General features: G+C 62.5%; 49 protein-coding genes and 1 pseudogene (1 of these 50 running past the window's edge). 33 read left to right on the forward strand and 17 right to left on the reverse strand.

All coding sequences use genetic code 11. The features are described 5' to 3' along the window. Positions 1-421: 421 nt before the first annotated feature. The 3 genes from gyrB to dnaA all read right to left on the reverse strand — a co-directional run bounded on the left by gyrB (position 422) and on the right by dnaA (position 5871). Entirely contained in the window at positions 422-3052 is a 2631-nt protein-coding gene (gene gyrB / locus E5678_RS17580) for a DNA topoisomerase (ATP-hydrolyzing) subunit B (protein WP_136179730.1), read from the reverse strand. A gap of 83 nt (positions 3053-3135) precedes the next feature. Beyond that, complete coding sequence (dnaN, locus tag E5678_RS17585; protein ID WP_136179731.1) at positions 3136-4242, reverse strand: DNA polymerase III subunit beta; 1107 nt, start codon at positions 4240-4242, stop codon at positions 3136-3138. 210 nt (positions 4243-4452) lie between these two features. Continuing rightward, complete coding sequence (dnaA, locus tag E5678_RS17590; RefSeq protein WP_136179732.1) at positions 4453-5871, reverse strand: chromosomal replication initiator protein DnaA; 1419 nt, start codon at positions 5869-5871, stop codon at positions 4453-4455. A 360-nt stretch (positions 5872-6231) separates the two neighbouring features. Here dnaA and E5678_RS17595 point away from each other — a divergent pair, with 360 nt between their 5' ends. The 9 genes from E5678_RS17595 to E5678_RS17635 all read left to right on the forward strand — a co-directional run bounded on the left by E5678_RS17595 (position 6232) and on the right by E5678_RS17635 (position 13871). Continuing rightward, a complete protein-coding gene (locus E5678_RS17595; RefSeq protein WP_136179733.1) occupies positions 6232-6762 on the forward strand; it encodes a hypothetical protein in 531 nt (176 codons plus the stop codon). 291 nt (positions 6763-7053) lie between these two features. After that, positions 7054-8130: a hypothetical protein gene (locus tag E5678_RS17600; RefSeq protein WP_168708599.1), complete on the forward strand. Its 1077-nt coding sequence runs from the start codon at positions 7054-7056 to the stop codon at positions 8128-8130. Positions 8131-8265: 135 nt separating this feature from the next. Then, entirely contained in the window at positions 8266-8400 is a 135-nt protein-coding gene (gene rpmH / locus E5678_RS17605) for a 50S ribosomal protein L34 (protein WP_066096666.1), read from the forward strand. Between the two features lie 76 nt (positions 8401-8476). Next, on the forward strand, positions 8477-8899 hold the full coding sequence (locus E5678_RS17610) for a ribonuclease P protein component (protein ID WP_136179735.1): 423 nt from the start codon (positions 8477-8479) through the stop codon (positions 8897-8899). Continuing rightward, positions 8889-9176: a membrane protein insertion efficiency factor YidD gene (gene yidD / locus E5678_RS17615; RefSeq protein WP_136179736.1), complete on the forward strand. Its 288-nt coding sequence runs from the start codon at positions 8889-8891 to the stop codon at positions 9174-9176. Before E5678_RS17610 ends, yidD begins: the two co-directional genes overlap by 11 nt. Then, a complete protein-coding gene (gene yidC / locus E5678_RS17620; protein WP_136179737.1) occupies positions 9173-10930 on the forward strand; it encodes a membrane protein insertase YidC in 1758 nt (585 codons plus the stop codon). The genes yidD and yidC overlap by 4 nt, the downstream gene beginning before the upstream one ends. A 114-nt stretch (positions 10931-11044) precedes the next feature. Next, a complete protein-coding gene (gene mnmE, locus E5678_RS17625) occupies positions 11045-12463 on the forward strand; it encodes a tRNA uridine-5-carboxymethylaminomethyl(34) synthesis GTPase MnmE (RefSeq protein ID WP_136179738.1) in 1419 nt (472 codons plus the stop codon). A gap of 135 nt (positions 12464-12598) precedes the next feature. Beyond that, entirely contained in the window at positions 12599-13090 is a 492-nt protein-coding gene (locus tag E5678_RS17630; RefSeq protein WP_136179739.1) for a cyclic nucleotide-binding domain-containing protein, read from the forward strand. A gap of 85 nt (positions 13091-13175) precedes the next feature. Next, complete coding sequence (locus E5678_RS17635; protein ID WP_136179740.1) at positions 13176-13871, forward strand: hypothetical protein; 696 nt, start codon at positions 13176-13178, stop codon at positions 13869-13871. Between the two features lie 40 nt (positions 13872-13911). Here the strand turns inward: E5678_RS17635 and E5678_RS17640 are convergent, their stop codons facing one another. Together E5678_RS17640 and E5678_RS17645 are read right to left on the reverse strand one after the other, a co-directional pair. Beyond that, the gene (locus E5678_RS17640) at positions 13912-14457 is read right to left on the reverse strand and encodes an adenine phosphoribosyltransferase (protein WP_136179741.1); all 546 of its coding nucleotides are present in this window, start codon (positions 14455-14457) and stop codon (positions 13912-13914) included. A 71-nt stretch (positions 14458-14528) separates the two neighbouring features. Then, on the reverse strand, positions 14529-16514 hold the full coding sequence (locus E5678_RS17645; RefSeq protein WP_136179742.1) for a cation:proton antiporter: 1986 nt from the start codon (positions 16512-16514) through the stop codon (positions 14529-14531). Positions 16515-16573: 59 nt separating this feature from the next. Here E5678_RS17645 and E5678_RS17650 point away from each other — a divergent pair, with 59 nt between their 5' ends. From E5678_RS17650 to E5678_RS17675, 6 genes are all read left to right on the forward strand, one after another. Next, on the forward strand, positions 16574-17572 hold the full coding sequence (locus tag E5678_RS17650; RefSeq protein WP_136179743.1) for a KpsF/GutQ family sugar-phosphate isomerase: 999 nt from the start codon (positions 16574-16576) through the stop codon (positions 17570-17572). Positions 17573-17712: 140 nt separating this feature from the next. Next, a complete protein-coding gene (locus E5678_RS17655) occupies positions 17713-18279 on the forward strand; it encodes an HAD hydrolase family protein (protein WP_136179744.1) in 567 nt (188 codons plus the stop codon). Beyond that, entirely contained in the window at positions 18276-18935 is a 660-nt protein-coding gene (gene lptC, locus E5678_RS17660; RefSeq protein ID WP_136179745.1) for an LPS export ABC transporter periplasmic protein LptC, read from the forward strand. The genes E5678_RS17655 and lptC overlap by 4 nt, the downstream gene beginning before the upstream one ends. A gap of 13 nt (positions 18936-18948) precedes the next feature. Then, a complete protein-coding gene (locus tag E5678_RS17665; protein WP_136179746.1) occupies positions 18949-19749 on the forward strand; it encodes an SDR family oxidoreductase in 801 nt (266 codons plus the stop codon). Positions 19750-19792: 43 nt separating this feature from the next. Continuing rightward, the gene (locus E5678_RS17670) at positions 19793-20752 is read left to right on the forward strand and encodes a sodium-dependent bicarbonate transport family permease (protein ID WP_136179747.1); all 960 of its coding nucleotides are present in this window, start codon (positions 19793-19795) and stop codon (positions 20750-20752) included. Between the two features lie 5 nt (positions 20753-20757). Next, on the forward strand, positions 20758-21060 hold the full coding sequence (locus E5678_RS17675; RefSeq protein ID WP_136179748.1) for a transcriptional regulator: 303 nt from the start codon (positions 20758-20760) through the stop codon (positions 21058-21060). Positions 21061-21351: 291 nt separating this feature from the next. Here the strand turns inward: E5678_RS17675 and E5678_RS17680 are convergent, their stop codons facing one another. Beyond that, positions 21352-21798: an RNA-binding protein gene (locus E5678_RS17680; RefSeq protein WP_136179749.1), complete on the reverse strand. Its 447-nt coding sequence runs from the start codon at positions 21796-21798 to the stop codon at positions 21352-21354. A 482-nt stretch (positions 21799-22280) separates the two neighbouring features. Between E5678_RS17680 and E5678_RS17685 the strand changes: the two genes are divergently transcribed. The 14 genes from E5678_RS17685 (at position 22281) to E5678_RS17750 (ending at position 40464) form a co-directional block, all read left to right on the forward strand. After that, positions 22281-23453 (forward strand): homoserine O-acetyltransferase, encoded by a 1173-nt coding sequence (locus E5678_RS17685; RefSeq protein ID WP_136179750.1) that lies wholly within the window; start codon positions 22281-22283, stop codon positions 23451-23453. Beyond that, complete coding sequence (gene metW, locus E5678_RS17690) at positions 23450-24031, forward strand: methionine biosynthesis protein MetW (RefSeq protein WP_136179751.1); 582 nt, start codon at positions 23450-23452, stop codon at positions 24029-24031. The genes E5678_RS17685 and metW overlap by 4 nt, the downstream gene beginning before the upstream one ends. A gap of 493 nt (positions 24032-24524) precedes the next feature. Beyond that, positions 24525-24749: a hypothetical protein gene (locus E5678_RS17695; protein ID WP_136179752.1), complete on the forward strand. Its 225-nt coding sequence runs from the start codon at positions 24525-24527 to the stop codon at positions 24747-24749. A gap of 63 nt (positions 24750-24812) precedes the next feature. Beyond that, positions 24813-26372: a methyl-accepting chemotaxis protein gene (locus E5678_RS22820; protein ID WP_136179753.1), complete on the forward strand. Its 1560-nt coding sequence runs from the start codon at positions 24813-24815 to the stop codon at positions 26370-26372. Between the two features lie 175 nt (positions 26373-26547). Beyond that, positions 26548-27063: a chemotaxis protein CheW gene (locus E5678_RS17705; RefSeq protein ID WP_136180843.1), complete on the forward strand. Its 516-nt coding sequence runs from the start codon at positions 26548-26550 to the stop codon at positions 27061-27063. Between the two features lie 129 nt (positions 27064-27192). Continuing rightward, the gene (locus E5678_RS17710; RefSeq protein ID WP_281728077.1) at positions 27193-28731 is read left to right on the forward strand and encodes a methyl-accepting chemotaxis protein; all 1539 of its coding nucleotides are present in this window, start codon (positions 27193-27195) and stop codon (positions 28729-28731) included. 113 nt (positions 28732-28844) lie between these two features. Continuing rightward, complete coding sequence (locus E5678_RS22825; RefSeq protein ID WP_136179755.1) at positions 28845-30368, forward strand: methyl-accepting chemotaxis protein; 1524 nt, start codon at positions 28845-28847, stop codon at positions 30366-30368. Between the two features lie 220 nt (positions 30369-30588). Beyond that, complete coding sequence (locus tag E5678_RS17720) at positions 30589-31104, forward strand: chemotaxis protein CheW (protein WP_136179756.1); 516 nt, start codon at positions 30589-30591, stop codon at positions 31102-31104. Positions 31105-31182: 78 nt separating this feature from the next. After that, the gene (locus E5678_RS17725) at positions 31183-32982 is read left to right on the forward strand and encodes a methyl-accepting chemotaxis protein (protein WP_136179757.1); all 1800 of its coding nucleotides are present in this window, start codon (positions 31183-31185) and stop codon (positions 32980-32982) included. A 38-nt stretch (positions 32983-33020) separates the two neighbouring features. Then, on the forward strand, positions 33021-34820 hold the full coding sequence (locus E5678_RS22830; RefSeq protein ID WP_136179758.1) for a methyl-accepting chemotaxis protein: 1800 nt from the start codon (positions 33021-33023) through the stop codon (positions 34818-34820). A gap of 32 nt (positions 34821-34852) precedes the next feature. Next, a complete protein-coding gene (locus tag E5678_RS22835; protein WP_281728078.1) occupies positions 34853-36292 on the forward strand; it encodes a methyl-accepting chemotaxis protein in 1440 nt (479 codons plus the stop codon). Positions 36293-36345: 53 nt separating this feature from the next. Continuing rightward, the gene (locus tag E5678_RS17740; RefSeq protein ID WP_136179760.1) at positions 36346-37923 is read left to right on the forward strand and encodes a methyl-accepting chemotaxis protein; all 1578 of its coding nucleotides are present in this window, start codon (positions 36346-36348) and stop codon (positions 37921-37923) included. Positions 37924-38055: 132 nt separating this feature from the next. Beyond that, positions 38056-39570, forward strand: coding sequence for a M20/M25/M40 family metallo-hydrolase (locus E5678_RS17745; RefSeq protein WP_136179761.1), 1515 nt, complete (start codon positions 38056-38058; stop codon positions 39568-39570). A gap of 36 nt (positions 39571-39606) precedes the next feature. Next, the gene (locus E5678_RS17750; RefSeq protein ID WP_136179762.1) at positions 39607-40464 is read left to right on the forward strand and encodes an alpha/beta hydrolase; all 858 of its coding nucleotides are present in this window, start codon (positions 39607-39609) and stop codon (positions 40462-40464) included. Positions 40465-40500: 36 nt separating this feature from the next. Here the strand turns inward: E5678_RS17750 and E5678_RS17755 are convergent, their stop codons facing one another. From E5678_RS17755 to E5678_RS17780, 6 genes are all read right to left on the reverse strand, one after another. After that, positions 40501-41001, reverse strand: a complete 501-nt coding sequence (locus E5678_RS17755) for a YidB family protein (protein ID WP_136179763.1) — start codon at positions 40999-41001, stop codon at positions 40501-40503. 87 nt (positions 41002-41088) lie between these two features. After that, positions 41089-42264 carry an MFS transporter gene (locus tag E5678_RS17760; protein ID WP_136179764.1) on the reverse strand — a complete coding sequence of 392 codons (1176 nt, stop codon included), beginning with the start codon at positions 42262-42264 and terminating at the stop codon, positions 41089-41091. Between the two features lie 58 nt (positions 42265-42322). Further along, positions 42323-43378: a 3-deoxy-7-phosphoheptulonate synthase gene (locus tag E5678_RS17765; RefSeq protein WP_136179765.1), complete on the reverse strand. Its 1056-nt coding sequence runs from the start codon at positions 43376-43378 to the stop codon at positions 42323-42325. A 211-nt stretch (positions 43379-43589) separates the two neighbouring features. Beyond that, positions 43590-45170, reverse strand: a complete 1581-nt coding sequence (locus E5678_RS17770; RefSeq protein WP_136179766.1) for a phospholipase D family protein — start codon at positions 45168-45170, stop codon at positions 43590-43592. Between the two features lie 202 nt (positions 45171-45372). Then, positions 45373-46107 (reverse strand): 16S rRNA (uracil(1498)-N(3))-methyltransferase, encoded by a 735-nt coding sequence (locus E5678_RS17775; RefSeq protein WP_136179767.1) that lies wholly within the window; start codon positions 46105-46107, stop codon positions 45373-45375. A gap of 16 nt (positions 46108-46123) precedes the next feature. Then, complete coding sequence (locus tag E5678_RS17780; protein ID WP_136179768.1) at positions 46124-47215, reverse strand: phosphotransferase; 1092 nt, start codon at positions 47213-47215, stop codon at positions 46124-46126. 185 nt (positions 47216-47400) lie between these two features. On the opposite strand from E5678_RS17780, the gene E5678_RS17785 reads away from it, so the two are divergent. The 3 genes from E5678_RS17785 to rsmA are packed head-to-tail and all read left to right on the forward strand — an operon-like array spanning position 47401 to position 52113. Next, complete coding sequence (locus tag E5678_RS17785) at positions 47401-49914, forward strand: LPS-assembly protein LptD (protein WP_136179769.1); 2514 nt, start codon at positions 47401-47403, stop codon at positions 49912-49914. Between the two features lie 14 nt (positions 49915-49928). Beyond that, positions 49929-51302, forward strand: coding sequence for a peptidylprolyl isomerase (locus E5678_RS17790; RefSeq protein WP_247596817.1), 1374 nt, complete (start codon positions 49929-49931; stop codon positions 51300-51302). A 31-nt stretch (positions 51303-51333) separates the two neighbouring features. Continuing rightward, positions 51334-52113, forward strand: a complete 780-nt coding sequence (rsmA, locus tag E5678_RS17795; RefSeq protein WP_136179771.1) for a 16S rRNA (adenine(1518)-N(6)/adenine(1519)-N(6))-dimethyltransferase RsmA — start codon at positions 51334-51336, stop codon at positions 52111-52113. A gap of 286 nt (positions 52114-52399) precedes the next feature. Here the strand turns inward: rsmA and E5678_RS17800 are convergent. The 5 genes and pseudogenes from E5678_RS17800 to bfr all read right to left on the reverse strand — a co-directional run. Beyond that, positions 52400-52795: pseudogene (locus E5678_RS17800) on the reverse strand (barstar family protein); the annotation flags it as partial. A gap of 57 nt (positions 52796-52852) precedes the next feature. Then, positions 52853-53188, reverse strand: a complete 336-nt coding sequence (locus tag E5678_RS17805) for a ribonuclease domain-containing protein (protein WP_247597046.1) — start codon at positions 53186-53188, stop codon at positions 52853-52855. 300 nt (positions 53189-53488) lie between these two features. Beyond that, a complete protein-coding gene (locus tag E5678_RS17810) occupies positions 53489-55825 on the reverse strand; it encodes an NADP-dependent malic enzyme (protein ID WP_136179773.1) in 2337 nt (778 codons plus the stop codon). Positions 55826-56085: 260 nt separating this feature from the next. Then, positions 56086-56322, reverse strand: coding sequence for a (2Fe-2S)-binding protein (locus E5678_RS17815; RefSeq protein WP_136179774.1), 237 nt, complete (start codon positions 56320-56322; stop codon positions 56086-56088). A gap of 118 nt (positions 56323-56440) precedes the next feature. Then, positions 56441-56917, reverse strand: coding sequence for a bacterioferritin (gene bfr / locus E5678_RS17820; protein WP_136179775.1), 477 nt, complete (start codon positions 56915-56917; stop codon positions 56441-56443). A gap of 496 nt (positions 56918-57413) precedes the next feature. Here bfr and E5678_RS17825 point away from each other — a divergent pair, with 496 nt between their 5' ends. After that, on the forward strand, positions 57414-57671 hold the 5' portion of the coding sequence (locus tag E5678_RS17825) for a hypothetical protein (protein ID WP_136179776.1). 213 nt of this gene lie beyond the right edge of the window; the window shows 258 of its 471 coding nt (coding positions 1-258); it begins with the start codon at positions 57414-57416; the stop codon falls past the right edge of the window.

Raw genomic sequence — 57671 nt, forward strand, 5'->3', positions numbered from 1 at the left:
AAGTGCCCGGTCGCCTTGAGCCCATCCGGTCGTTCGCGGCCAGTCCGAGTTCAATGATGGCCAGGTACCCGCTCTTTAGCGTGAAGTGGTCATACGTGAGGCCGACCGTCGAATGACCGCTGACGGTCGCTGCTGGCGTCGAGGATGTCAACCCCGAGTGACTGCAGTCAGGCTGCCATTCAATCGCCGGGGACCATGGGCTGTAGTAGCCCGTAGGCGACGACAGATTTGGCTAGGAAGAAGGTTCTTTGGTCTGCTTCAGGTGGCGGACAACCAGGCTTGATCGCCCGTCACAGTGCTTTAGCGTGAACCCTCTGATCTATAAGAGACCAGAGCGGCGCAGCCGGATTCTTGCAATAACAGTGTCAGTAGTTTTTCACTAACTTGGCAAGGTTTTCACTTTCCCTGTCATCCGACAAAATCAGACGTCGATATTCCCCGCACGCAAGGCATTCTGCTCAATGAATTCCCGGCGCGGCTCAACTTCATCGCCCATCAGCATCGTGAACACACGATCGGCTTCGATGGCGTCGTCGATCTGTACGCGCAGCAAGCGGCGCACGGTGGGGTCCATGGTGGTTTCCCAGAGTTGGGCAGGGTTCATTTCGCCCAGACCCTTGTAGCGCTGGCGGCTGGTGGTGCGCTCGGCTTCCGAGATGAGCCACTGCATGGCCTGGCGGAAGTCGCCCACGCGCTCCTCTTTCTGTTTGTCGCCTTCGCCGCGCATGGCCTTGGCGCCTTCGCCCAGAAGGCCGCGGAAGGTTTCGGCGGCGGTGGACAGTGCGCCGTAGTCGGCACCGTGCACGAAGTCTTGCGTGATGATGCTGCTCTTCACGTTGCCATGGTGGCGGCGGCTGATGCGCAGTATCGGCTTGTCGGTGCGGGTATCAAATTCGCCGGCCACTTCAGCGGGCACGCCGGTGGTGCTGAGTTCGCGCAGCTTGGCTTGCATGGCAATGGCGCTGGCTTCGGCTTCTTCAACCGTGTCGAGCTTGATGCTCACGCCGTCGGCCATGGCGCGCAGGGCTTCAGCGTCCATGAACTTGGACAAACGCGAGATCACGCGCTCGGCCACCTGGTGCTTGCGCGCCAGTTCGCCCAGCGTGTCGCCTTCGAGCAAGGTGTCATTGGCGCCGCCAGTGGAAACTTTGGCGTCTTTCAGCGCGATGCGCAGCAAGAAGGTATCGAGCGCCGGGCCGTCTTTCAGGTACAGCTCTTCTTTGCCGGCCTTCACTTTGTAGAGCGGTGGCTGGGCAATGTAGATGTGGCCGCGCTCAACCAGCTCGGGCATCTGCCGGTAGAAGAAGGTGAGCAGCAGGGTGCGGATGTGGGCGCCGTCAACGTCGGCGTCGGTCATGATGATGATGCGGTGGTAGCGCAGCTTGGCGACGTTGAAATCGTCTTTGCCGTCGCTGTTGGCGCCCTCGCCGCCCGCCTTGCCAATGCCGGTACCCAGCGCAGTGATCAGCGTGAGAATTTCATTGGAGGTGAGCAGCTTTTCATAGCGTGCTTTTTCCACGTTCAGAATCTTGCCGCGCAAAGGCAGGATGGCCTGGAATTTGCGGTCTCGGCCTTGCTTGGCGGAGCCGCCGGCGGAGTCACCCTCGACAATGTAGATTTCGCACAGGGCGGGGTCTTTTTCCTGGCAGTCGGCCAGCTTGCCGGGCAGGCCCATGCCGTCGAGCACGCCTTTGCGGCGCGTCATTTCGCGGGCCTTGCGCGCGGCTTCGCGGGCGCGGGCAGCATCAACGATCTTGCCGCAGATGATTTTGGCGTCGTTCGGGCGCTCTTGCAGGTAATCGTTGAGCAGTTTGCCGACGATGTCTTCCACCGGTGCGCGGACTTCACTCGATACCAGTTTGTCTTTGGTCTGGCTGGAGAATTTGGGCTCAGGCACTTTGACGCTCATCACGCAGCAGAGGCCTTCGCGCATGTCGTCGCCGGTGACTTCGACTTTCGCTTTTTTGGCGAACTCGTGCTCTTCGATGTACTTGTTGATGACGCGCGTCATCGCGGCACGCAGGCCGGTCAAGTGCGTTCCACCGTCGCGCTGCGGAATGTTGTTGGTGAAACAGAGCACCTGCTCGTTGTAGCCGCTGTTCCACTGCATCGCCACTTCGACGCCGATGTGGGTGCCGGGGATGCCGCCGTAGGTTTCGGCCGGGCGCTCGCCCGAGGCGTAGAACGGGGTGGGGTGCAACACCGTCTTGCCCTTGTTGATGAACTCCACAAAGCCGCGCACGCCGCCAGCGCCCGAGAAGTCGTCTTCTTTGCCGGTGCGCTCGTCCTTCAAGCGGATGCGCACGCCGTTGTTCAAAAAGCTCAGCTCGCGCAGGCGTTTGGCCAGGATGTCGTAGTGGAAATCGCTGTTTTCTTTGAAGATCTCGGTGTCGGGCAGGAAGTGCACTTCGGTGCCGCGCTTGTCGGTAGGGCCAACGAGCTTCATCGGCGAGATTTCAACGCCGTTTTTCATCTCCAGGATGCGGTTTTGCACGAAGCCGCGCGCGAACTCGATCTGGTGCATCTGGCCTTCGCGGCGCACGATGAGGCGCAGCATGATCGACAGCGCGTTCACGCAAGACACGCCCACGCCGTGCAATCCGCCCGAGACCTTGTAGCTGTTCTGGTTGAACTTGCCGCCGGCGTGCAGTTCGGTCAGCGCGATTTCAGCGGCCGAGCGCTTGGGCTCGTGCTTGTCGTCCATCTTCACGCCAGTGGGGATGCCGCGGCCGTTGTCGGTCACGCTGATCGAGTTGTCGGAATGGATGGTGACGACGATATCGTCGCAATGGCCGGCCAGCGCTTCGTCGATGGAGTTGTCGACCACCTCGAATACCAGGTGGTGCAGGCCGGTGCCGTCTGACGTGTCGCCGATGTACATGCCCGGGCGCTTGCGCACCGCCTCCAGGCCTTCCAGGATCGTGATCGCGCCTTCGCCGTAACCTTCGCTCGCCCCGGCCTGGTTGCTGTCGATCGTGGGCTGGAAGTTGGCGCTTTGGGTGCTGGCTTCGCCGGTGTTGTCGGATTCGGCGGGCTTGTTTTCGTCGGACATAGGGGACTTCTCAGATTCGCTAGAAAGGCCAAACCCGCTGGGCAGCGGGTTGGGCTAGGGGATCGCAACAGGGTGGGCAGGCCTTAAATTCGCATCGGCATGACAACGTACTTGAAGGCGTTGTCATCTGGGTTGGTCACCAGCGCGGAGCTGTTGCCATCAGAGAGTTCGATGCGAACCATTTCCTGGCTCATGTTTTGCAGCGCGTCGATCAGGTAGGTCACATTGAACCCGATCTCGATCGCGTCGCCGCCGTAGTCCACATCAAGCTCGTCCACGGCCTCTTCCTGCTCGGCGTTGCTCGAGGCCACGCGCAGTGCACCGGGCTCGATGTTCAGGCGCACGCCCTTGAACTTCTCGCTGGTCATGATGGCGGTGCGCTGCAGCGAAGCCAGCAAGGGCTGGCGGCCGAGCGTGACGATGTTTTTGTGGTTCTTCGGGATGACGCGGTTGTAGTCGGGGAACTTGCCCTCGACCAGTTTGGTCACGAATTCCATGCCGTCAAAGCTGAACTTCGCCTGGTTGGCGGCGAATTGCATTTCGATCGCGCCTTCTTTGTCGGACAACAGGCGCTGCAATTCCAGCACCGTCTTGCGCGGCAAGATCACTTCCTGCTTCGGCACTTCCACGTCCAGCGTGGCGCTGGCAAAAGCCAGGCGGTGACCGTCGGTGGCCACCAGGCTGAGTTGCTGGCCTTCGGCCACAAACAAAATGCCGTTCAGGTAGTAGCGGATGTCGTGCACCGCCATGGAAAACGACACTTGGCTCAGCAGGCTCTTGAGCGTTTTCTGGGGCACGCTGAAGGCCGGGCCGAAGCTGGCCGATTCCTGGACCAGGGGGAAGTCTTCGGGCGGCATGCTCTGCAGCGTGAAGCGGCTTTTGCCGCCTTTCAGAATGAGTTTGCCGCCGGTGGACTCCAGGCTCACCGTCTGATCGGTGGGCATGGTGCGCAAGATGTCGATCAGTTTGCGCGCGCCCAAGGTGGTGGCGAAGTTGCCGTCGTCACCGTCGAGCTCGGCCGTGGTGCGGATCTGAATTTCCAGGTCGCTGGTGGTCAGCTGCACGGATGAGCCGGTCTTGCGCAGCATCACGTTGGCCAAAATCGGCAGCGTGTGGCGGCGTTCGACAATGCCGGCCACCGATTGCAGGGCGGCCAGTACTTTGTCCTGGGTGGATTTCAAAACGATCATGTCGACTTCTTTCGTCTCAGGTTGGCGTCAATGGCGCGTCAACTTTCAGCAGCGCTTCTGTTTATAAGGTGAAGGCCTTCGCAGGCCCAAACCTCCCTATTTTCACCTTTTTGTGAACGCCCTAGGCAAAACGCTTGCCAAGCTCTGTCACAGCGTTCACCTGAGTGGCCACCCACCCGGAAAACACAGCGTCAGGGCAAGGCAGCAGGCTCATCCCTTGAGGGTCTGCTCGAGCACATGCAGTTGCTGGTTGAGCTCGGTGTTTTGCTGGCGTTCGGCACCAATCTTGCGCACCGCGTGGAGCACGGTGGTGTGGTCGCGCCCGCCAAACAGCTCGCCGATCTCGGGCAAACTCTTTTGCGTGAGCTCCTTGGCGATGAACATGGCGATCTGGCGCGGCCGGGCGATGCTGGCCGGCCGCTTCTTGGAATACATGTCCGCGACCTTGATCTTGTAGTAGTCGGCCACGGTCTTCTGGATGTTTTCCACCGAAATCTGGCGGTTCTGGATCGACAGCAGGTCTTTGAGCGCGTCGCGCGCCAGCTGGATCGAGATTTCTTTCTGGTTGAATCGCGAATACGCCAGGATCTTGCGCAGCGCGCCTTCGAGCTCGCGCACGTTGGAGCGCACGTTTTTCGCCACGAAAAACGCCACCTCTTCCGGCATCACGGCGCTTTCTACTGCAGCCTTGTTGATCAGAATGGCCACCCGCATTTCCAGCTCGGGCGGTTCGATAGCCACCGTCAGGCCCGAATCAAAGCGCGAAACCAGGCGCTCGTGGATGTCGGCCAGGCCCTTGGGGTAGGTGTCGCTGGTCATCACGATGTGGCTCTTGCGCGCCAGCAAGGCCTCAAACGCATTAAAGAATTCTTCTTGCGTACGTTCCTTGTTGGCGAAGAACTGCACATCGTCGATCAGCAGCAGATCGAGCGAGTGATAACGCTCCTTGAACTCATCGAAGGTTTTGCGCTGATACGACTTGACCACATCCGAGACAAACTGCTCGGCGTGGATGTACAAAACTTTGGCCTGTGGACGGTCAGCCAGCAAATGGTTACCGATGGCGTGCACCAGGTGGGTCTTGCCCAAGCCCACACCGCCGTAAATAAACAGCGGGTTGTAGAGCTGCCCCAAGCTGCCGGCCACGTGCATGGCCGCGGCCCGCGCCATGCGGTTGGCCGAGCCTTCGACCAGCGTCGAAAACGCGAGTGCCGGATTGAGGCGGTTGCGCTGGCTGTTGATGGGCGATGGCTCGATCTGGCCCACGTCCGGCAATTCAGCCAACACCTGTTCTTGCACATTGCGTGGTGCAGGCGATGTGCGGCTAGGGCCTTCACGCGGAGCGAGCGCTAACTCCACCATCACCGGGCGCCCCTGAACGCTCTCCAGCAGCGCCGCGATGCGCACCGCATACTGGGCCCGGATCCAGTCCATCTTGAACCGGTTGGCCACCGCAATAACCACCTTGGAGCCGTCTGGCGCGGCGGTCGCCGAGAGGGGCCGGATCCAGGTGTTGAACTGTTGTTCGGGGATTTCCTGGGCCAGGCGGTCGAGGCAGGCCGCCCACAAATCGGTGGGCGCCGCGGTGGCGTCGGTGGCAGCAGTGGCGGGAATAAGGCCCTCGGTCATGCGGGAATGTGGCTCGGTGTGGCTTGTGGACAATTGACGAAGGGCGAAGGGGCCATTGTAGTTCGCTTGGGGACTTATCCACAAGCTGAACCGGGTTCGAACAAACCCTGATGGCGGTGGGCTGGCCTGGCGTGTTGCGGGGCCGTCACCCTGGAGTGAGGGGCGCGATCATATCGGTTTTTGCCCGGAACGCCTCGGGCTGCACGACTTAACAGGGATTGGATGTGAGTACGTTTGGCTTACGATATGCTGCGCTCACGCCCGCCCCGACCGGATTCGCCCCCGGTACGAGCGGGGCCGATGTGGGTGGATTGTGCAAACAACGAATGGGGAGCCCCAAGCTCCCAGGGAGTCCCGACGATGAAATCGCTGTTGATGTTCTCCAGGCCCGTGCGATGGTTGCTGGCCTTGTGCCTGGGCTTGACCCTGACGGCCTGCGCCAGTGTGGGTGGGCCCAAGTTGGTCAACCACGCGTTTAACTTCGACGGTTGGAACGACGGTTGGGCTAAATCGGTGGATCTTCTGGAGTTCGCCTACGGTGACCAATATCCCCCGGTACGCGCAAAATCTACCAACGGAAAGAGCGTGGGCAATTCTTGGGGCGTCAATGGGGCAATGCCCGTCGGCGAGTTTTTGAAGCTGAAATGGCGCCTCAAGGCGTCTGGGGAAGTGGTCGAGCGGCAGGTAGATCTGCGAGATCGGTTGCCGGATGACATGGCGAATCACGAATTGACTTTTGTGATCGATGGGCAGCAGCTCTTTGTGTACATCGTGACACCGCGCGCGCAGTCCGCAAGTGTCAAGCAACGCACGCACCGAACATGGCTGTCGAAGTACAACGTGGCCTATGAAATTTTCCCGACCAGGGAAGTTGCGCCCAAGGGGAATTAAATGGGTACGCCCCTTCTTCGCGACCTGACAATTGAGGAGCTAGCTCGATTGCCGGTGGCGCGTGCCGAAATGGGCTTCACAGGCACTCGTGGGCAGGCCACTCAATTTACTTTCTTCGCTGCGTTTGACGGGACCAACAACCATGAGGGCAATTTGAAGCTCTCAGGTGACCCCGAAGCAACCAATGTGAGTCAGCTGGGAGTACAAGGCAGGCTTGCAGCAGCGGAAAATCCTGACCTTCGGGCGCGCTACTACCCCGGCGTTGGTAGTGGTGGTGATCAAGGCGGGCTTGTGAATGCCGCTTTCTTGCCATCCTCGGCCATCAATGCTGCCGCCGAAGAGGCCTATGCGGACTTCCGCCGCGCTGCCCTCGAGCACCTCGACACGCCAGGCGCCACCCCCGCCGACATCGGTGCCGCCACCACCGGCTTCAGTCGCGGCTGTGCCACCGCCATCCGCTTTGCCCAGCTGGTCAACGAGCGCGGACTGGTCGGGCCCGATGGCGCGGTGATCGCGCCGCCCGGCAGCGTCCCCATCACCGGCATGGCGCTGATCGATCCGGTGGCGCGCTTTGTCGAGGGACCGATGCACATTCCACCCAATGTGCGTGGCCAGGTTTTGACCGTGATGGCCGAGCACGAAAACCGCACCGATTTCCGCCCGCTGTACTACGGCGACGATCCGCGGGTCACCACCGTGCGCCACCCGGGCAACCACGTGGGCGTGGGAGGCGGTTACGACCGCCATGGCACGGCCGCCAACGTGCTGGAAGGCGTGACCGGGTATTTCCAGCAGCGGGGCGTCGCGCTGGCCGATGTGCCGCCCGACCGGCGGCACGACCCCGCAAGACCCCAACACCTGTACACCGAAGCCTATTCCACCGCCCGCAATGGCGATGTGTTGGCCCGCGAAGACGGTGCGCCCGTCGAACGCTGGCGGCTTGACGACCCCCGCCAAGGCCGGATCGAAGTGCGTCCGCTGACACCGCCGGCCCATGCAATCTGGTTGCGGCAGCTGGAGCGCGATATAGGCCCGGGGCTGCGCGCGGCAGGCATCACGCCTGAGCAATGCCAGACCTTGGCGCAGGCCTGTGCCCATCGTTCGGGCCAGGAGGGTGTTGCTGCGCCGCCGCAGCGCCTGCTCCTGAGCAAAGACCATGGGCGCGTGGGCTGGCTCGACAGCCAGGGACGGTTGGCTGAGGTCCGCATCGATCAGGCGCTGGCTGCGCCAGGGTTGGCCCAAGGGTCCGTGCAGGATCCATCCCTGGCTCAGGGGCGCACGCCCGTGAACGGAGCCCACAGCCCGAATGCCCCCGCTGTTGACGTGGATCAGGCGCCGGTGATCGAGGCGCTGGTTCGCAGCCGTTGACCCGGTCGAGTGGCCTAAAACTGCTGATTTTCGAAGCCCTATCGCCAGTCTTGGCGGGATTCGGCGGGTATGACTTGCCTGGACGTGGGGTTTGAGGCGATAATTGCGGGTTTCCCCCGACTTTTACTGAGCATCATGAAACGCACTTACCAGCCCTCCAAGATCAAACGCGCCCGCACCCACGGTTTTCTCGTTCGCATGAAGACCCGTGGTGGCCGTGCTGTGATCAATGCACGCCGCGCCAAAGGCCGCAAGCGTCTGGCCGTCTGAGCCTGCCGTTGAGTTGCCGGTTGCGACCGGACTCTCGCTTCCTTGACGCCGCCTGTCGGTGACAAGTGAGCCCGTCATGCAACGCATCCGGACCCGGCATCAATTCCAGGCCGCCATGGCGAGTGCCCCCGTGGCCAAAACGCCCCACTTCGCGCTGCACCGTTCCGCGCTGGACGTGGTGCACGGCGAACGCCTGTTGTTCCCCGTGGCCGAAGCTTGGCTGGGCGTTGTCCTGCCCAAGCGCTGGGCGCGCCGCGCTGTGACACGCAATACCATGCGCCGTCAGGTGTATGAGGTTGCCCGTACCTTGCCGGTCGGGTTGCCCGATGCTGCCTGGGTGGTGCGTTTGCGCAGTGAATTCAGCCGCAAGCAGTTTCTGAGCGCCACGTCTGAGCCGCTCAAGCGCGCTGTTCGTGCCGAGCTTCAGACGCTGCTGGGTCGCGTGGTTCCTCGCGAAGCTTTGCCTTCAACGACTGGAGCGCTGGCCCATGTGGACTGACTGGCCGCGCCAGGGCCTGGTGGGCCTGGTCAAGGGATACCGTTTGCTGCTCAGCCCCAGTCTGGGCAGCAATTGCCGTTTTGAGCCCAGCTGTTCGAAGTACGCTCTGGGCGTTCTGGAGCGCCACGGCGCTTTGGCCGGCAGTTATTTGACGCTGCGCCGTCTGGGTCGCTGCCATCCCTGGTGCGACGGCGGCTGTGACCCGGTGCCGGATCAGCCGCCCGCCCTGTTTTCCCGTCTGCTATCCCCTTCCTCAGAAAAGAAGAACGCGTCATGAATGACATCCGTCGGTCCATCTTGTGGGTGGTGTTTGGTTTCTCGATGGTCCTGGTCTGGGACAAGTGGCAGATCCACAACGGGAACAAGCCCACTTTTTTCCCTTCTTCGGCCCTGACGGAAAAGGCGGCTCCGGGCGCTGTGCCTGTCCAAGGTGACAACAGCCTGCCTGCGGCAGCGGCCAGCTCGGCGGGAACGGATCCTGCCATGGCCCCGACCGGTGCCACCGCGCCTTCGGCTCAATCCGTTCGCACGGAAGTGACCACCGACGTCTACAAGCTGACCTTCAACAGCGACGGCGGCTCACTGGTGGGCGCCCAGCTGACCCAGCACGCAGCCGATGGCCACACACGCAAGGAAATCGCCGAGTTTCCCTTTACCCTGTTGCAGCAGAGCGACGCGCACACCTACATCGCGCAATCAGGGCTGATCGGCGGAAATTTCCCCACCCACAAGACCCCCATGACGCTGGTGCCCGGCCCGACGGCTTTGGCCGATGGCCAGAATGAGCTGCAGGTGAAGTACGAGTCCGCCGAAGTGGACGGCGTCAAGCTGGTCAAGACCTACACGCTCAAGCGCGGCAGTTACTCCATCGGCGTGCAACACGCGGTGTTGAACAACGGCGCCCAGGCTGTGAGTCCGCAGCTCTATGTGCAGCTGGTGCGCGACAACCGCCAAAGCGCGAATTCCACGCCTTTCTACTCGACCTTCACCGGTCCTGCGATCTACACCGCCGAGAAGAAATACCAGAAGGTGCAGTTCAAGGACATCGACAAACAAAAGGAACAGGCCAACGATCCCACCGGATTCAAGGCCGACTTTGTCAAGACCGCCAGCGAAGGCTATGTGGCCATGGTGCAGCACTATTTCGCTTCGGCCTGGGTGCTGGGCGAAGGCGTGCCGCGCAACAACTTTGCCCGCAAGATCGACAGCACCTTGTACGCAGCCGGCGCGATCACCGAGTTGGGTGAGATTGCTCCCGGCCAGAGCAAGACGCTGGATTCGAATCTTTTTGTGGGCCCGCAAGAAGAGAAGGTGCTGGAAGTGACCACGCCGGGTCTGGAGCTGGTGAAAGACTACGGCTGGCTCACCATTCTGGCCAAGCCGCTGTACTGGCTGCTCGAAAAGATCCATGGCTTCGTGTCCAACTGGGGCTGGTCCATTGTGTTGTTGGTGGTGACGATCAAGGCCGCCTTCTACTGGCTCAATGCCACGGCTTACAAGAGCATGGCCAAGATGAAGGCCATCAACCCCCGCATCACCGAAATGCGTGAGCGCCTGAAGAGCAATCCGCAGGCGATGCAGCAGGAGATGATGAAGATCTACCGCGAAGAGAAGGTCAATCCCCTGGGCGGCTGCTTGCCCATCATGATCCAGATTCCGGTGTTCATTGCCCTGTACTGGGTGCTGCTGTCGTCGGTAGAGATGCGCAATGCGCCCTGGCTGCTGTGGATCCACGATCTGGCGCAACCCGATCCGTTTTTCATCTTGCCGCTGGTGATGGCCGTGACCACCATGATCCAGACCGCGCTGAACCCGCTGCCACCTGACCCGATGCAGGCCAAGCTGATGTGGATGATGCCGATGATGTTCTCGGTGATGTTCTTCTTCTTCCCGGCCGGTCTGGTGATCTACTGGGTGACGAACAACATTCTGACCATCCTGCAACAGTCTTTCATCAACAAGCGCATGGGTGTGCCGTTGAAGTTCACTTTGCCGTTCGAATTGTTCAAATCGAAGCCGAGCACGAAATAATCCACGGCGATTCATTTCGCTGTGTTCTGGAAAGAGCCCGCTCTTTCCACTCTCACGGGCCTGCTGATGCAGGCCCTTGTCATTTCTGAACCGCGTTTGCCGCAAAATCTCGCCATGCTGCCTCACCACCACGATCCCATCGCCGCCATTGCCACCGCATCCGGTCGCGGGGCAGTGGGCATTGTTCGGGTTTCGGGCAAGGGGCTGGCGCCGTTTGTGCAAGCGTTGCTCGGCCGGGCTTTGAAACCGCGTGAAGCCACCTATTTGCCATTTCTGGACGAGCAGGGCCAAGCCATCGACCACGGTCTGGCCTTGTGGTTTCCGGGCCCCCACTCCTACACCGGTGAAGACGTGCTGGAGCTGCAAGGCCACGGTGGTCCTGTGGTGTTGCAACTGTTGCTGGCGCGCTGTTTGTCTTTGGCCCAGACCCTGCAGGCTGCCGGTGGATCGCTGTTGCCGGGCTTGCGACCCGCGCGGGCGGGTGAATTCACCGAGCGGGCGTTCCTGAACGACAAGATGGATCTGGCCCAGGCCGAGGCCGTGGCCGACCTGATCGATGCCAGCACCGAAGCCGCGGCTCGCAGTGCCAGCCGTTCGCTGGCCGGGGTGTTTTCCGACCGCATTCATGTGCTGCGTGATGCGCTGGTCAATCTGCGCATGCTGGTCGAAGCCACGCTGGATTTTCCCGAAGAGGAAATCGATTTCCTGAAAAAAGCCGACGCGGCAGGTCAGCTCACCCGGTTGCAGTCCGCCTTGGTGGCTGTGCGTGCCCAGGCGCGTCAGGGGGCCTTGTTGCGTGACGGTCTGAAAGTGGTCATCGCCGGGCAGCCCAACGCAGGAAAAAGCTCGTTGCTCAACGCCTTGGCCGGTGCCGAGCTTGCGATCGTGACCGCGATTGCCGGCACGACCCGTGACGTGGTGCAGCAAACCATCCAGATCGAGGGTGTGCCACTGCATGTGATTGACACCGCAGGCTTGCGTGAGAGTCCCGATGTGGACGAGGTGGAGAGGATCGGTATCGAGCGGGCCTGGGGCCAGATTGCCCAGGCCGATGCGGTGTTGTTCCTGCACGATCTCACACGGGTGGACCAACCGGCCTACCAGGCGGCTGACGCGGCCATTGCGGCAGCTTTGCCTGAGGGCATGCCCTTGGTGCAAATCTGGAACAAGCAGGACCAGAGCGACGCGGCCACGGCTGCGCGCTGTGTCGAAGGTCTGCCCGATGCCCTGCTGCTGTCGGCGAAGCGCGGAGATGGCATCGAGGCCTTGCGCCAGCGCCTGCTCAAGCTGGCGGGCTGGCAGCCGTCCGGCGAGGGCCTGTTCATGGCCCGGGAGCGCCACCTGCAGGCATTGGCCCGGGTGGGGGAACACCTGGACGCAGCCGCTGGCTGGCTGGAGGCGGATGCCGAACACCTCGACTTGCTGGCCGAGGAGTTGCGTTTGGCCCAGCAGGCATTGGGAGCCATTACCGGTGAGTTCAGTGCCGATGACTTGCTGGGTGAGATTTTTTCGCGGTTCTGCATTGGCAAGTAACGGCCAACCAGCATGCATGCATTGTTGTTTCATGGCTGCAAGCGCCGTCGCAGGGCTTGAGTCAACCGCTTTAACTGTAAGTCCGGGTAACACCGACTTGTGCGCGAAGCACCTGCGCGGTTAACGTGCGGTGGTATGAACGCCTCCCGAAACGTCGCTGACCCTCAGGGCATTCAGGCGCTGGCCATGGCCATCAAAGGCTGCCAGGCGCTGGATGCCTTGCCATTGAACCTCAGCGAGGCTCAATGGGCCCTCTTGGCTGACTATTTGCAGCCCATGGCTGTTCGCACGGGCGATGTGGTGATCGAACAGGGGGTGAAGGACCGGGCGTTGTACCTGGTGGAGAGCGGCAGCCTGACCGTGCACTATGAAGATGCCAACGACCGCATTCGCATTGCGCTGGTGGGCGCCGGGTCGATTCTGGGCGAAGGGGCCTTTTTCAGCCAGTTGCCGCGCAGTGCCACGGTGCAGGCTGGCTGCGACAGCCGCCTTTGGTGTCTGACGCCTTTGCGGTTTCGGGAGCTGTCGTTGCGCGCGCCCGAGATTGCGCTGGAGCTGACCGTGGCCATGGCCGCCGTGCTGGCGCGGCGTTTCTACAACCGGCCCAAACGCATTGCTGTGACCTGATCACGCGATGACCTGCCAAAGTCCCTTGTAAATTCGAACCATTTGTTGCGTATGAAACGCCCTTGACCCCGGCATACTGTCGAGCATGTCCTTACTGCGCTGGCTACAGGCCAAAAAAATCGAGCCAGGTACTTCGGGTGGCACCCGTGCCCGCATGCGCAAAGCGTTTCGCGAGACCACTCTTCCGCTGATTTCACCCCGGCGAGGCCGCCGCATTCTGAGGCGTGAGCAGCTGTATTCGGTTGTGCGCGAGTCGTTGATCCGCGCGGGTGTGTTGTCTACCAGCTACGAATTCAAGGTGCTGGCACTCGATGCCAACGGCGATGCCTTTCTGGTGCTGATGGATCTGGCATTGCCGGCCGAAGCCATTCCAGATGAATACCTGCTCGAGATCGAGCGCTGGGTCCAGACCAGCGCGCGTTCGCGCCACAGCATGCAGGTTGAGGCCGTGTACTGGCGCCGCAAGGCCACACACGACCAGCGAGGCATGGCTTTGAAGGCGGCTGTGGAGGCTCAGACCCGGCGCGAGGCGCAGGCAGAGCGGCCAGAAGAGAGGGCAACAGCCCTGCCGCCTGTAGAGCACATGCCCAGCCACGAGCGCACCCAGCCGGTTGCTCGCGACGAAGTGGAGGCTTTTCGCAAGGCCTTGGCGTCGCCGGCCATGCCGAAACCACCATCCGATGCGCCGGCGCCTGGTCGCGTGTCTGGCGGGGAGTTTCCGCAAGAACTGGACAGCGACTTCGCGGCCCTGAGCGCCACCCAATACGGCAAGATGGAATAGCGCTCGACGGCGAACCCCTCAGCGCCTTTGCCGGGCGGGCTCAGTGGCTGGAGAAATCCAAGATGGTGAACAGGGGCAGGCCCGAAGCCTTGATTCGCTGCGACCCTCCGAGCTCCGGCAGATCCACAATGGCGGCCCCCTCGATCACCTCGGCCCCCAGCTTTTCCAGCAAGCGGGCGCCCGCCATCATGGTGCCGCCCGTGGCGATGAGGTCGTCGATGAGCAAGACACGATCCCCTGGCTTGACCGCATCGGTGTGCAGTTCCACAGTGGCGCTGCCGTATTCGAGTTCGTAGGTTTCTTGCACCGTGGTGAACGGCAGCTTGCCCTTTTTGCGGATGGGCACAAAACCCAACCCCAGTTCGTAGGCCACGACTGAGCCGATGATGAAACCACGTGCGTCCAGCCCGGCCACCACGGTGGGGCGCAATTCTGGCGCCATGTAGCGGTGCACAAACACATCAATCAAGACGCGGAACACGCGTGGGTCTTGCAGCAACGGGGTGATATCGCGGAATTGCACACCGGGCGCGGGCCAGTCGGACACGGTGCGAATGTGGGCTTTGAGGTAGGCGGCGTTGTCCATGGCGTGGGTTGAATCGGGTTAAGCGGTGAGGGGGCGGTGGGTGCGCGCGGCGGGTGTTGGCGGCATCGGCCTCATCCCGACAGCAGCTTGTCTTCGGCCAGTGCCAGGGCTGGCGCTTTGGCGCTGAGCACCAGGGTGTCGCCGCCATTGACCAGCGTCTCATCGTCAAAAACCTTGTTTTTGCCGTTGGCGGTGCGCAGGTTGACCACGCGAACACCCATGGGCTCCAGGTTGAAACTGCCCAGGGTTTTGCCTGCGCTCCGACCCCCCATGGGCAAGGTCACGGTGTGCATGCGTTCGTGTTCGGCCTCTTCTACGCTGTCGTCGTCCGCCCCGTGGAAATAACCGCGCAGCAGGTTGTAGCGCGCGTCGCGCTGGTCTTGTACGACCCGGATCACCCGCCGCATGGGCACCCCCACCAGGGCGAGTGCATGGCTGGCCAGCATGAGGCTGGCCTCGATCGCTTCGGGCACCACCTCGGTGGCGCCGGCATTGCGCAGGCGTTCCAGATCCACATCGTCCACGGTGCGCACCACCACAGGCACCTGCGCCGCCTGGTCTCGGCAATGGTGCAAAACCTTGAAGGCACTGGCGGTATCGAGGTAGGTGATGACCACCGCGCTGGATCGGTGCAGCCCGGCGGCCATGAGGGCTTGCAGGCGCGCTGCGTCGCCGAAAACCACCGAATGGCCGGCGGCAGCGGCCTGACGCACACGATCGGGATCCAGATCCAGCGCCATATAGGGGATGTTCTCGGCCTCGAGCAGGCGGGCCAGGTTTTGCCCGCAGCGGCCGTAGCCGCAAATGATCACGTGTTTGTCGGCGTTGATCGACTTGCGCGCGATGTTGGTCATCTGCACCGACTGCATCAGCCAGTCGCTGCCGACGACGCGGGTCACGATGCTGTTGGTGTACATGATCATGAACGGTGTGGCGAGCATGGAGATCACCATGGAGGCCAGGATCGGGTTGAACAGCGCTGGGGGCACCAGGTTGTTTTGCCCCGCCAGCGTGAGCAACACCAGACCGAATTCACCCGCCTGCGCGAGGTACAGGCCGACCCGCAGGGAAACGCCCATGGGCGCGCCAAAGCCCCGGGCCAAGCCCGTGATCAAGGCCAGCTTGAATGTCAGCGAGAGAGACAGCAGCAGCAGCACCAGGGGCCAGCGTTCGATCACCAGGCGCCAATCGAGCATCATGCCGATGGTGATGAAAAACAGCCCCAGCAAGACATCGTGGAACGGGCGGATGTCGGTCTCCACCTGGTGCTTGAATTCGGTCTCGGAAATCAGCATGCCGGCCACGAAGGCCCCCAGGGCGAGCGACAGGCCCGCATGCTCCGTCAACCAGGCCAGGCCCAGGGTGATGAGCAAAATGTTGAGCATGAAGAGCTCTTCGCTCTTTTGCCGTGCCACCAGGGTGAGCCACCAGCGCATCACCTTTTGACCGCCGGTCAGCAAAACGCCCAACAGCACCACCGCCTTGACCAGCGCAAACCCCAGCGAGACCAGCAGCTCTTCGGGCTTGGCTCCCAGGGCCGGGATCAACACCAGCAGAGGCACCACGGCCAGATCTTGAAACAGCAAGATGCCCACCACGCGTTTGCCGTGGTCGGACTCCAGCTCCAGGCGCTCGGCCACCATCTTGATCACGATGGCGGTGCTGCTCATGGCCATGACACCCCCCAGGGCCACGGCAATCTGCCAGGACACGCTCCACCATTCGGGCAAGACCATGCCCAGGACAATCGAGGCACCGGTGGTGATCAGCACGGTCAGCACCACCTGCGCCAGACCCAGCCCGAACACATGGCGTTTCATGGCGCGCAGCTTGGGCAGGCTGAACTCCAGCCCGATCACAAACATCAGGAACACCACGCCAAACTCGGCCAGGTAGCGCACACCGCTGGAGTTCTGGGCGAGGGCCAGGGCATTGGGCCCGATCACCACACCGACCACCAGATAACCCAACATGGGCGGTAACTTGAACTGGCGGCACGCCACCACCCCCAGCACGGCGGCAAGCAGGTAAAGCAGCGTGATGTCCAAGGAGTTCATGCCCTGCATGTTAATGGCACAGGGCTGCGCCGCTGCGCGCAAGCGACGATAATTCCAAGATGAGTCTGTCACCCGTTTTCGATCCAGCGCGCGCGCTGACCCTGGCCCGGGAAACCCTGGATATCGAGGCCGAAGCTGTCACGGCCATGGCCCAACGGCTGGATGAGCGCTTTGGGCTCGCCGTAGAGCGGGTCTTGCAAAGCCAGGGGCGTGTGGTCGTGATGGGCATGGGGAAAAGCGGTCACGTGGGGCGCAAGATCGCCGCCACCCTGGCCTCCACAGGCACCCCCGCGATGTTTGTGCATCCGGCCGAGGCCAGCCATGGGGATTTGGGCATGATCACTGCCGGCGATGTGGTGCTGGCCATCAGCAACAGCGGCGAGAGCGAAGAACTCACCATGCTGTTGCCGCTGATCAAGCGCATGGGCGTACCGCTGCTCGCCCTCACCGGGCGCGCCGATTCCACCCTGGGGCGCCATGCCGATGTGGTGCTAGACGCGGCGGTGGCCAAGGAGGCCTGCCCGCACAACCTGGCACCCACGGCCAGCACCACGGCGCAACTGGCTTTGGGCGATGCCCTGGCGATGGCCTTGCTCGACGCGCGGGGGTTTCGGGCCGATGACTTTGCGCGCTCCCACCCCGGTGGCGCTCTCGGCCGCAAACTGCTGACCCTGGTCAGCGATGTCATGCGCAGTGGGGCCGAGGTGCCCTGCGTGGCGCCCGAGGCGGAGTTGATGGCGCTCATGCGAGAAATCAGCGCCAAAGGCCTGGGCATGACGGCCGTCACCACCGGCGATGGCCGTGTCGCGGGCATCTTCACCGATGGTGACTTGCGGCGCCTGATCGAAAAATCGGGCGATGGCGTGGATCTGCGTGCTTTGAAGGCTTCGGACGTTTTGCACCCTGCTCCGCGAACCATTCGTGCCCATGCCCTGGCCGTCGAGGCCGCGGAATTGATGGAATCCAGCCGGATCACCAGTTTGCTGGTGGTCGATGGGGCGGGTTTGCTGGTCGGTGCACTCAACAGCAACGATTTGATGCGGGCGAAGGTGATTTGAACCGGCTGACCTCCCTGTGGCGCGCTGAGCGTGTCACTCCCCGGGGCGCGGCGCTGGCGATCGGGCAAAGCCCCCTCCTCCGCGCCCTTGAACCGGTGATTCCATTCGTTACTTTTGTACACCCCGGTTAGCATTGCGCCATGTTGTCTGATCTGCCACCGCTGCGTCCCACGCTGAATTTCGCGCCCGAGCTGTTGCTGCGTGCCCAGCCCGTGCGCGTGGTGTTTTTTGACGTTGACGGCGTGCTGACCGACGGGGGGCTGTATTTCAGCGAGTCGGGCGAATCCCTCAAGCGGTTTCACACCCTTGACGGGCACGGAATGAAGCTGCTGCAGCGGGCGGGCATCACCCCGGCGGTGATCAGTGGACGGGACTCGGCGCCGCTGCGCACACGCCTGGCGGCTTTGGGCGTGACCCACATGCGCCTGGGCACAGAAGACAAGCGGCCTGCCGCCGAAGCCTTGCTGGCCGAGCTCGGCCTGGACTGGTCGGCGGCGGCGGCCATGGGCGATGACTGGCCCGATTTGCCCATGTTGCGCCGGGCCGCCTTTGCTTGTGTGCCACCCGAGGCCCATGCCGAAGCCCTGTCGGTGGCGCACCACATCACGCGACGCTCGGGCGGTGCCGGTGCCGTGCGCGAACTCTGCGATCTGTTGTTGATTGCCCGGGGTGTTTATGCACGTGAGTTGCAACAGGCGGCTCAGTGAACGACGCCATTGACCCTGTCTTGATGGCGCCTCAGCGCGCGCAGCGCTCGCGCTGGAGCCGCGTCTGGGATCAGCTTTCGATTTACCTGCCGGTGGCGCTGATGGCGATGCTGGCGCTGGCTTCCTATCTGTTGTTGCGCGCCACGCCTTTGCCCTTGGAACCCGAGCCAGAGCGGGTGCTGTCGCACGAGCCCGACTATTTCATGAAGCGCTTTTCGGTCAAGGTGTTTTCGCCCACGGGCACATTGCACTCCGAGCTTTATGGAGCGGCCGCACAGCACCACCCCGACACCGACATCTTGGTGGTGGAGTCCGCACGAATCCGGTCTTACAGCATCAACGGCACCCTCTCCACGGCGACCGCCAACCAGATCACCACCAACGGTGAGGGCACAGAATTTGTGCTTGAAGGTGATGCGGTCGTGGTCCGCCAGGCAGGCGTCACCCCAACGGGGCAGCGCCTGTCGCGGCTGGAATTCTATGGGGACTACCTCAAGGTCAACACGGCGCCTGAACGCATCGTGTCCGACAAGCCGGTGTTGTTGATGCGCGACCGAAACAAGATGACTGGCGACACCCTGGATTACCATGGCGAGACCCGTGTCATAGAACTGGATGGCCGCGTGCAGGCCAAGCTGGTTTCCCGCCTGCCATGACACCCGTTTGCCCATGAACTCAGCCGCCTCCTGCCCCCTGCCGTTGGTCTTCATCACCGGGGCTTCCAGCGGCATTGGCCAAGCCTTGGCCTTGCGTTACGCGCAGGCCGGGTACCGCTTGGCGCTGGTGGCCAGGCGCACCGCCGAGCTGCAGGCCTGGGTGCAGGCTCAAGGGTGGGACGACGAGCGTTGTGCCGTGTACCACGCTGATGTGGCCGAGATACACAGCATCGTCGCTGCCGGGCAAGCCTGCACCGCTCAGCAAGGGTTGCCCGATGTGGTGATCGCCAACGCGGGCATCAGCGTGGGCATGGACACAGCCGAACGAGACGATCTGGATGTATTGGCCAGGACCCTGGCCACCAACAACACCGGCCTGGCCGCTACCTTTCACCCGTTTGTCGCGGCCATGACGGCCCGCGGCAGTGGCACGCTGGTGGGGATCGCCAGCGTGGCCGGGATTCGCGGGCTGCCTGGACATGGCGCTTATTGCGCCAGCAAGGCAGCGGTTGTGGCCTATTGCGAGAGCCTGCGCGGCGAGCTGAGCCACAGCGGGGTGAAGGTGGTCACCTTGTTGCCGGGGTATGTGGACACCCCGCTGACCCGCGAAAACCGGTATTCCATGCCCTTTTTGCTGAGCGCGTCGGCCTTTGCAGATCGGGCCTTTGCGGCCATTTTGGCGCAGACCAGCTACCGCGTGATCCCCTGGCAGATGGGTGTGGTCGCCAAGTTGCTGCGCCTGTTACCCAATGCGTTGTTTGACCGCGTGCTCGCTGGGCGGGCGCGCAAGCACCGGAGCGGGCAAGGCCGCTGAGCCCGCACGGTTGGGGCCAGGGTAGGGCACAATCGCGCTCGCCATGATTGATGTTGTTGTCCTCTTTTTCCTCTTGGGTGTGTTCGCACGCCTGGTCAAGAGCGACCTGCGTCTGCCAGAGCCCCTGTACGAAACGCTCTCCATCTACCTCTTGCTGGCCATCGGTCTGAAGGGTGGCATTGAGCTCAGCAAGCAGCCGATACTCGAGCTGCTGCCCCAGATGCTGGCCTGCATGGCGCTGGGTTTTGCGATTCCCTTGGTGCTCACGCCGGTGTTGCGCCTGATGGGCCTGTCGCGGGTGGACGCCGCGTCCATGGCCGCGCACTACGGTTCGGTGAGTGTGGTGACTTTTGCCGTTGCCAGCGCTTATCTGGCGGCCCAAGGCGTGCCCGCAGAATCGCACGCCGCCTTGTGGGTGGCGCTCATGGAGGCGCCGGGCATTGTGGCGGGCATCTTGCTGGCCCGCCTGGGCGCACCAGCGCCTTCCGGGGGGAAAGCGCCTCGCGTCAACTGGCCGGAGCTGGCGCACGACGTGTTCCTGGGCAAATCGGTGTTGTTGCTCGCCGGCGGTCTGCTCATCGGGGCTGCCATGGGCGAAGCCGGGACTGCGCCCATTGCCCCCGTTTTCCTTGTGCCTTTCAAAGGTTTGCTGGCGCTGTTTCTGCTGGAGCTTGGCCTGGTGGCCGGTGGGCGTCTGGGTGAGTTGCGCCGCTACGGTGTTCGCATCGTGGGCTTTGCGCTGGTGGCACCCCCCATCTTGGCGATGGCCGGCGCCTTGACTGGCTGGGCTTTGGGGCTTTCGCTGGGCGGCGTGACCATTCTGGCCACGCTGGCCGCCAGTGCCAGCTACATCGCAGCGCCCACCGCCATGCGCATGGCAGTTCCGGAGGCCAATGCCGCGCTGTCGATCACAGCGGCGCTGGGTGTGACCTTCCCATTCAATATTGTGCTGGGTGTGCCGCTGTACCTTGAAATGGCCCGCTGGCTTGTCCCCGGAGGCTGAACGCCATGGAAAAACACGCCCGTACCCTGCTCGTTCTGATCACCGAATCAGCCTTGGAGAAGCACCTGATCACCGACAGCCAGCGCCTGGGCGCTCAAGGCTACACCGTACACGATGTTCGAGGCGGCAGCCGCCTGAGCACGCGCGAAGCCCTGTGGGAAGCTGATCGCAGCATTGAATTGAAGTTGATTTGCACACCGGAAGTGGCCGACGCGATTGCGACCCATGTGATGGCGACTTACACCCCGCACTACAGCCTCACGCTGTATTTTGCCGACGTTGACGTCTTGCGCCCCGAAAAGTTCTGAGGGGTGGCCGGGGGAGGCTCCAGCTGCGTACCGCGCCTAGCGCATGGTCTTTTGGAGGCCGAACCCATGTGGGTCACGGGTTTTGGACGATTCACTTCGTTGTGAATTCAGGTCAAACGTCCATGAGCCCTGGATTTCGCGCCTCGCGCCCCATCCCGCAAAGTCCACGCCGCGCACGGCGCGGTTGTGCAGGCAGAGCTTCCCTGGCGTGAAGCGGGCAAGAAAAAACCCCCTGAGCACTGAGCCGAGGGGGCTTTGCAGGATCGGGCTCAAGGCCCGATCAGGCTGGGATCAGTAGCCGCCGCGGCCACCACCACCACCGCCGCCGAAGCCGCCGCCACCGCCGCCGCCGTCACGACGGCCGCCGCCGCCGTAGGGGCTGCGGAAACCGCCGCCTTCGCCACCACCACCGCCGCCGCCGCCGCCAAAGCCGCCACCACCGCCACCACCACGTGGGCCGCCGAAGCCGCCGGTACGTGGAGGACGTGCTTCCATTGGACGGGCTTCGTTCACCACGAGGCTACGGCCGCCCAGGGACTGGCCGTTCATGCCTTCGATGGCTGCCTGAGCTTCTGCGTCGTTGCCCATTTCCACAAAGCCGAAGCCTTTGGAGCGGCCGGTGTCGCGTTCCATCATGACTTTGGCGCTGCTAACAGAACCAAATTCGCTGAAAGACTGTTGCAGGTCTTCGTCGCGCACGGTGTAGGGCAGGTTGCCCACGTACAGTTTGTTGCCCATGATTGGGACTCCTAAAATACAAGAGAAAATTAGCGATGGAGCCCCGTTAGCAAACAAACCTGTAGCACGCGAAACATACCGATCACTCGTCAAGCGAGATTTTCAGACTCTCGCCGCGAGATTATGCTCCCAAAGCCGCATGGGCAGTGACTTTTTTGTGGAGATGCCCTGTTGTTGTTTACCCGGATGTGCATTTACAACACCCCATTTCTCGCTCTTTTTCAGGCCTATTGAGAGGGATTCAGCCTGGTTCTGGGGCGCCGGACGGCGGTCAGGTCGGACGTGGCGTTGGGTGGCGCTTCAATCTATACTGCAGGTCAGCGCCGATTTGTCCGGATTGCGGGCGCTTTATAAGTACCGCTAAAGGGGGGACTCCCGGTCTCGCACCTTGCGGCACCGGGATTTTGTTTTTTGGGCCATGGGCCTGTGGGTGTGGCGAGGCGCCACGTGCACAGGTTCCGCCAGCCTCGAGGTGATTCACCGTGATTGTCACGCCCCAAACCCATCGTTTCGATGACCCTTTGCCCTTGCGAAGCGGTGCCGTCCTGCCCGCCTATGAGCTGGTGATCGAGACCTGTGGCGAGCTCAATGCAGATCGCACCAATGCGGTGCTGGTGTGCCATGCCCTCAACGCCTCTCACCATGTGGCAGGTCTGCACGCCGATGCCAGCGGTCAACCGATACCCCGCAGTGAAGGCTGGTGGGACAACATGATCGGACCGGGCAAGTCGCTGGACACGAACCGATTTTTTGTCATTGCGGTGAACAACCTGGGTTCCTGCTTCGGCTCGACGGGCCCGACCCACACCAATCCCGCCACCGGTCAACCCTGGGGGGCGGATTTCCCGGTGGTCACGGTGGAGGACTGGGTGGATGCGCAGGCCCGCTTGCTTGATGTGATGGGCATTCAGACGCTGGCCGCGGTGATGGGGGGCAGTCTGGGTGGCATGCAAACCCTGAGCTGGACCCTGCAATACCCGGATCGGGTGCGTCACGCCGTGGTGGTGGCCAGCGCGCCCAACCTCACCGCAGAGAACATCGCTTTCAACGAGGTGGCGCGGCGAGCCATCGTGACCGACCCCGATTTTCACGGCGGCCACTATTTGCGCGAGGGCACGCTGCCCCGGCGCGGCTTGCGGATCGCCCGGATGATCGGGCACATCACCTACCTGAGTGATGACGTGATGAACGAAAAATTTGGACGCAGCCTGCGACCTGCCGACAACGAGAATCCCGCGGCGGTGGCCGAGCTGGCTTACCGGTACACCACCCTGGACGTGGAATTCCAGATCGAGAGCTATTTGCGCTACCAGGGCGACAAATTCAGCGAATATTTCGATGCCAACACCTATTTGCTGATCACCCGGGCGCTGGATTATTTCGACCCGGCGCGGGAGCATGGCGGGCGCCTGAGTGCGGCCCTGGCCCGCGCGAAGGCGAAATTCCTGCTGATCAGTTTCACCACCGATTGGCGCTTCTCGCCCGCGCGCAGCCGCGAAATCGTCAAGGCGTTGCTCGAAAACCGCCGTGACGTGAGCTATGCCGAGATCGACGCCCCCCACGGGCACGATGCGTTTTTGCTGGACGACCCGCGGTATCTGCAAGCGGTGCGGGCCTATTTTGAAGAAACCGTGGCGCAAGAGGTGGCGGCATGAGCGATCTGCAGGTGATCGAGAGCATTGCGCGCCTGGTGCCAAAGGGATCCCGGGTGCTGGACCTGGGCTGTGGGGACGGAGCCTTGATGGCCCACCTTCAGACGCATCGCGCCTGCATTGGCTACGGTGTGGAGATCGACGACGCCAAGGTGCTGGCCTGCATCCAGCGCGGCGTCAACGTCTTGCAGCTCAACCTGGAGGATGGTTTGGCGGCGTTTGAGGACAGCTCGTTTGATGTGGTCTTGCAGATCGACACACTGCAACACCTGCGCAACGCCGAGACCATGCTGCGGGAAACCGCCCGTGTGGGGCGCAGCGGCGTGGTGGCGTTCCCGAATTTCGCGCATTGGCCCAACAGGCTCGATGTGCTGCGGGGCCGCATGCCGGTGACGAAACGGTTGCCCTATCAGTGGTTTGACACGCCCAACATCCGGGTCGGTACCTATGCCGACTTCGAAGTGCTCGCGCGCAGCTGTGGCCTGCGCATCACGGACAGCTTCGGGTTGCACGAGGGCCAGGAAGTGCGTGCGCTGCCCAATCTGATGGCCAGCACTGCGGTTTTTCGCTTCACCCGCTGATCCGGTAGCTGCCGGGCGCAACAAGGCTTTCATCTGGTCCGGCGGCCTCGCCAGTCGCCGAAGCGCTGGCGTGCGGCCCCACCCAGACTTCGAAGCTGCCAAGCCTGTCCTCACTTCAGGACCCTGAGTGCACAGGACAGGTCGCTTGATCACCTGCCCTGGCACTGGGTTGCGCGCCTGCCTGCTTCGTGGGTTGTTCGAGCGGCGCCCGAATGGGATGAAAAAAATACGCCTGTCACAGACCACTCTGGTTCCCCACCGAGGTATGCAGGTCCTGGGAGTCGAACCGATGAAGGCAGGTCAACTGTGAAACCGAGTGGGCTTGCTTCGCAAGCTCGCCTGGCTCTTGGCGCCTTCACGCACAGTAGTTGATTGGCCATGTCTGGTGCTGCGGGGGGCGTTCCTGAGCTGGTCTTGCGCGTGAAACCCAACAGCCGCTCGGTGGCAAGGCGACCGGGAAGGCGAAATCACCAAGGGGCAAAAGCCGATCCACATGGACATCGAAAAATCGATGGACGAGGCTGTCACGGGCTTGATCAAGTATCACCAATCAGCCCGACACCCGAGCGGCCACCGCGGCCACCATCAGACAAGTTGGCCGTTCTATGGCGGCCTCTGGCGCTTGTCCGGTCTGCGATCAGAAGCGGGGCGATTCACCGTCGATTCCGGGCTTAAGGACGGTGAGGCGCCGCCGATACTTTGTGAATTGAATCAATGAACCACGCTGTGGCAGGCTCAGCGTGGTCCATTCTTAACCCGATCCTGCATGGAAATTTTTGACATGTCATTCTTCAAGAGTTTGCGCATCGGCACCCGTCTCGGGGCAGGTTTTGCTCTGGTCATCGTCGCCGGCCTGGCTGTGGCCCTCATCGGGCGCAACTCTTTGACCAGCGTGGGCGACGACTTGCAGCTCCTCACCAACGACCGCGTCGTCAAAGTGGACCAGGTGCGTGACGTGCGCGACAACGTGTACGTCATTGCCAGCGCCATCCGAAACGTGGCCATGATCGAAGACGACACGTTGATGAACGCCGAGGTCACCCGCATTGAGCTGGCCCAGGCCGCCAACGCCAAGCTCTTCGAGGTCCTGCAGGTCACGATCACTTCGGGCGAAGGAAAGTCCCTTCTGGTTGCGACGATGTCGGCCCGAAGTGCCTACAACTTGGCGCTTAAAAAAGCCATCGAGCTCGGCCGTTCCAACGACATGTCTGGCGCGCGCGACCATATCCTCAATGAACTGGATGCGCCGCAAGCGGCCTACTTCAAGGCGCTTGAAGAGCTGGTGTTGCTCCAGGAAAAATTGATGGCCGACAGCAAGACAGAGACCATGCGAGAGGTGTCGACAGCCGGCACGTTGATGCTGGTGCTTGCGATCGCTGCAGCACTGGCCGGTGGTCTGATCGCCTGGTTGGTGGCGCGCAGTGTGACACGCCCTTTGGCGCGCGCGGTGGAAGTTACCGACCACATTGCCGAAGGCGACCTGAGTCAGCCCATCGAAGCGGACAGTCGAGACGAGGTGGGGCAACTGCTGCGGTCGCTGGCGCGCATGCAAGCCAGCCTGTCCAGGGTGGTCGGCACGGTACGCGGCAACGCCGGCAGTGTCGCCACCGCCAGCGCTCAAATCGAGCAGGGCAATCAGGATCTGTCGAGTCGCACCGAGCAGCAGGCTTCTGCGCTGGAACAGACCTCGGCCTCTATGGAGGAGATGGGGACAACGGCCAGCCAAAACGCGGACAACGCCCGTTCGGCAAACCAACTGGCCGCCTGTGCCAGTTCGGTCGCTGTCCAGGGCGGTGAAGTGGTGAGCCAGGTGGTGCAGACGATGAAAGCCATCAACGACAGCAGCAAAAAGATCAGCGACATCATTGGCGTGATCGATGGCATTGCCTTCCAGACGAATATCCTGGCGCTCAATGCCGCGGTGGAGGCAGCCCGCGCCGGTGAACAAGGACGGGGCTTTGCCGTGGTGGCGGCCGAGGTGCGCAACCTAGCGCAACGCAGTGCCGAGGCTGCCAAGGAGATCAAGGGCTTGATCAGCGCCAGCGTTGAGCGTGTCGAGCAGGGCACGACCTTGGTGGACCGGGCCGGCAGCACCATGCAGGAAATCGTGAGCTCGATCCAACGAGTGAGCGACATCGTTGGCGAAATCAGCAGCGCCAGCATGGAGCAGAACGCGGGGGTGAACCAGATCAGCCAGGCGGTGAGCCAGATGGATCAGGCCACCCAGCAAAATGCGGCGCTTGTGGAAGAGAGTGCAGCGGCTGCGGCCAGTTTGCGTCAGCAGGCGGAACAACTGGTGCAAGCCGTTTCGGTGTTTCGTCTGGGTGGCGCCCACGCCTGATCGAGCCCACACCCCTTTGAAGCTGGCGAGCACAACGGGGTGTTTCAACCCTTCACTGGCGGGTTCCGATGGAGCTTTTCCACTTGCAAAGCTTGTCTTTTTCCGCTTCAGGGACCCCCGTAACGGTCGATAGTCTCAAGACCCTCCGAGTTTAGAAGGCCAGCGAATCATGGACATGCACAACCCCACCTCACTTCGTCAGGTCCGGCTTGCCCAAACGGCGGCTCCGGTGCCCTCGGCAGAATTTCTCACCTTCCGCTTGGGTGGCGAGGAGTACGGCATTGACATCCTGCGGGTGCAGGAGATCCGCTCGTACGAAGAGCCTACGCGCATCGCGAATGCGCCCAGCTTCATCAAGGGCGTGGTCAATCTGCGCGGGGTGATCGTGCCGGTGGTGGACTTGCGCATCAAGCTCAATTGCAGCTCGGTGGCCTATGACAGCTTCACCGTGGTGATCGTGCTCAACGTGCACGGTCGTGTGGTCGGCGCGGTGGTGGACTCGGTTTCTGATGTGCTGGAGCTCAGTCCGGATCAGATCAACGCGGCGCCCGAGATGAACACGGCCATGGACACGAGCTACATCACCGGCATTGCCAGCGTGGCAGAACGCATGCTCATCTTGATGGATATCGAGGCGCTCATGTCTTCTGCCGACATGGGGTTGATGGACGTCTCTCCCCCCTTGAATTGATGCCCTGCCGGTTTATGCAACAGCAGCCTTGCAGTTGAGTGGCCATTTCCCCCGGATCTTTTTCTTGTCTTCTGAGTTTTCATAATGATCATCTTTCGATCCTCTATCCGTTCTCGCTTGACGGGCAGCTTGACCCTCCTCATTCTGATGATGGTTGCCATGAGCTTGATGGGGTTTGTGGGAATGCGTGGCAGCAATCAAGGGTTGCGTTCCGTGTACAACGATCGTGTGGAGCCCATGAAGGGGCTGAAGCTGATTGCAGATGCTTATGCAGTCGATGTCATCGACGCGGTCAATAAAGCAAATGCTGGCGTGATCACAGCCGAAGTGGCTCGGGAGAATGTGACGCGGGCCAGGAAGGTCATCGAGCAAGAGTGGAAAGCCTACCTCGCGATAAACCATAGCGGGGAAGAGAAAAAACTGATTGAGCAAGCCACGTTGACCTTTGGTCCAGCCGACGCAGAGATGGCCAAGATTGTGTCCAGATTGGGTCAAATGTCGGGCAACGTCATGGGTCAGCTATCTGCGTTTGATGGGCCTTCCTATCAAGTGATCGATCCCATCAGCACATCGATTTCCAATTTGGTGAACCTGCAACTGGATATCTCCAAACAGGTGGCCGAGGCGAGCAATCGCGATTTTCAGCGGATGACAGCCATCTTGCTAGGACTGCTGGCTGTGGGTGTGGCTGTGGCTGCGACAGGGGGCCATTTCCTCGTGCAGTCGATCGTTGTCCCCATTGGGCGTGCTCAGAGGGCGGCCGATGCCGTGGCGGCTGGCGATTTGACGCAGCAACAGGCAGTCACGGGTAGCGACGAAGCGGCACAAATGCTGCACGCGATTGATCGAATGAGGGTCAGTCTCACCGAGATGGTGGCTTCGATGTGCAGTGCCACCGACAGCATCAACACGGCGTCGGCAGAGATTGCTTCGGGCAACCAGGACCTGAGTGCCCGCACCGAACAGGCCGCCAGCAACCTGGAAGAAACCGCAGCCTCCATGGAGCAGCTCACCAGCACCGTGCGCCAGAGCGCCGATGCGGCGCGCCAGGCCAACCAGCTTGCAGCCACCGCCTCGGAAATTGCTGTGCGCGGCGGGCAGGTGGTGGGCGAAGTTGTCACGACCATGGAAGCCATCAACCACAGCAGCAAGAAGATCAGCGACATCATCAGCGTGATCGACGGCATTGCGTTCCAGACCAACATTCTGGCGCTCAACGCCGCGGTGGAAGCGGCGCGAGCCGGTGAACAAGGCCGGGGCTTTGCCGTGGTCGCCAGCGAAGTGCGCAGCCTGGCACAACGCAGCGCTGAAGCGGCCAAAGAAATCAAGGGCCTGATCGGCACCAGCGTGGACAAGGTCGAAGCGGGCAGCCGGCTGGTGGCCGATGCGGGTCAGACCATGAGCGAGATCGTGGGCTCGGTGCAGCGGGTCTCGGACATCATTGGCGAGATCACAGCGGCGGCAGGCGAGCAAAGCGATGGCATAGGCCAGGTCAACGTGGCGGTGAACCAGCTCGACCAGATGACGCAGCAGAACGCGGCATTGGTGGAAGAAAGCGCGGCTGCGGCCGAAAGCCTCAAAGAACAGGCCCTTCGCCTGGCCCAGGTGATTCAGGTTTTCCGAATCGATGGCGCCGCCGCAGCATTGCCCTACGAGCCGACGCGCTAGCGTTTACCCACCAGCAAGTTCGCCCAGGTTTCGACCGAAATCAAGCGGCCAGCGGCCCCGGCATCCACCAGCGCTGAAGGCGACTGGGAAAGTTTCTAATCCAAGGAGTTCACATGACTTTTAACAACCGCCTCGTCATTGCCTTCCTGGCGCCCGCGATCCTCTTTGTCGCGGGATTGGTCGGGAGCATTTGGGCACTCGGCCGAACCCAGAGCGACTTTGACAACTACCTCCAGACCGAACAGGCAGTCGCCAACGGCGTGCGGGAGATGTACGCGCAAGGACTCCAGATGGGCCAAGCGTTGCGGAACATTCTCCTGGACCCAGCCAACCCGAAAGCCTATGACAACATGAATGCGGCCAAGAACGCGTTTGACGAGGCCTACGTTGCCACCCAAAGGGCCGCGCAGGGCACGCCCACGGCCGCCAGTCTGGAGCCGCTGGCCGCATTGCGCAGCACCCAGGCCGCGGCACAGGAGAAAGTGCTGGCCCAGGTGAAGATCGACGTGGCGCAGGCGGTCGACTTGCTGAACCGCGAAGAGACTCCCGCCTGGCGGGCTCTGCGCGGTGAGCTGCTCAAGCTCAAAGATGCCTCTTCAGCGCTCTCCGCGCAAACCCGCGAGACGGTGGTGGCGCGCGCAGAGCGTGCGCGTTGGGTCTCCATGGCACTGGCGTTGTCGGCCTTGGTGACAGCCGCGCTGCTGGGGCTGATGGTGCAACGCACGTTGCGACGGGAGATTGGTGGCGATCCTGCCGCGGCCAAGATTGTTTTGCGGCGCATCGCAGACGGCGATTTGTCCGGCGCATTGCCCACCGTGCGGGATCCACAAAGCCTGATGGGTGCGCTGGTGACCATGCAGCGCTCCATGCAGGAGCTGGTGACGCAGGTGCACCAGGCCAGCGCGGGTATTCATGGTGCCAGTTCTGAAATCGCCTCGGGCAACCAGGACCTGAGTGCCCGCACCGAACAGGCTGCCAGCAACCTGGAAGAGACCGCGGCCTCCATGGAGCAGCTCACCAGCACCGTGCGTCAAAGCGCCGATGCGGCGCGCCAGGCCAACCAGCTCGCAGCCAGCGCCTCGGCCATCGCTGTGCGTGGTGGGCAGGTGGTGGGCGAAGTTGTCACGACCATGGAGGCCATCAACCACAGCAGCAAGAAGATCAGCGACATCATCGGCGTGATCGACGGCATTGCGTTTCAGACCAATATTCTGGCGCTCAACGCCGCGGTGGAAGCGGCCCGTGCCGGCGAGCAGGGCCGGGGCTTTGCGGTGGTGGCCGGTGAGGTGCGCAACCTGGCGCAGCGCAGTGCCGAAGCAGCGAAAGAAATCAAGAGCCTGATCGGCGCCAGCGTGGACAAGGTTGAAGCCGGCAGCCGACTGGTGGCCGATGCGGGTCAGACCATGAGCGAGATCGTGGGCTCGGTGCAGCGGGTCTCGGACATCATTGGTGAGATCACAGCGGCGGCAGGCGAGCAAAGCGATGGCATAGGCCAGGTCAACGTGGCGGTGAACCAGCTCGACCAGATGACGCAGCAGAACGCGGCATTGGTGGAGGAAAGCGCGGCTGCGGCCGAGAGCCTCAAGGATCAGGCCAACCGCCTGGCCCAGGTGATTCAGGTGTTCCGCCTGAGCTGAATCATCGCCCCCAGCCACCCGATAGGGGGGGTGTCCTGGGAAAGGCGGGAGCGGGGAAAAGGGGTGCCAATGATGGTGCCCCTTTCTTTTGCGCCGCCGGAGACCGCATCAGTGTGAGAGACAGAGCCCCGTTCATCGTCCTTTTCCCGGCTTCAGTTGGGCGCACTCCGGTCGATAGTAGGAAGACCTCCTATCAATTCTCATGGACCGGCGTATGACCATGCTCACTTCATCAAACTCTCAGAACCAGACATCCCGCGGGGCTGTCCACAAGGCAACTGCCGCTGAGTTCCTCACTTTCCGGCTGGGTGGCGAGGAGTACGGCATTGACATCCTGCGGGTGCAGGAGATCCGCTCGTACGAAGAGCCTACGCGCATCGCGAATGCGCCCAGCTTCATCAAGGGCGTGGTCAATCTGCGCGGGGTGATCGTGCCGGTGGTGGACTTGCGCATCAAGCTCAATTGCAGCTCGGTGGCCTATGACAGCTTCACCGTGGTGATCGTGCTCAACGTGCACGGTCGTGTGGTCGGCGCGGTGGTGGACTCGGTTTCTGATGTGCTGGAGCTCAGTCCGGATCAGATCAACGCGGCGCCTGAGATGAACACGGCCATGGACACGAGCTACATCACCGGCATTGCCAGCGTGGCCGAGCGCATGCTCATCTTGATGGATATCGAAGCACTCATGTCTTCTGCAGACATGGGGTTGATGGACGTTCAACCAACGGTTCAATAACGCCTTACTCCTTTTTTCGATCGAGTTGTGCGGCGCAAAACCCGTTCTCTTGCCCGTCTTACCTTGTGTCTCCCCGCCATGATCAATACCCTTACTTTCCGTCAAAAGATCAGCCTGCTGATCGTCGCCGCTTCGCTCGGCATTGCCGCCATCGCCGCTGTGGCTGTGGTGCAAGCCAAACGCCTGATCGAGACCGGCCGCCAGGGTGAGCTCGTGACCGCGGTGCAGTCGGCCCATTCGATCGTCGAAGGCTTTCGCGCCCAAGTCCAGTCGGGCAAGCTGAGCGATCAACAAGCGCAGGCAGCGGCTACAGAGGCCCTGCGCATCGCGCGCTATGGCGCGGAGGGCAAGGATTACTTCTATATCTGGACACTGGATGGCGTTGCTGTGATGCACCCGCTCAAGCCGGAGTGGGCAGGGCAGAACATGCTGGGAAAACTCAAGGACACCAATGGCGCAGACATCATCGTGGACCTCACGTCGGGGCTGAAAAAGAGCACCAATGGCCAAGCACTGGTTCCGACCTATTTCCCGCGCCCCGGCGGCACCGAGGGCGTGCCTAAGCTGCAGTTTGTGATCAAGGTCGACGGATGGAACTGGATGGTGGGTTCGGGCCTGTACACGGACGATCTCGATGCGCAGGTTCAACAGGCTGTGCTGGTTGATATGTTGATTGGACTCCTGGCCTTGGGTGCCATCGTTGGCTTGGGCTGGTACACCTTGCGCAGCGTGACCCGACAGATCGGCGGCGAGCCCTCGGAGGCTCAGGCCGCCATGCGTGAAGTGGCTACGGGCAACCTCAATGTCCGGATGGACCATGTGCCCGCTGGCAGCCTGATGGCCACATTGGGCGAGATGATTGCATCGCTGCGTCAGACGGTCTCCCAGGTGCGCAGTGCCACCGACAGCATCAACACGGCGTCGGCAGAGATTGCCTCGGGCAACCAGGACCTGAGCGCCCGCACCGAACAGGCTGCCAGCAACCTGGAAGAGACCGCTGCTTCCATGGAGGAGCTGACCAGCACCGTGCGCCAGAGTGCCGATGCAGCCCGCCAGGCCAACCAGCTCGCAGCCAGCGCATCGGCCATTGCTGTGCGCGGTGGGCAGGTGGTGGGCGAAGTCGTCACGACCATGGAAGCCATCAACCACAGCAGCAAGAAGATCAGCGACATCATCAGCGTGATCGACGGCATTGCGTTCCAGACCAACATCCTGGCGCTCAACGCCGCGGTGGAAGCGGCGCGAGCCGGTGAGCAGGGCCGGGGCTTTGCGGTGGTGGCCGGTGAGGTGCGCAACCTGGCGCAGCGCAGCGCCGAAGCAGCGAAAGAAATCAAGGGCCTGATCGGCGCCAGCGTGGACAAGGTCGAAGCGGGCAGCCGGCTGGTGGCCGACGCGGGCCAGACCATGAGCGAGATCGTGGGCTCGGTGCAGCGGGTCTCGGACATCATTGGTGAGATCACAGCGGCGGCAGGCGAGCAAAGCGATGGCATAGGCCAGGTCAACGTGGCGGTGAACCAGCTCGACCAGATGACGCAGCAGAACGCGGCATTGGTGGAAGAAAGCGCGGCTGCGGCCGAAAGCCTCAAGGATCAGGCCAACCGCTTGGCCCAGGTGATTCAGGTTTTCCGGCTTGATGGTGAGGTCGCGGCATTGACCCATGCGCCCGTGCGTGAGCTTCCCCTCGTGAGAAAGCCGGCGCCCGCGAAGCTGGCTGCGGCCAGAGCTCCCGCCTTGACCTCGACGACGCCCAGGGCCCCGCTCGAACTCAAGCGCCCGGCCCCCTTGCCCAAGGCCAAAGTGGCCAGCAAGCCCGCGGCATCCCCAAGCCTGAAAGTACCCGCATCCGCTGGCGCCGAGGGCGATTGGGAAAGCTTCTGACGCATCCTGATCGGCGCATCTTTTCTTAAGGATTCATCATGATTTTCGATCGACTCAAAATTGGCCAACGCCTCTACCTCGGGTTTGCCGTGGTCTTGATGCTGCTGGCCGTGATGACAGCCTTGGCTTTTGTTGGTCTCCAGGCGTCGCAGGCCGCCACCCAGCGCATCGTCGAGATGGACAAGCGCTCCATCAACACTTCAGAGTGGTTGCAAGGAACAAAGCTGAACATCAACCGCGTGCTGGCGGTGGCCAAGTCGGGCAACGACCCAGCTGTGGATGCTTACTTCAAACCATTGATGGCCGAGACTTCGGCTCGCATCAGTGAGGTTCAGAAATCGCTCGAAGCCGAAATTGTGAGTGAACAAGGCAAGGCGCTGCTGGTGAGCATTGCCGCGGCGCGCAGCGATTACATCGCAGTGCGCAAGGCGTACTTTGCGAAACTCAGCGCCGATGATCTGGCGGGGGCCGAGCAGGTGCTGAACAACGCGTTGATGCCGGCTGCCAATCGCTACAGCGGCTTGCAAGAGAGTTTGCTGACGCTCCAGCAGGGGCTTGTGAGCGTGGCTGTTCAGGATTCCGAATCCACCATACAGCGCCAAGTTTTGTTGCTGGCAACCGTGGCCGGCTTTACCCTGCTGTTCGCCTTGTGGGTCGCCTGGAGCATCACCCGGTCTGTGACCAAGCCTGTCGGCGAGGCCCTTCAGATGGCCAACGCCGTGGCGCAAGGTGACCTGACCCGTTCGGTCGTCACGCGGCGACAAGACGAACTGGGTGACCTGATCAGGGCATTGGCTGCGATGAAAGATTCGTTGTTGCAGACCGTGACACAGGTACGAAGTGCCACCGACAGCATCAACACGGCGTCGGCAGAGATTGCTTCGGGCAACCAGGACCTGAGTGCCCGCACCGAACAGGCCGCCAGCAACCTGGAAGAAACCGCAGCCTCCATGGAGCAGCTCACCAGCACCGTGCGCCAGAGCGCCGATGCGGCGCGCCAGGCCAACCAGCTTGCAGCCACCGCCTCGGAAATTGCTGTGCGCGGCGGGCAGGTGGTGGGCGAAGTTGTCACGACCATGGAAGCCATCAACCACAGCAGCAAGAAGATCAGCGACATCATCAGCGTGATCGACGGCATTGCGTTCCAGACCAACATTCTGGCGCTCAACGCCGCGGTGGAAGCGGCGCGAGCCGGTGAACAAGGCCGGGGCTTTGCCGTGGTCGCCAGCGAAGTGCGCAGCCTGGCACAACGCAGCGCTGAAGCGGCCAAAGAAATCAAGGGCCTGATCGGCACCAGCGTGGACAAGGTCGAAGCGGGCAGCCGGCTGGTGGCCGATGCGGGTCAGACCATGAGCGAGATCGTGGGCTCGGTGCAGCGGGTCTCGGACATCATTGGCGAGATCACAGCGGCGGCAGGCGAGCAAAGCGATGGCATAGGCCAGGTCAACGTGGCGGTGAACCAGCTCGACCAGATGACGCAGCAGAACGCGGCATTGGTGGAAGAAAGCGCGGCTGCGGCCGAAAGCCTCAAAGAACAGGCCCTTCGCCTGGCCCAGGTGATTCAGGTTTTCCGCCTTGACAGTGAGGTCGGCGCCTTGATCCCCGCGCCCGTGCGCAAGTTGTCTCCCGCCAGGAAGTTGGCACCTGCGATGTTGCCCCGAGCCGCAGGGCCCGCGTTGGGCTCGGCGTATGCCAAGCCTTCGCTCGAACTCAAGCGCCCAGCCCCGGCTTCGACCGCCCCCACCGTCAGATCGAAAACGGCCAGCCAACCTGCAGCGTCCCCGTCCACCAAGGCGCAGGCTCCCGCTGGCGCCGAAGGCGATTGGGAAAGCTTCTGACGGGTAGACGTTTTCGAAACCGAAAGATGAACATGAATCCCACAGCAAACCCTTCCTCCCAAGACCATCTGGATCCTCAAGCCTTGTTGGGCGACAAGGTTCTGTTGGCGACCGTGGCGCTCAGCGCCGTGGCCGCGGTGGTTTTGGGATCGGTCTATTACGAACTGAGCCTGGCGATCATCGGCGCGCTGGCGCTGGCGGGGTTCGCGCTGGCCGGCTTTGTGTGGGCGAGGGGAACCTTGACGTCTCGCATGGTGCTGACGGTTGCCCAAGCGGGCCTCGTCATATTGCACATCCAGCTGGCCCACGGTGAGATCGAGTACCACTTCGGCATCTTCGTGACCCTGGCGCTGTTGCTGGTCTACCAAGACTGGCGCCCCATTTTGCTGGCGGCCGTTTTGTTTGCCGTGCACCACGTGATGTTTGACCGCTTGCAGGCGGCGGGCTTTGATTTCTATTGCCTGAGCGAACCCAACTTCGGCCGCGTGATGTTGCACGCCGGCTATGTGGTGATCCAGACCTCGCTGGAACTGGCGCTGGCCGTTGGCATGGCGCGCACAGCACGACAGGGTCTTGAGCTCACGCGCCTCGTTGAGGCGGTTGATCAGCCAGACGGCATCGTGCTGGATGTCAGCGACATAGCGGTCACCACACAAGGTGCCCTTGCCCTGCAATCTGCGCTGCAGCGCATGCAGGTCGTGGTGGCGTCGGTACAGGATTCGTCCACCCAGATTGAAGCCGCCAGCCGCGAAATTGCGCTGGGCAACCAGGACCTGAGCGCCCGCACCGAACAGGCCGCGAGCAATCTGGAGGAGACCGCAGCCAGCATGGAGCAGGTGAACAGCACGTCCCGGCAAAGCGCCGAGTCGGCACGCCAGGCCAGCCAGATGGCGGTTGCGAATGCCGAAGTCGCGGCACGTGGCGGCCATGTGGTCAGCCAGGTGGTCTCGACCATGGACGAGATCAACCACAGCAGCAAAAAGATCAGCGACATCATTGGCGTGATCGACGGCATTGCTTTCCAGACCAACATCCTGGCGCTCAACGCCGCTGTGGAAGCGGCCCGTGCCGGCGAGCAGGGCCGGGGCTTTGCGGTGGTGGCCGGTGAGGTGCGCAATCTGGCGCAGCGCAGTGCCGAGGCGGCCAAAGAGATCAAGACCCTGATCGGCACCAGCGTGGACCGGGTCGAAGCGGGCAGCCGGCTGGTCGCCGAGGCGGGGGAAACCATTGGCGAGGTGGTGAACAATGCGCAGCGAGTGGCCGACATCATTGCCGAAATCACGGCCGCCAGCGGTGAGCAATCAGCCGGTATGGGCCAGGTGAACACCGCAGTGAACCAGCTCGACCAGATGACGCAGCAGAACGCTGCGCTGGTTGAAGAGAGCAGTGCCGCCGCCGACAGTCTGAGAGACCAGGCGGTGTTGCTGACGCAAGCCATCCAGATCTTTAAGCCCCGCCCTGTGGCGCGCTGACCCGATCGGTTGGGGAGCGTTCGCCTGCTTCAGAACATCGAAACGGGATTCCGATGCAAGTTTTTATGCGCCGTTTTTCCATTCGCTTTCGGATGATGGCTGCGATTGGTGTGGTGCTGTGCCTGCTGATCCTGATTGGCGGGGCCGGATTTTGGGGCCTGCAGCACACCGCGCGGCTGAGCGACCGGTTTGTCACCCAGGACTTTCAGAAAACGGTCACCTTGTCGCGGCTGCGCATGGCCTTGGCCGACACCAGCCGGTATGAGAAGGACATGGTGATTCAGTACGAATCGCCAGAACAGCTGTCACTGGCCAGCTTCTATTGGGAACGGTCGCGCAAATCGGTGATTGAAAATCTCGCGCTGATGCAAACCGATCCACAAGCCGACGTGTTGCCTCTGGTTCAGCGCATGCAGCAAAACCTCGATGCCTATGTCAAAGAGGTGGAGCCCGTGGTGCAGCGCATTCAGACAGGTGCTTTCGTTTCGGCCACTGTGGCCAACCGGGCGCTGGTCAAAGCCCAAGAGCGCTATGCCCAGCTGCTCAACGACATGAAGCAGATAGAAACCCTCATGTTGGCGCGGGCCGATGCGTTGCACAGCGAGGGCAGGGCGACCACGCAAGAAACCCTGATCGGATTTGCCTTGGCGCTCGCACTGGCGGTCCTGGTGGTGGTTCCCGCCACACTGGCCAATATGCTCAGCATCTGCCGTCCGCTCGAAGAGGCCCAGCGCGTGGCTTCCGCCATCACCCGAGGCGACCTCACCCAACAGATCCCGGGCAAGGGGCGCGATGAGCTCACGGCCTTGATGCAGGCGCTGTCCGAAATGCAGGGCGCGCTGTCCCGCATCGTGGGTGAGGTTCGCCGCACCACCGATGGCATACACACCGCCAGCCGCGAAATCGCTTCAGGCAACCAGGATTTGTCTGTGCGCACGGAGCAGGCGGCCAGCAATCTGCAGCAGACGGTCGCCAGCATCGATCAGATCACGTCGACCTTGCGTCAGAGTGCCGATGCGGCCCGCCAGGCGACCGAGATGGCGGTAACCAATGCGGCGGTGGCCCAGCGCGGGGGGCTGGTGGTGGCCCAGGTGGTCTCGACCATGCAGGACATCCACGACAGCAGCCAGAAGATCAGCGACATCATCGGCGTGATCGACGGCATCGCCTTCCAGACCAATATCCTGGCTCTCAACGCGGCGGTCGAAGCCGCTCGCGCAGGTGAGCAAGGCCGTGGATTTGCCGTGGTGGCGGGCGAGGTTCGCAACCTGGCCAAACGCAGTGCCGACGCCGCCAAGGAAATCAAGTCGCTGATCGCCAACAGCGTTGAGCGTGTTGCCACAGGACGTCGCCTGGTGACCGAGGCCGGCACGACGATTCAGGACATCGTGGTCAATGCGCACAAGGTGTCTTCTTTCATCGCCGAGATCACCACCGCCGCCCACGAGCAGTCGGACGGCATCGGGCAGGTCAATGCCGCTGTGGGGCACCTCGATCAGATGACACAGCAAAATGCCGCTCTGGTGGAGCAAGGTGCAGCGGCCGCTGAAAGTCTGAGGGATCAGGCCGGGCGCCTGACCGAAGTGGTCCAGGTGTTTCAGCTGAGTGCGGCCGACCCCACCCCAGCCTGACGAGTGCCGCGGCCTCGGGGTCGATGGCGGAGTGGATCTCATTCCAGGCCCTGCTGGGCGGCCTGCTCGCCTCTGGCTCCCTATACTTGATGCTCGCGCGGTTCGCGCACCCATCGAAGGAAGCCAGCTGCCATGAATGCCCGCCTGTCCCCCGACGTCCTGCCCCTGGAGGCCCAGGCCTTGCAAGCCCACGTGGACGAAGCCTGGTCACAGCGCATCGTGCCTGCGTTGCAACGCTACATTGAAGTGCCCGCCAAATCGCCTGCTTTTGATGCCGATTGGGCCGCACATGGCTTGCTGGACCGCGTGGTGCACAGCGCGGCCGACTGGGTACAGGCGCAGCAAGTGGCCGGCTTGCGCCTGGAGATTCTTCGCCTGAACGATGCGGCCGGGTCGCCGCGCACGCCGGTGCTCTTTTTTGAGATCCCGGCCAGTGCGGGGCAGGACGGCACGCCCGCGCCCGCCTCGGGCCAGACCGTGCTCATGTACGGCCATCTCGACAAACAGCCTGAATTCACCGGTTGGCGCAGCGATCTGGGCCCCTGGACCCCCAAAATTGACGATGGCAAGCTCTATGGCCGAGGGGGCGCTGACGATGGTTATGCGGTGTACGCCAGTGTCGCCGCCATTCAGGCACTCAAGGCCCAGGGCGTCGCCCATCCGCGCATCGTGGGCCTGATCGAAACCTGCGAAGAAAGCGGGTCTGGCGATCTGCTGCCCTATGTGGATGCTTTGCGTGCGCCGGGCAACAACCGTCTGGGTGATGTGGGGCTGGTGATCTGTCTGGACAGTGGCGCGGGCAACTACGACCAGCTCTGGCTCACCACCAGTCTGAGGGGCATGGCGAGCGGCGTGCTCAAGGTCGACATTCTCACCGAAGGCGTGCACTCGGGCGACGCGTCGGGCCTGGTGCCGTCGAGCTTTCGCATCATGCGCCAGGTACTGGACCGCCTCGAAGACAGCGCCACCGGGCGTTTGCTACCTGCCAGTTTTCACTGCGAAGTGCCTGCAGAGCGTGTGCAGCAGGCCCAGGCCACGGCCGCGATTCTGGGTGATGAAATCCACAAGCGGTTCCCCTGGGCCCACTACGATTGCGGGGGCTCTTCGGTCTTTGCCTTGCCCACCACGACCGATCCCGTCGAAGGCTTGCTCAACCGGACCTGGCGCCCCACGCTGTCCGTGACCGGGGCCGACGGCTTCTCCGAAATTCGCAACGCGGGCAATGTGTTGCGCCCCTACACCGCGTTCAAATTGAGCTTGCGCCTGCCGCCGCTGGTGGACGCAAGCGCCGCTGTGCAAGAGCTGAAGCAGCTGCTGGAGGACAACGCGCCCTACCAGGCAAAGGTGACTTTTGAGAGCCAGGGCTCGGCCAGTGGCTGGAATGCGCCCACAAACATTCCCTGGTTTGAGCAAGCGTTGCAGCAGGCCTCCCAGGCCCACTTTGGCGCTGGATGCGGCACCATTGGGCAGGGCGGCACCATTCCGCTGATGAATCTGCTGAGCCAGGGGTTTCCGCAGGCGCAGATGATGGTGTGTGGTGTTTTGGGCCCCCGGAGCAATGCCCACGGCCCCAATGAGTTTCTGCACCTGGACTATGCGCGGCGCCTCACAGCGTCGGTAGCCCAGGTCATTGCCCGCATGCCCTGAACTCTTCACACGCCAACGCCCATCCGGGGACCCTTCATGACCGACTCCACCCAAGCGCCTTTCACCTTGCGCGATGGCCTCAACGTTGCGCTGTTTGATTGGCCTTTGCCCATGCGCTGGCGCCCGCGTGGGGTGGTGTTGATCGTGCACGGCCTGGGGGAGCACGCCTGGCGGTACGACACGCTGGCCCAGCGCTTGAACCAATGGGGTTTCCACGTGCGCGCCTACGATCAGCGCGGGCATGGGGAGTCGGGCGGCCACCGTGGCGTGCTGCCGGTGGAAGATGCCTTGCTGGATGACCTGCTCGAGGTGCTGGATGACACCCGCGCACACATTGCCGAGCCATGGGCCTGCCCTCTGATCTTGCTGGGTCACAGCATGGGTGGTCTGGTGACCGCCACTTTGGTGCAGCGAGACCTCGCACCGGTGGATGGTCTGGTGCTGTCCTCCCCCGCACTCGATGCCGGCATTGGGGGGGTGCAAAAACGGCTCATCAAACTGTTGAACCGCTGGGCGCCCAACCTCACCCTGTCCAATGGTCTGGACGCACGCCAGATTTCTCACGACCCCGACGTGGTGGCCGCTTACCAGAAAGATCCGCTGGTGCACGACCGCATTTCAGCGCGCCTCGCGCAGTTCATCGACAGCAATGGACCGCGGGTGGTGGCCGAGGCGCCCTTGTGGCGTGTGCCTACCTTGCTGATGTATGCCGGTGCGGATCGCCTGGTTCGTCCCGAGGGCAGCCGCGCGTTTGCCTCGGTGGCGCCTCCAGCCATTGTGCAAGGCCATTGTCTGGAGGGACAGTTCCACGAAATCTTCAACGAAATCGATCCTTCGCAGGCGTATGCCTTGCTCAAGCAGTGGCTGGAGCTACGCGCGCCTTCGCCTCGTTGACCGTTGGGTCCGGGCGGGCGCGGCGGGTTGCCTGCCTCAGCGCTTGTTCAACATGCCACCCAGCATGCCCATCAAGTCACCCGAGCCACCGCTCTGGCCACCACCCAGCAAGCCGCCGAGGGCGCCCATGCCGTTGTCGTCTGGCACTTGCCCCTGGGGTGTGAGTTTGTCAATCAGACCGGGCAACAGATCAGCCATGGTGCCCGCGGCCTGTTCCTGGCTGCCACCCATTTGCTGGGCGATCATGCCCATCAGGTCTGGGCCGAGGGCGCCGCCAACGGCATCCGGCGACACCGCCTGGTTGCTGCCCGTGCCGACCCACGAGGCTGCGGCGTCGCCCAATCCGCTCTGTTGCAGTTTGCCGAGGACGCCGGAGAGGCCGCCGCTGCTGTTCATGAGCGCGCCCACGATGCCCATCAATACCTGGGGGTCGAGTCCACCCGTGCCGCTGCCGCCGGCTTGTGCCTGGTTGTTGCCGGTGAGCGAGCCCATGGCGGCGTTGGTGGCTGCGCCGATCAAAGAGTCCATCAGTCCCATATCAATTCCTTTTCGTGAGTTGGTTGACAGGAGCGCACTGCCGATCAGCCCGCACCCACAAGACGCATCAGCGATGTAGCGCCAAGGTCATTGGCCATTGTGGGCGCTGCGTTGGCGCCACGCAAGCCAGGCCAGGGCCGCTCCGGTGAGCACAACAGGCACCAGCGAACCCAGGTTCAACAGCTGCCAACCCTGGGTGGTGACCAGGGCTCCGGAGGCAAACGAGGTGACCGCCATGGTGGCAAAAACAAAAAAATTGATAGCAGCCTGTGCGCGGTCTTTTTCCTCAGGCCTGTAGGCTCTCAGCGACAGTGTGGTGCTGCCGGTGAAGAGGAAATTCCAACCGACTCCCAGAAAAAAGAGGGCGATGATGAACTGGTGCAGGTCCACGCCGGACAGCGCAATGGCAATACAGACCGCATTGAGGACCACGCCCACGCCCATGATGGGCAACACGCCAAAGCGCTTGATCAGGTGGCCGGTGAAAAAACCCGGTGCAAACATGCCAATCACGTGCCACTCCAGCACCAACGCCGCATCGCTGAACTCGAAGCCACACACCTGCATGGCCAGCGGTGTCGCCGCCATGAGCAGGTTCATCACGCCGTAGCCCAGTGCCGCGCTGATGGCTGCCACCATGAACACCGGTTGGCGGATGATTTCGGACAGCGGACGTCCCGGATCGTCGCTGGCTTTTTTGGGCGGTACGGGCGGGAATCGCAAGAAGGCCATGATGGCCATCGAGACGAGGGCGACCCCGGCCAGCGAGAGGTAGGCGCCCGCGAATGGCACGTCCAGCAGGTTGCGGGTGCGGCTGGCCAGATTCGGCCCCAGCACCGCGCCCACGAGGCCACCCGCCAGCACCAGCGACACCGCTTTCTCGCGGAATTCGGGCTTGGCCAGTTCGGCTGCGGCAAACCGGTAGAGCTGACCATTGGCGCTGTAGTAGCCGGCGATCACGGTGGCCGCAACCAGCAGCCAGAAGTTTTTTTCTATGGCCGCCCAATAGCAGAGCAAGGCCGACAAGACCGCCACCACCAAGCCCAGCTGGAACGAGCCCTTGCGACCCAGCGCCGTCTGGGAGCGCGCCACCAGGGGCGTGGACAGCGCACCGCCGACCACATAGCCCATCACCGGCAAGGTGGCCATCCAGCCCAGGGGAGCCAGCGACAGCCCCACCAGGCCATTGATCGCAATGAAGACCACGTTGTTGGTGAGAAAGAGGCCTTGTGCGGCGGCCAGCAGCCAGAGGTTCTTGTTCATAAGCCGTCGTTTATACAGTGCACCAAGTGAAGCGGCGCACACGGCCTTCAAGGCAGACTCAACCCCGTCGTGCGCGCACCGCTTGCGCCAGTCCTTCCAGCACCGGCACCACGTCGTCAAATGCCAGGCAGGCATCGGTGATGCTTTGCCCATAGGTCAAGGGCTGTCCTGGTTCCACCTTCTGGGTGCCGGCGACAAGGTGGCTCTCCAGCATCACCCCGATGATGGCGCGCTCGCCGCCCGCGATTTGCTGGGCCACGTTTTCTGCCACGGCAGGTTGTTGCTCGCAGCGCTTGCCGCTGTTGGCGTGGCTGCAATCCACCAGGATGGCTTCGGGCGCGCCGGCCTTGTTCAGCAGCGCTTTCGCTTGTTCGATGTGCGGGGCTTCGAAATTGGGTCCGATCCGGCTGCCGCCGCGCAGCACCAGATGCCCGTGTTCGTTGCCCGAGGTGGTCAGCACTGCGGGTGCCCCCTGGTGGGTCAGCGAGGGAAAGGAATGGGGGTGCTGCGCCGACATGATCGCGTCCACGGCCACTTGCAGGTCGCCATCGGTGCGATTCTTGAAGCCCACTGGCATGGACAGGCCCGAGGCCAGCTCCCGGTGGATCTGGCTTTCGACGGTGCGCGCGCCGATAGCACCCCAACTGATCAGATCGGCGTAGTACTGACCCAGCGTGGTGTCCAGAAATTCTGTGGCAATGGGCAGGCCCACTTCGGTGATATCGAGCAGCAACTGGCGGGCCAGCCGCAGACCGCGGTTGATCTGGAAGCTGCCGTCCAGCGCCGGATCGTTGATCAAGCCTTTCCAGCCGACCACCGTTCGCGGCTTCTCGAAGTACACGCGCATCACCACGAGCAGGTCGGGCGCGAGCCGTTGCGCCAGCGCCTCCAGACGGCGTGCGTATTCCAGCGCAGACACTGGATCATGAACCGAACAGGGACCAACGATGGCCAGCAGGCGGTCGTCCTGGCCGGTGACCACCCGCGCGACCGCGCGGCGGGCTTCATGCACGCGAGCAGCGGCGGCGTCGCTCATCGGCAGCTCATCGGCCAGGATGGCGGGGGAAATCAACGGGCGGGTGCTGCGGATGCGGACGTCGGCGGTGGTGGGCATAGGGTAAAAATGGACGCAAGGGACGTGGAGGATCTTAAGCGCCCCCGGTTGTGAGACGGGAGGATCTGTCCCAACTCGGTGAGGTGTTGCGGACAGCATGTGCACCGAACAAGGCTCCATGGAGCGCGCAAATGGGCGCAGCGTGCGTTCGCCCAGCGGCGTGGGTCTGGCGGCCGGTCCGTTGCCCTGCGCAAAATCAAAGCCTTCGCTCTCACAGCAGCCATTCGATCGGCAACCATGACAGCAGCTTGACCATGGTCCGCTTCCACAGCCGGGTCTGTGGCTCCGCAGGGTGCAACTGCGGAGGCGCTGCGGGCGACGGGCGGTCTAGCCATTCAATGCGGCCCTCGCCGTTCAGCCGCAGCGTGTAAGCACGTGCGGCCAGGTGGTTCTCAAAAACATCGGCGATGGCCGCTGCCATGGTCGGGCTGTCGATGACCAGACCCGATTCGGTGTTCAGCGCTGCAGACCGTGGGTCGAGGTTGAAGGAGCCGACGAAGGTGCGGCGGCGATCGAGCGCAAAGGTCTTGGCGTGCAGGCTGGCGCCCGAACTGCCCGCCAAACCCCGGTCCGAACGCCGTGAGCGCGCGGCCTCACCCCGGTCGGGCTTGAGTTCGAACAGTTTCACGCCCGCCGCGAGCAGTGCAGGCCGGCGTTTGGCGTAGCCGGCGTGGACCGCCGGCACGTCCGTGGCGGCCAGCGAGTTGGTCAGCACGCTCACCGCGACGCCTTGGCTCATCAGTTCGGTCAGCGCTTCGGTGCCCCTGGCGGTGGGCACAAAATAGGGTGAGACCAGCAGCAGCTCCCGTTCTGGCTTGCCCAGCACCTCCGCCAAGCGCTTGGGCAGCAACGCTTCAGGTGGGGCTTGTCCCAGCCCTTTCGCGGGGTCGTCGCTGACCAGGCGCACGGTGGTCCACTCCAGCTCCAGCTCCCCGGCCACCAGGCGCCGGACAAAGTCCGATTTCGCCAGAGCGGTCAGGTAGGGCTCTGCTGCCCGGTTGCTGCGCACCTGCGCGGCCCCCTGGGTCAGAGCGTCAAGGGCCTGTGGTGCGGCGGCAGGCAGCAACGATGCCACCGGGTAGGCCGAGGCACTGGCCCAGTAGCGATCGAAGTCGGCAGACACACGCGGCACCACCGCACCCACCGCGAGCACATCCAGGTCAACAAAGGAAACGGCCTGGCCTGCGTCGAAATATTCGTCACCGATGTTGCGCCCACCCATGATGGTGGCCTGGTTGTCGGCCGTGAACGATTTGTTGTGCATGCGGCGGTTCAGCCGGCCAAAATCGGTCAGGTAACCGAGCCAGCGCCAGTTGCGTTGCACAAACGGGTTGAACAGCCTGACCTGGATGTTGGCGTGGCTGTCCATGGCCGCCAGGATCTCGTCCAGCCCTTCGGTGTTGTTGTCGTCCAACAGGAGGCGCACGCGCACACCGCGGTCTGCTGCCTGCCGCAACGCCTGCATCAGCAAGGTGCCGGTGAAATCTGGGTGCCAGATGTAGTACTGCACATCCAGGCTGCGTTCGGCCGCTTCGGCCAGCAACATGCGCGTGGCAAAGGCTTCACGTCCTTCGGCCAAGGCAAGCACGCCGGATTGACCTGGATGCGTCTGCGCGGGTGGTGCGCTGGCCTGCCCCAGCCGCGTTGACGCTGTGTCGTCAAAGGCGCGGGTTTCGTGGCGCCCTTCAAGCGCTGGCAGCACGCCGCAACCCGACAGCGAGGCGACAAGCGCCAGGACGCTGCACAACGGCGGCCTGGTGCGGTGGGTGGTGCGAAAAGGGATGGTGGACATGCGACGGAGGTCTGCAGCGCGTTGGGCTGCTGACCTTGGGGGCTGATTCAGCCGAGCTTGGCCACTCCATTGCGGTGGGTGTGACGAGTTCTGCCAGCGCGACCCGCCTGCCAATCTCCATGCTGCTGCCCAGGCGCAGCCGCGATGATCTTGTTTCGCAGACCGGCATGCAGCGGGGCCCTCTGGTGTGGCTGACGGTGGCTCAAATGGCCAGTGCCGCCATCAAGGCCGCCAGCGCTGCCGTTTCTGCCCGCAACACACGCGGTCCCAGTGATACCGGCGCAAAGCCGGCGCCCCGTGCCTGGGCGTCTTCGGCCGCAGACAGTCCGCCTTCGGGCCCACTGAGAAAAAGAATGGGCTGGGTGGCCGCGAGCCCGGTCCGCAGCTCGGGCAGGCGGAGCGCGCCGTCGGCCAAAGAGAGCACACAGCGCAACGCTTTCGTGTCTTCACCCGCAGACGCCTCCTTGAGCCAGGCGGCGAATTCGCGCACCGGATGCACCGCCGGAATGCGGTTTGCGCCACATTGTTCGCAGGCCGCCACGGCGACCGACTGCCAATGGGCCTGCTTTTTGAGGGCACGCTCGCCACTGAGCCGCAACACACTGTGTGAGGTGTGCAAAGGTTGAATGCTGGCCACGCCGAGCTCCGTGGCTTTCTCGACCAGCCAGTCCATGCGGTCGTTGGCGGGCATGCCCACGGCCAGGTGCACCGCACGCAGGGGTTCGCGCTCGAGATCGTGGTGGGCGTCAACACGCACGGCCACGGCGGAGCGCCCCATGCGCAAGACGGTGGCGCTGTGTTCACCGCCATCGCCGTTGAACAGGGTGATGGTAGAGCCGGGTTGCAGGCGCAGCACCTGCACATGGCGGGCGGCTGAGGCAGGCAGATCGAATTCGGCGCCGATGGTGAGGGGAGAAGGGCAGTGGAAGCGGGGCATGGGGTGTGGCCGTTGATCAGACGCGCCCAAAGGCATAACCCGATGCGGCCTCCAGGCCTTCGACTTTGTCGATGTACCTGAGGAAAGGGCCCAGTTCGCGGTAGCGTCCCGCGGCGTGGCGGATGTAGTGAATGAAGCGCGGCGTGTCCGCCAGGTATTTGGGCTTGCCATCCCGCAAGGTCAGGCGGGCAAAGATGCCGGCCACTTTGAGGTGGCGCTGAAGGCCCATCCATTCCACGGCGCGGTAGAAAGCGCCAAAGTCGCCGTGCCAGTCTTCGAAATCCATCAGACCGGCTTTGCGGGCTTTTTCCCAATAGCGGATGGTGACCTCGAGCACGAAGTCTTCTTCCCAGGTGAGAAATGCGTCGCGCATGAGGCTGGCGATGTCGTAGGTGATGGGTCCGTAAACGGCATCCTGGAAATCGAGCACACCGAGTTGCTGGGCCGAGGTTGTCCCGGGCTGCGTCGGAATCATCAGGTTGCGCGGCATGAAGTCGCGGTGCACGTAGACACTGGGCGCGGCCAGGTTGCGCTCGACGATGGTGTCAAAGGTCTTTTTCAAGGTTTCGGCTTCAGCGCCTTGAAGTGTGAGCCCTTTGTGTTGCGCGAGGTACCAATCAGGGAACAATTGCAGCTCGCGGCGCAGCAGGGGTTCGTCGTAGGGCGGCAGCACACCAGGTTTGGAGGCCAGTTGCCAGGCCAAAAGCGTGTCTGTGGCCTGGTTGTAGCGCTCAAAGTTGGCGGCCGGGACTTCGGGCTGGATCTGCTCCATCCAGGTCTGCTGCCCCAGGTCGGGCAGGAGCATGAAACCCTGGGGCTCGTCCCAGGCCAGGACGTCGGGCACCAGCAGGCCCGCGGTTTTCATGAGTTGCGCAACCTGCACAAATGGCTTGCAGTTCTCCTTCTCGGGCGGCGCGTCCATGATGATGCGGGTGCCGCCGGTGTGGGTGTCGATCCGCAGGTAGCGGCGGAAACTGGCGTCGGCTGAGGCTGGACGCAAGCTGTTGATCACCAGCCCCTGGGGGCCGCTGAGGGCAGAGAGCCACCCGCCAAAGGCTGCCTCGCGGAGAGGTTCGGTCCAGGTCACGTCGGTGCTGAGAGGGGTCATAAAGCAGGTGTTGGGGTCAACACGCAAACCGCGCGCTGAAGGGCGTAGGATAATCGCCTGAGAGTTTACTGATCCCTTGCGACGGCGCCCTGGGCGGCCGTGTGCTTTTCGTGGCCCTGCTGATATGCTGCAGGTGGCCGATTCCCCAGCGTTCTAAGACGGCCGTTTTGCCTCACACCGCCTAGATGAAATCTGCCAAACACACTCTCAAAACTTCCCGGCGCAGCCTGTCTGGAAGCGCAAAGCGCTTGTCCAAGCCCGCGCCCTTGCCTCGGCTCCAGCGCCTGCAGGGGCCCGCTGGCGTGCCGCAACCCACCTTGGTTTCGCTGGCCGTTTACGGCGCGCTGGCTGCACTGGCGCTCGGCTCAGTCGTGGCCCAGACCAGCGCCTGGGCCCAGGACGTGGTCCAGGACACCGGAGCGCCGCTGAGTCTGAAGTCCGGCGGCGAACTGCTTGAGACCTTGCCGGTCGAGGTACGGGATGCCCTGCCAACCTTTGTGCGCAGCCAGAGCATGGAAAGCAAGTCCCAGACGCAGACTGTGTTTGAGGGCGAGGTCGAGCTGCGGCGTCATGACACCGTGATTCGTGCCGACCGCCTGGAGTTCGATCAGCAGAGTCAGGAAGCCAAAGCCAGTGGCAACGTCTTGATCAACCGCAACGGTGATCGGTTCACCGGCCCCGAGATGCAAATGAATGTGGAGACCTTCAAGGGCCACTTCGAGCAACCCGAATACCAGCTGCTCAAGAATGGTGGTGTGGGTGATGCCAGCCGCATCGATTTTGTCGATCGCAATACCGTGGTGGTGCAGGATGGTCGCTATTCGACCTGCGAGCGCTTGCCGGGCAGCCAGTGGATGCCCGATTGGCTGATCCGGGCCTCCAGCATTGAGCTGGATACCGCAGAAGATGTCGGAACGGCCAAAGGCGGTGTCCTGGAGTTCAAGGGGGTGCCCATACTGGCAGCGCCCTATCTCACCTTTCCGCTCAGCGACAAACGCAAGTCGGGCGCCTTGCCGCCCAGCATGAGCATTGACAGCGACAGCGGTGTTCAGTTGGCGGCACCCTACTATTTCAACATCGCCCCCAACATGGACGCCACCCTCACGCCCCGGGTGATGTCCAAGCGCGGCGTGGACCTGGGGGGGGAATTGCGCTACCTTGAACCCAGCTTCAGCGGTTATGTGCAGGGGGCCTTCATGCCCTCGGACCAGCTCCGCGATGAAGATCGCTGGTCCTATTCCCTGCAACATCGGCAGACGCTTGTGCCGGCATTTGCGGGCGGCAGTGATATTGGCTTGCGCTTGAGGCTCAACCGCGTGAGTGACGACAATTACTGGAGCGATTTTCCGCGTTCCATCACAGGACTCACCTCCCGGCTATTGGGCTCGGATGCCACGCTGGGCTGGGCCAAGGGGCCATGGTCAGTCGGGACTGGCGTGTACAAATGGCAAGCGCTGCAAGTGGATGATGCAACCTACACGCCGCCTTTCGACATATTGCCGGTTTCGTGGGTCAACTACAGGCAACCGAACCAGACGATTCTCGGATCACCCGACTGGGACGTTTCGATGCAGTCCAACTTCACCCGGTTTGAACGCTCAGCGCTGGCGGCCGATTCGACATTGAGCAAGGGGGGGGATCGCACCTTGCTCATGGGCCGTCTGTCGCGGCGTGTGCAGGCGTCGGGCTGGTATGTGCAGCCCAGCGCCCAGTTGCACGGCACCCAGTACAGCACCATTGGCGCCAATGGTGGTGCCAATGTGGCTGCGTCGCGGGTGGTGCCCACTCTGAGCGTGGACAGCGGCTTGACGTTTGAGCGCTCGACACAGTTCTTTGGCACCGATTTCACCCAGACCCTGGAACCCCGGGCCTTCCTGACCTGGACACCCTACCGTGACCAAAGTGGGCTGCCCAACTACGATTCAGGTTCGCGCGATCTCAGCCTGGCCACCCTGTATGCGGAAAACGCCTTCAACGGCAGCGATCGCATCTCCGACACGCGTGCGGTGACCATGGGCGCGAGTTCTCGCCTGATCTCGCCTGACACTGGCGCCGAGGTGGCTCGCCTGTCCCTTGCTCAGCGGTATTACCTGACCGACCAAAACGTGACGCTGCCCGACGAAACAGCCGTGAGCAAGGGTTTCGGCGACATGCTGCTGTCTGGTCGTGTTCAATGGGATCCTCGCTGGTCACTGGACTCGACGGTGCAGTTCAACTTCGAAGACAACCGGAGCGAGCGCCTGACGGTAGGTGGCCGTTACGTCCCCGGACCTTACAAAGTGTTAAGCGCGGCTTATCGCTACGATCGTGATGAGACGAGTGAGTATCTGGACCTGGGTTGGCAATGGCCGTTGGCCTCCCTCTTGGGCCGCGCACCAGATCCATCGCCGGGCCGGGCCCTGGGCCCCAACCAGTGGTACAGCGTGGGTCGCATCAACTACAGCATGCTCGATCGCAAAGTGGTCGATCTCGTGGCCGGTTTCGAATACGACGCTGGCTGCTGGCTGGGTCGTGTGGTGTTGCAACGCCTGCAGACCAGCACCACCGAGTCCAACGAGAGCATTCTGTTCCAGCTCGAGTTCTCCGGCTTCTCCAGGGTAGGCGCCAGTTCGTTGCAGAGCCTGCAGACCAACGTGCCGGGCTACCGCTACCTGCGTGAGGAAGTCAACCCGCCGAGCCGGTACCCTACCTACGACTGATGAGCATCCGTTTCATGAACCTATCTGCCTGTTTCCGTGCTTTGTTGTTGGGAGGCCTGGTGTCCTCTCTGGGGCTTCCCGCTGCGGCGCAGTCGCTCAAGCTGAGTGACCAGATGCGAGCCCAGGCTGCACTGCCCGCGGCGCAGAGCGGCTCTCTCACGGTGGATTACATCGTCGCGCTGGTCAATTCAGCGCCCATCACGAACAACGAAGTACGCCAGCGCCTGCTGCGCATCGAGCAGCAGTCTGCCCAGCAGGGTGTGGCGTTGCCCCCGCGCGATGAGCTGGCTCGTCAGGTGATGGAGCAGCTGGTGGCCGAGCGGGCGCAGCTCCAGGAAGCCGGTGATCTGGGTTTGCGGGTGGACGAAGCGTCGTTGCTGCAAGCCGAACAGGGCATTGCTGCCCAGAATCAGCTGAGCCTGGAAGATTTCCGCCGCCGGGTCACTGCCGAAGGCCTGGACATTCAGCGCTTGCGCAATGAGTTGCGCAGCCAATTGTTGCTGCAACGCCTGCGCGAACGTGAGGTGGAGCAACGTGTGCGGGTGAGTGAAGCCGATATTGATGAGTTCATCCGCGAGCAAAACCACAACAATCCCGCTGCCCTGGAGCTCAATCTGAGCCATGTGCTGGTGCAAGTCCCTGAGTCCGCTGGTGCCCAGCAAGTGTCGGTGCTTCAGGCCAAAGCGCAACGCGTGGCCGACGATGCGAGGGTTGCGGGTGCTGATTTCTCCGCACTGGCCCGGCAGAACTCCGATGCGCCGGAAGCGGCCAATGGTGGGTCTTTTGGTTGGCGCTCGGCCAATCGCCTGCCGCCCCTCTTTGTTGAAGCCACGCGATCATTGCCTGTGGGTGGCGTGGCGGGACCGCTGCGCAGTGCCGCCGGTTTTCACGTGCTCAAGCTGGTGGAGAAGCGGCAGGGATCGGCGGCGGCATTCGTCGTGACCCAGTCGCATGCCCGGCACATTCTCTTGCGCCCAGGGCCGCAGCTGACGCAAGCCGCAGCGGTTGCCCAGCTCGCTCGCTGGCGCGAGCAGATCGCTAGCGGGCAGGCCAATTTCGAAACCCTGGCCCGCGAACACAGCCAGGATGGTTCGGCACAGGCCGGCGGTGACCTGGACTGGGTCAACCCCGGCCAGTTTGTGCCCGAGTTCGAAGAAGTCATGGACGCCTTGAAGCCCGGTGAGATGTCGGCGCCCGTGGTGTCCCGCTTCGGGGTGCACCTGATCCGCCTGGAAGAGCGCCGCAACCGGGCTTTGACCGACCGCGAGCAGCGGGATGCGGCCAAGGGCATGGTGCGTGAAGCCAAGGCCGCCCAAGCCTTGCAAACCTGGTCGCAAGATGTGCGCGCCAGGGCCTTTGTCGAGTTCCGCGAGCCGCCCCGTCCCTGATGGACAGCGAGCATTCGCCACAGTCCCCCATATGAAACACATTGCGCGCAAGCGCTTCGGTCAGCACTTTCTCACCGACGCTTTGATCATCGATGCCATCGTGCAGGCTATCGATCCGGTGGCCGGCGATGCCATGGTAGAAATTGGGCCCGGACTGGCCGCCCTCACGCAGCCGCTGGTGGAACGCCTGGGTCGCTTGACCGTGATCGAACTCGACCGGGATCTGGTCGTGCGCTTGCGGGCACATGAGCAGCTTGATGTGGTGGAGTCCGATGTGCTCAAGGTTGACTTCACCGCTCTGGCACATACGGTGGTGGGCGAAGCAAACACCCAGGCCTCGCTGCGCATTGTGGGCAACCTGCCCTACAACATCTCCACCCCCATCCTGTTCCATCTGCTGGACCATGTCCATGTGGTGAAAGACCAGCATTTCATGCTGCAAAAGGAAGTGGTCGACCGCATGGTGGCCCAACCTGCCACGAGCGATTACAGCCGCCTGAGCGTGATGCTGCAGTGGCGTTATGCCATGAACAACGTCTTGTTTGTACCGCCCACGAGCTTTGACCCGCCGCCGCGCGTGGACAGTGCCATCGTGCGCATGGTGCCGCTGGCCGAGCCGCCTGCGATCGATTTGCGTTTGTACGGCGAGATGGTGCAAGTGGCGTTCAGTCAGCGCCGCAAGATCCTGCGCAATACCCTGGGCCGCTGGCTGGAAGCCCGAGAATTTCCCGGCACATTTGACCTCCAGCGTCGAGCCGAAGAGGTGCCTGTGCACGAATATGTGGCCCTCGTCCAGGCCGTACAGGCGTAAAAAAGCCGCTGCGGAAACAGCGGCTTTTGAATCGAAGTGACCCCTGTCCAGAACACCGTGGAACCGGCTTTGCCGGGCCAAAGATGTTGCCCCCCAGTGGGTGGTGACGCGCCAAAGGCGCGGCGCAGGGGGCGTCCAGTCAGGCTGCGTTGAGCCAGTAACCCGCGTTGAACGGGCTGCTCATGCGGAGTGCCATGGGGCTCACATCCAGAAGCTTGTCCGTGGGCATGGGCCCTTCGTTTTCGACCTCGATCTGCGTTTCACCCTTGGACGCGCGAGCGACCGAGAACGAATAGAAGCAACGGAACGGGATCTTGCGGTCGTGCCAGTAGTCGGCCGTGTCGCGGAAGATGTCGAGCAGTTGCTCACGGGCTTCTTTGTCGAACTTGGCGTGGGCAGGGATGTGCTCCAGCACGACGATGAAACCCGTCTGCGGGCCAGACTTGTGCACGAGATCGGTCATGCAGTCGTACAGCGCGTCGAAGTTTTTCCCGAAGTGCGTGGGCAGCGTGTATTGCGCCGCGATCAATTCAAGCACGTCCTGTTTGCTCTGGGCTTTGGCCAGGTTGGCATACAGGAAGTGGTGACCCAACTGCTCGGCCGCAGCCTGCAGGTCTTTCACGCTATAGGCGCGAATCGACTGAACGATATTGGGTTTTACGTTACGAAGTGGTGTGTCCATCTCCGTGTCTCTTTCAAAGTCAAAGTTAAAGATCAGATCAACTCAAGCTACCGAGGTTCACTGCAAAATCAGCTTGAAGCTGTTGTAGTGATCCTCGGTGTAATAACACGCATCAGGACGCTGAGGCCGCTGTCCACCGCATACGATGCGGCGCGCTCCTCGGTGGTTCAGCCCCGGGGTGGGCACGGTGTATTCGCGGTAATAGCCCCGTTTCTGGTCAGGGAGCAAACGCTCCCGGTTGCCGAAAACAGTGCCGTCCTTCTCGTACCGGAATGGACCGCCTTGCCGAATTTGCACCAACATTTCATGGCCTTGCTCGGGCAGTCCGGTGGTGAACACCGACGCCACTGCAGGGTCTGGCAAAGCCGCTGTCTGGGGTGCTCTGGCCTGCACCCAATAAGTGCCGGCCGTGATCACCAGGACCGCTGCCAGCGATCCAACGCTGCGCTTCTTGCCCATCCAGTGCTTGCTCCGGATCCATTTCAGATCCATGAAAGTCCTTGTCCTGATGCGATCAACCCGCCACCATGACCTTTGCAATCGATCGCATCTGAGGTCAATGAAGGGGCGGGTTAACCCTGTGAATCAAGGCCGCAAGTGTGCCCGACTCGGTGCAAAAAAGCAAGTCATTGCTGAATTTATAGGCAATGGTGCAGTGCGGCAAAGGGTCGGAAAAGTTAGTGCTTGCTTTTTCTACGAAGCCTCACCCTGCACATTGGCTTCGGCCACGGTCAAGGCTGTCATGTTGACAATGCGGCGCACCGTGGCGCTGGCCGTGAGGATGTGCACGGGCTTGGCTGCGCCGAGCAGCACCGGGCCGATGGCGATGTTGCCGCCAGCTGCCGTCTTGAGCAGGTTGTAGGCGATGTTGGCCGCGTCGATGTTGGGGAGCACCAGCAGGTTGGCGTCGCCCTCCAGGGGCGAGTGGGGCATGATGCCTTTGCGGGATTCGGCGTCCAGGGCAACGTCGCCGTGCATTTCCCCGTCGACTTGCAGCCAGGGTGCCTGCTGCTTGAGCAGCTCGAGCGTGCGGCGCATTTTCAGTGCGCTGGGTTGGCTGGACGAGCCAAAGTTGGAGTGCGAGAGCAGCGCGACCTTGGGTTGCAGGCCGAAACGCACCATTTCTTCAGCGGCCATCACAGTGATTTCACTCAGCTCTTCGGCTGTCGGGTCGTAGTTGACGTGGGTGTCGACCAGGAACACTTGGCGACCCGGCAGCATGAGGCCGTTCATGCAGGCGTACACCCGCACGTCTTGCTCGGTGCGGGCGCATCCGCCCACGCGCTTGCCGATCACCTGGTCGATGTACTCCAGGTGGTTGTGGGTGCCGCCCCAGGTGCCACAGATCATGCCGTCGACTTCTTCCTTGTGCAGCAGCATGGCAGCGATCAGGGTGAGGCGGCGGCGCATTTCGATCTTGGCCAACTGCACGGTCACGCCTTTGCGCTCGGTCATGCGGTGGTAGGTCTGCCAGAAGTCGCGGTAGCGGTGGTCTTGTTCGACGTTGACCACGTCGTAGTCCAGGCTTTCCCGCAGGCGCAGGCCAAATTTTTCAATGCGCTGCGCGATGATCGCTGGGCGGCCGATCAGGGTGGGGCGGGCGAGGCCCTCGTCCACCACGATCTGGCAGGCCCGCAGCACGCGCTCTTCTTCGCCTTCGGCATACGCCACCCGTTTGCGGCTGGCCATTTTGGCGGCTGCGTAAATGGGCTTCATGATGGTGCCAGAGGCAAACACGAAGCTCTGCAGCTTTTGTTTGTAGGCTTCCATGTCGGTGACCGGGCGCAAAGCCACGCCGCTGTCTGCCGCAGCTTGAGCCACGGCCGGCGCGATCTTCATCATCAGACGGGGGTCGAACGGCTTGGGTATCAGATATTCAGGGCCGAATGCCAGTTTTTCGCCGGCATAAGCAGCTGCCACGACTTCGCTCTGTTCGGCTTGGGCCAGCTCGGCGATGGCGTGCACCGCAGCAATCTCCATCTCATCGGTGATGGTAGAGGCACCAGCGTCGAGCGCGCCACGGAAGATGTACGGGAAGCACAGAACGTTGTTGACCTGGTTCGGGTAGTCGCTGCGCCCGGTGGCCATGATGATGTCGTCGCGCACCGCATGCGCGTCTTCGGGCGCGATTTCGGGGTTGGGGTTGGCCAACGCAAAGATCACAGGGCGCGGCGCCATGCTGGCGACCATTTCGGGTTTGAGCACGCCGCCAGCGGACAGGCCCAGGAACACATCGGCTCCCGCGATCACTTCTTTCAGTGTGCGGGCATCGGTCTTTTGCGCGTAAAAAATCTTGTCTTCATCCATCAATTCGGTGCGACCCTCAAAGACCACGCCGGCGAGGTCGGTGACGAACACGTTTTCGCGCTTCAGGCCGACTTTGAGCAGCAGGTTCAGGCAAGCCAGCGCGGCCGCGCCGGCGCCCGACGTCACGAGCTTGACCTGCGCAATGTCCTTGCCGGCCACCTTCAGGCCGTTGACCATGGCCGCCGCCACGGTAACGGCCGTGCCGTGCTGGTCGTCGTGGAACACCGGGATCTTCATGCGCTTGCGCAGCTCGCGCTCCACGTAGAAGCAGTCCGGAGCTTTGATGTCTTCCAGGTTGATCGCGCCAAACGTGGGCTCCAGCGAGGCGATGATCTCGACCAGCTTGGCGGGGTCTTTCTCGTTGATCTCGATGTCGAACACATCGACGCCGGCGAATTTTTTGAAGAGGACGGCCTTGCCTTCCATCACCGGTTTGGCCGCCAGTGGACCGATGTCACCCAAGCCCAGAACAGCGGTGCCGTTGGTGATGACCGCGACCAGATTGCCGCGGCTGGTGTACTTGTAGGCATTGGCCGGATCGGCCACGATTTCCTCGCAGGGCGCAGCGACGCCAGGGGAGTATGCGAGTCCCAGCTCGTGCTGGTTGGTGAGCGTTTTGGTGGCCGCGATGGCCAATTTACCTGGGGTGGGGAACTCGTGGTACTCAAGGGCCGCGCGCTTGAGTTCGGCACGCTTGGTGTCCTGAATGGATTCGTTGCTCATGGCCGTTGTCTCCGGATGATTTATTGCATTGTGAAAACGTATTGCACATTCTAAGTCGCAACCCTTTTCCGGGCTACCTGTGTCAGACCACAGGCGGGTGACTCAGTTTTGACATTTTCACTGCGAACCGCTGCTCGCGGTTGTGCGGCAGGGGCGCCTTCAGAAGACAGGGCGTAATGCTCAGGAGTGGAGTAGCGGTTGGCCCACGAGTGGGGCCTTGAGCGCGTCCATGGGAGGCTCCATTGGAGCGCGGTGCAGCGTCAGGCGCAGGGCGCTGCGTTCGCGGCGTGCAGGCTGGCGCGCACGGCTTCGAGTTTCAGGTGGGCAATGGCCTGGCCAGGGTGGCATTCGGCCCAGACATCGCGGGCACAGGATTCACATTGTCCGCACTGGGTGGCCACACCCAGCTCAAGCTGGATGTCATCAAAGCTGTGGCCCGAGCGGGCCGCTTTGGCGATGGTGTGGTCACTGACGCGGTGGCAAACGCAAACAATCATGGCAACAACCCGAGAAGGGAAAGTTGATGCGCATGATAATGGTTCGCATTAAGTTTGTCGAGCGACCCTGATGCATTTGTGGGTTCCCGGGTCGGTCCCTCGCGCCTCCCGCGAGGGATCAGCTCACCTCGCCCATCTGGCTTTGCAGGTAGTTGGGCAGACCGACCTTCTCGATCAGCTCGAGCTGGGTTTCCAGGAAGTCGACGTGCTCTTCGGTGTCGTCCAGGATCTTCATGAGCAGGTCGCGCGACACAAAATCCCGCACCGACTCGCAATAGGCCACGCCGTCCTTGACGGTGGCCTGCGCACCGCGCTCCAGTGCCAGATCGCTTTGCAGCATCTCGGGAACGTTCTCGCCGATGTTGAGTTTGCCGAGGTCTTGCAAGTTGGGCAGGCCGTCGAGCATAAATATCCGGTCCATGAGCCAGTCTGCGTGCTTCATTTCCCCGATCGACTCTTCGTATTCTTTCTTGGCCAGCTTGTCCAGACCCCAGTGTTTGAGCATGCGGTAGTGCACGAAGTACTGGTTGATCGCAGTCAACTCGTTCTTGAGTTGGTCCTGCAGGTGTTTGATGGCTTGAGGGTCGCCTTTCATGGGGGGCTCATGTTTCCGGTGACTTGAGCGAAATCGCTGTCCGATTCTCGCGCGAACCTTGAGGCGCTGCATAAAAGTACTCCGCCATCTATGCAATTGAGAATCATTCGCATACACTTCCTTCTCCAGCCAGCCAGACAGCCAGACAGACAACTTCCTCCAAGTCTTAACATTGACGTGCCCTGCCAACCAGCCGATGACCTTTTGCAGCAGATATTGACAGGGCTTTCTATGCACGGGACGCCGACGCGATGTCCCCCATTTCCGCCCATTCCGGTTCCACCAGCAGGTGTGGCAGGTCGGTCTAGTTTGCGCCGCGGGAAACCTTGTCTGTGTTTCAAGCGCCCCACCGGGCGACTTCATCGCAGGGTCTGGCGCGTGGAGGGCCAGGCTATTGAAGCGTGCGATGGCCCCGTGCAACGGCCCACTGCACCCACACGCCCGCCGGGCCATCACCGGGTCCCCCAACAAGCGGGTTCATGACTGATGAGCGCCTATGAAGCACCCAATCCACCCTGCCCCCGTCGGAGCCCTGCAACTGCGAAGGCCATGGCCGCAGGACCCGGCACAGCGCACCCTGAGTGACGAGCACGGCGCGTTGCTGCAACAGGTGGCCACGCTACAGCGACGGGTCGGTGACCAGATCGTCCATCAGGCCCGGCGCCTGTCTGCCATTGAAGCCGACAACCTGCGCTTGCGCGCCGAACTGGTGCGCTCGCGCACGGTGGTGCTGTGGGGTTTGCAGGTGGCTGCT

Source organism: Hydrogenophaga sp. PAMC20947, from assembly GCF_004795855.1.
GTDB lineage: Bacteria > Pseudomonadota > Gammaproteobacteria > Burkholderiales > Burkholderiaceae_C > Hydrogenophaga.

Coding starts and splice junctions, on each gene's coding strand:
- metW (WP_136179751.1), top strand. CDS start 23,450: ATGAGCGATCTGCAGGTGATCGAGAGCATTGCGCGCCTGGTGCCAAAG.
- E5678_RS17635 (WP_136179740.1), top strand. CDS start 13,176: ATGTCCTTACTGCGCTGGCTACAGGCCAAAAAAATCGAGCCAGGTACT.
- rpmH (WP_066096666.1), top strand. CDS start 8,266: ATGAAACGCACTTACCAGCCCTCCAAGATCAAACGCGCCCGCACCCAC.
- E5678_RS17775 (WP_136179767.1), bottom strand. CDS start 46,107: ATGCCCCGCTTCCACTGCCCTTCTCCCCTCACCATCGGCGCCGAATTC.
- E5678_RS17765 (WP_136179765.1), bottom strand. CDS start 43,378: ATGCCCACCACCGCCGACGTCCGCATCCGCAGCACCCGCCCGTTGATT.
- E5678_RS17810 (WP_136179773.1), bottom strand. CDS start 55,825: ATGAGCAACGAATCCATTCAGGACACCAAGCGTGCCGAACTCAAGCGC.
- E5678_RS17725 (WP_136179757.1), top strand. CDS start 31,183: ATGATCAATACCCTTACTTTCCGTCAAAAGATCAGCCTGCTGATCGTC.
- gyrB (WP_136179730.1), bottom strand. CDS start 3,052: ATGTCCGACGAAAACAAGCCCGCCGAATCCGACAACACCGGCGAAGCC.
- E5678_RS17695 (WP_136179752.1), top strand. CDS start 24,525: ATGGACATCGAAAAATCGATGGACGAGGCTGTCACGGGCTTGATCAAG.
- mnmE (WP_136179738.1), top strand. CDS start 11,045: ATGCTGCCTCACCACCACGATCCCATCGCCGCCATTGCCACCGCATCC.
- yidC (WP_136179737.1), top strand. CDS start 9,173: ATGAATGACATCCGTCGGTCCATCTTGTGGGTGGTGTTTGGTTTCTCG.
- E5678_RS17655 (WP_136179744.1), top strand. CDS start 17,713: ATGTTGTCTGATCTGCCACCGCTGCGTCCCACGCTGAATTTCGCGCCC.
- yidD (WP_136179736.1), top strand. CDS start 8,889: ATGTGGACTGACTGGCCGCGCCAGGGCCTGGTGGGCCTGGTCAAGGGA.
- E5678_RS17640 (WP_136179741.1), bottom strand. CDS start 14,457: ATGGACAACGCCGCCTACCTCAAAGCCCACATTCGCACCGTGTCCGAC.
- bfr (WP_136179775.1), bottom strand. CDS start 56,917: ATGAAAGGCGACCCTCAAGCCATCAAACACCTGCAGGACCAACTCAAG.
- E5678_RS17760 (WP_136179764.1), bottom strand. CDS start 42,264: ATGAACAAGAACCTCTGGCTGCTGGCCGCCGCACAAGGCCTCTTTCTC.
- E5678_RS17740 (WP_136179760.1), top strand. CDS start 36,346: ATGCAAGTTTTTATGCGCCGTTTTTCCATTCGCTTTCGGATGATGGCT.
- E5678_RS22825 (WP_136179755.1), top strand. CDS start 28,845: ATGACTTTTAACAACCGCCTCGTCATTGCCTTCCTGGCGCCCGCGATC.
- E5678_RS17755 (WP_136179763.1), bottom strand. CDS start 41,001: ATGGGACTGATGGACTCTTTGATCGGCGCAGCCACCAACGCCGCCATG.
- rsmA (WP_136179771.1), top strand. CDS start 51,334: ATGAAACACATTGCGCGCAAGCGCTTCGGTCAGCACTTTCTCACCGAC.
- E5678_RS22820 (WP_136179753.1), top strand. CDS start 24,813: ATGTCATTCTTCAAGAGTTTGCGCATCGGCACCCGTCTCGGGGCAGGT.
- E5678_RS17780 (WP_136179768.1), bottom strand. CDS start 47,215: ATGACCCCTCTCAGCACCGACGTGACCTGGACCGAACCTCTCCGCGAG.
- E5678_RS17630 (WP_136179739.1), top strand. CDS start 12,599: ATGAACGCCTCCCGAAACGTCGCTGACCCTCAGGGCATTCAGGCGCTG.
- E5678_RS17595 (WP_136179733.1), top strand. CDS start 6,232: ATGAAATCGCTGTTGATGTTCTCCAGGCCCGTGCGATGGTTGCTGGCC.
- E5678_RS17720 (WP_136179756.1), top strand. CDS start 30,589: ATGCTCACTTCATCAAACTCTCAGAACCAGACATCCCGCGGGGCTGTC.
- dnaA (WP_136179732.1), bottom strand. CDS start 5,871: ATGACCGAGGGCCTTATTCCCGCCACTGCTGCCACCGACGCCACCGCG.
- dnaN (WP_136179731.1), bottom strand. CDS start 4,242: ATGATCGTTTTGAAATCCACCCAGGACAAAGTACTGGCCGCCCTGCAA.
- E5678_RS22830 (WP_136179758.1), top strand. CDS start 33,021: ATGATTTTCGATCGACTCAAAATTGGCCAACGCCTCTACCTCGGGTTT.
- E5678_RS17650 (WP_136179743.1), top strand. CDS start 16,574: ATGAGTCTGTCACCCGTTTTCGATCCAGCGCGCGCGCTGACCCTGGCC.
- E5678_RS17815 (WP_136179774.1), bottom strand. CDS start 56,322: ATGATTGTTTGCGTTTGCCACCGCGTCAGTGACCACACCATCGCCAAA.
- E5678_RS17790 (WP_247596817.1), top strand. CDS start 49,929: ATGAACCTATCTGCCTGTTTCCGTGCTTTGTTGTTGGGAGGCCTGGTG.
- E5678_RS17675 (WP_136179748.1), top strand. CDS start 20,758: ATGGAAAAACACGCCCGTACCCTGCTCGTTCTGATCACCGAATCAGCC.
- E5678_RS17770 (WP_136179766.1), bottom strand. CDS start 45,170: ATGTCCACCATCCCTTTTCGCACCACCCACCGCACCAGGCCGCCGTTG.
- E5678_RS17645 (WP_136179742.1), bottom strand. CDS start 16,514: ATGAACTCCTTGGACATCACGCTGCTTTACCTGCTTGCCGCCGTGCTG.
- E5678_RS17610 (WP_136179735.1), top strand. CDS start 8,477: ATGCAACGCATCCGGACCCGGCATCAATTCCAGGCCGCCATGGCGAGT.
- E5678_RS17750 (WP_136179762.1), top strand. CDS start 39,607: ATGACCGACTCCACCCAAGCGCCTTTCACCTTGCGCGATGGCCTCAAC.
- E5678_RS22835 (WP_281728078.1), top strand. CDS start 34,853: ATGAATCCCACAGCAAACCCTTCCTCCCAAGACCATCTGGATCCTCAA.
- E5678_RS17745 (WP_136179761.1), top strand. CDS start 38,056: ATGAATGCCCGCCTGTCCCCCGACGTCCTGCCCCTGGAGGCCCAGGCC.
- E5678_RS17705 (WP_136180843.1), top strand. CDS start 26,548: ATGCACAACCCCACCTCACTTCGTCAGGTCCGGCTTGCCCAAACGGCG.
- E5678_RS17785 (WP_136179769.1), top strand. CDS start 47,401: ATGAAATCTGCCAAACACACTCTCAAAACTTCCCGGCGCAGCCTGTCT.
- E5678_RS17665 (WP_136179746.1), top strand. CDS start 18,949: ATGAACTCAGCCGCCTCCTGCCCCCTGCCGTTGGTCTTCATCACCGGG.
- E5678_RS17680 (WP_136179749.1), bottom strand. CDS start 21,798: ATGGGCAACAAACTGTACGTGGGCAACCTGCCCTACACCGTGCGCGAC.
- E5678_RS17670 (WP_136179747.1), top strand. CDS start 19,793: ATGATTGATGTTGTTGTCCTCTTTTTCCTCTTGGGTGTGTTCGCACGC.